This is a genomic window from Candidatus Brocadiaceae bacterium (assembly GCA_012728835.1).
In the GTDB taxonomy this organism is placed as follows: Bacteria; Planctomycetota; Brocadiia; order SM23-32; family SM23-32; genus JAAYEJ01.
Genome location: JAAYEJ010000019.1, coordinates 1 through 56350 on the forward strand (window position 1 = coordinate 1; position 56350 = coordinate 56350).

At 71.1% G+C, this 56350-nt stretch carries 55 protein-coding genes and 1 tRNA gene (1 of these 56 cut by a window edge); 21 read left to right on the top strand and 35 right to left on the bottom strand.

The features are described from left to right. The first annotated feature begins 351 nt into the window (after positions 1 to 351). From GXY85_02825 to GXY85_02845, 5 genes are all read left to right on the top strand, one after another. Positions 352 to 567 (top strand): cold shock domain-containing protein, encoded by a 216-nt coding sequence (locus GXY85_02825; protein NLW49763.1) that lies wholly within the window; start codon positions 352 to 354, stop codon positions 565 to 567. A gap of 241 nt (positions 568 to 808) precedes the next feature. Beyond that, positions 809 to 1678, top strand: a complete 870-nt coding sequence (locus GXY85_02830; GenBank protein NLW49764.1) for an electron transfer flavoprotein subunit beta/FixA family protein — start codon at positions 809 to 811, stop codon at positions 1676 to 1678. Between the two features lie 42 nt (positions 1679 to 1720). After that, the gene (locus GXY85_02835) at positions 1721 to 2743 is read left to right on the top strand and encodes an electron transfer flavoprotein subunit alpha/FixB family protein (GenBank protein ID NLW49765.1); all 1023 of its coding nucleotides are present in this window, start codon (positions 1721 to 1723) and stop codon (positions 2741 to 2743) included. 12 nt (positions 2744 to 2755) lie between these two features. Continuing rightward, the gene (locus GXY85_02840; GenBank protein ID NLW49766.1) at positions 2756 to 4489 is read left to right on the top strand and encodes an acyl-CoA dehydrogenase; all 1734 of its coding nucleotides are present in this window, start codon (positions 2756 to 2758) and stop codon (positions 4487 to 4489) included. A gap of 54 nt (positions 4490 to 4543) precedes the next feature. After that, entirely contained in the window at positions 4544 to 5404 is an 861-nt protein-coding gene (locus GXY85_02845; protein NLW49767.1) for a deoxyribonuclease IV, read from the top strand. On the opposite strand, the gene GXY85_02850 is transcribed toward GXY85_02845, so the two are convergent. Then, entirely contained in the window at positions 5401 to 5700 is a 300-nt protein-coding gene (locus tag GXY85_02850) for an FHA domain-containing protein (protein NLW49768.1), read from the bottom strand. The two genes, GXY85_02845 and GXY85_02850, sit on opposite strands and share 4 nt — an antisense overlap. A gap of 156 nt (positions 5701 to 5856) precedes the next feature. On the opposite strand from GXY85_02850, the gene hemW reads away from it, so the two are divergent. Together hemW and GXY85_02860 are read left to right on the top strand one after the other, a co-directional pair. After that, positions 5857 to 6963, top strand: a complete 1107-nt coding sequence (hemW, locus tag GXY85_02855; protein ID NLW49769.1) for a radical SAM family heme chaperone HemW — start codon at positions 5857 to 5859, stop codon at positions 6961 to 6963. A gap of 56 nt (positions 6964 to 7019) precedes the next feature. Next, the gene (locus tag GXY85_02860; protein ID NLW49770.1) at positions 7020 to 8210 is read left to right on the top strand and encodes a hypothetical protein; all 1191 of its coding nucleotides are present in this window, start codon (positions 7020 to 7022) and stop codon (positions 8208 to 8210) included. A gap of 24 nt (positions 8211 to 8234) precedes the next feature. Here GXY85_02860 and GXY85_02865 read toward each other — a convergent pair whose 3' ends face one another. Beyond that, positions 8235 to 9155, bottom strand: coding sequence for a DMT family transporter (locus GXY85_02865; GenBank protein ID NLW49771.1), 921 nt, complete (start codon positions 9153 to 9155; stop codon positions 8235 to 8237). 166 nt (positions 9156 to 9321) lie between these two features. Here GXY85_02865 and GXY85_02870 point away from each other — a divergent pair, with 166 nt between their 5' ends. Next, positions 9322 to 9738, top strand: a complete 417-nt coding sequence (locus GXY85_02870; GenBank protein ID NLW49772.1) for a bifunctional nuclease family protein — start codon at positions 9322 to 9324, stop codon at positions 9736 to 9738. Here GXY85_02870 and GXY85_02875 read toward each other — a convergent pair. After that, positions 9732 to 10769, bottom strand: a complete 1038-nt coding sequence (locus GXY85_02875; protein ID NLW49773.1) for an RluA family pseudouridine synthase — start codon at positions 10767 to 10769, stop codon at positions 9732 to 9734. The two genes, GXY85_02870 and GXY85_02875, sit on opposite strands and share 7 nt — an antisense overlap. Before the next feature lie 10 nt (positions 10770 to 10779). After that, positions 10780 to 11871 (bottom strand): glycosyltransferase family 4 protein, encoded by a 1092-nt coding sequence (locus GXY85_02880; protein NLW49774.1) that lies wholly within the window; start codon positions 11869 to 11871, stop codon positions 10780 to 10782. A 218-nt stretch (positions 11872 to 12089) separates the two neighbouring features. Between GXY85_02880 and GXY85_02885 the strand changes: the two genes are divergently transcribed. The 4 genes from GXY85_02885 to coaD are packed head-to-tail and all read left to right on the top strand — an operon-like array spanning position 12090 to position 14536. Further along, complete coding sequence (locus tag GXY85_02885) at positions 12090 to 12701, top strand: HAD family hydrolase (GenBank protein ID NLW49775.1); 612 nt, start codon at positions 12090 to 12092, stop codon at positions 12699 to 12701. Then, entirely contained in the window at positions 12698 to 13456 is a 759-nt protein-coding gene (locus tag GXY85_02890) for an outer membrane lipoprotein carrier protein LolA (GenBank protein ID NLW49776.1), read from the top strand. The genes GXY85_02885 and GXY85_02890 overlap by 4 nt, the downstream gene beginning before the upstream one ends. Positions 13457 to 13478: 22 nt before the next feature. Beyond that, the gene (locus tag GXY85_02895) at positions 13479 to 13994 is read left to right on the top strand and encodes a methylated-DNA--[protein]-cysteine S-methyltransferase (protein ID NLW49777.1); all 516 of its coding nucleotides are present in this window, start codon (positions 13479 to 13481) and stop codon (positions 13992 to 13994) included. Beyond that, positions 13922 to 14536 (top strand): pantetheine-phosphate adenylyltransferase, encoded by a 615-nt coding sequence (gene coaD / locus GXY85_02900; protein NLW49778.1) that lies wholly within the window; start codon positions 13922 to 13924, stop codon positions 14534 to 14536. Before GXY85_02895 ends, coaD begins: the two co-directional genes overlap by 73 nt. A 17-nt stretch (positions 14537 to 14553) precedes the next feature. On the opposite strand, the gene ptsP is transcribed toward coaD, so the two are convergent. From ptsP to GXY85_02955, 11 genes are all read right to left on the bottom strand, one after another. Continuing rightward, positions 14554 to 16296, bottom strand: a complete 1743-nt coding sequence (gene ptsP / locus GXY85_02905; protein ID NLW49779.1) for a phosphoenolpyruvate--protein phosphotransferase — start codon at positions 16294 to 16296, stop codon at positions 14554 to 14556. Positions 16297 to 16298: 2 nt separating this feature from the next. After that, complete coding sequence (locus tag GXY85_02910) at positions 16299 to 16859, bottom strand: HPr family phosphocarrier protein (GenBank protein ID NLW49780.1); 561 nt, start codon at positions 16857 to 16859, stop codon at positions 16299 to 16301. Between the two features lie 43 nt (positions 16860 to 16902). Next, positions 16903 to 17364, bottom strand: coding sequence for a PTS sugar transporter subunit IIA (locus tag GXY85_02915; protein ID NLW49781.1), 462 nt, complete (start codon positions 17362 to 17364; stop codon positions 16903 to 16905). 103 nt (positions 17365 to 17467) lie between these two features. Continuing rightward, positions 17468 to 17779, bottom strand: coding sequence for a ribosome-associated translation inhibitor RaiA (raiA, locus tag GXY85_02920; GenBank protein NLW49782.1), 312 nt, complete (start codon positions 17777 to 17779; stop codon positions 17468 to 17470). A gap of 329 nt (positions 17780 to 18108) precedes the next feature. Then, positions 18109 to 19077: an RNA-guided pseudouridylation complex pseudouridine synthase subunit Cbf5 gene (locus GXY85_02925; GenBank protein ID NLW49783.1), complete on the bottom strand. Its 969-nt coding sequence runs from the start codon at positions 19075 to 19077 to the stop codon at positions 18109 to 18111. A 55-nt stretch (positions 19078 to 19132) separates the two neighbouring features. Continuing rightward, positions 19133 to 20200 carry a DUF362 domain-containing protein gene (locus tag GXY85_02930; GenBank protein NLW49784.1) on the bottom strand — a complete coding sequence of 356 codons (1068 nt, stop codon included), beginning with the start codon at positions 20198 to 20200 and terminating at the stop codon, positions 19133 to 19135. A 70-nt stretch (positions 20201 to 20270) separates the two neighbouring features. After that, a tRNA-Leu gene (locus tag GXY85_02935) sits at positions 20271 to 20360 on the bottom strand. 103 nt (positions 20361 to 20463) lie between these two features. Beyond that, positions 20464 to 22776 carry a mechanosensitive ion channel gene (locus GXY85_02940; protein NLW49785.1) on the bottom strand — a complete coding sequence of 771 codons (2313 nt, stop codon included), beginning with the start codon at positions 22774 to 22776 and terminating at the stop codon, positions 20464 to 20466. A 218-nt stretch (positions 22777 to 22994) separates the two neighbouring features. Beyond that, complete coding sequence (locus tag GXY85_02945) at positions 22995 to 23900, bottom strand: Gfo/Idh/MocA family oxidoreductase (protein NLW49786.1); 906 nt, start codon at positions 23898 to 23900, stop codon at positions 22995 to 22997. 102 nt (positions 23901 to 24002) lie between these two features. Then, positions 24003 to 24890: an SMP-30/gluconolactonase/LRE family protein gene (locus GXY85_02950; protein ID NLW49787.1), complete on the bottom strand. Its 888-nt coding sequence runs from the start codon at positions 24888 to 24890 to the stop codon at positions 24003 to 24005. A gap of 103 nt (positions 24891 to 24993) precedes the next feature. Continuing rightward, complete coding sequence (locus GXY85_02955) at positions 24994 to 25755, bottom strand: SDR family oxidoreductase (protein NLW49788.1); 762 nt, start codon at positions 25753 to 25755, stop codon at positions 24994 to 24996. A gap of 446 nt (positions 25756 to 26201) precedes the next feature. Between GXY85_02955 and GXY85_02960 the strand changes: the two genes are divergently transcribed. The 3 genes from GXY85_02960 to GXY85_02970 all read left to right on the top strand — a co-directional run bounded on the left by GXY85_02960 (position 26202) and on the right by GXY85_02970 (position 28623). Next, the gene (locus GXY85_02960) at positions 26202 to 27050 is read left to right on the top strand and encodes a hypothetical protein (protein NLW49789.1); all 849 of its coding nucleotides are present in this window, start codon (positions 26202 to 26204) and stop codon (positions 27048 to 27050) included. Positions 27051 to 27091: 41 nt separating this feature from the next. Next, positions 27092 to 27304 (top strand): hypothetical protein, encoded by a 213-nt coding sequence (locus GXY85_02965; GenBank protein ID NLW49790.1) that lies wholly within the window; start codon positions 27092 to 27094, stop codon positions 27302 to 27304. A gap of 293 nt (positions 27305 to 27597) precedes the next feature. Further along, positions 27598 to 28623: a rod shape-determining protein gene (locus GXY85_02970; GenBank protein NLW49791.1), complete on the top strand. Its 1026-nt coding sequence runs from the start codon at positions 27598 to 27600 to the stop codon at positions 28621 to 28623. A gap of 3 nt (positions 28624 to 28626) precedes the next feature. Here the strand turns inward: GXY85_02970 and hisF are convergent, their stop codons facing one another. Then, positions 28627 to 29373 (bottom strand): imidazole glycerol phosphate synthase subunit HisF, encoded by a 747-nt coding sequence (gene hisF / locus GXY85_02975; protein ID NLW49792.1) that lies wholly within the window; start codon positions 29371 to 29373, stop codon positions 28627 to 28629. 163 nt (positions 29374 to 29536) lie between these two features. On the opposite strand from hisF, the gene GXY85_02980 reads away from it, so the two are divergent. Both GXY85_02980 and GXY85_02985 read left to right on the top strand, forming a co-directional pair. Beyond that, entirely contained in the window at positions 29537 to 30529 is a 993-nt protein-coding gene (locus tag GXY85_02980) for an aldo/keto reductase (GenBank protein NLW49793.1), read from the top strand. Between the two features lie 20 nt (positions 30530 to 30549). Continuing rightward, positions 30550 to 31566, top strand: a complete 1017-nt coding sequence (locus GXY85_02985; GenBank protein NLW49794.1) for an alcohol dehydrogenase catalytic domain-containing protein — start codon at positions 30550 to 30552, stop codon at positions 31564 to 31566. Between the two features lie 80 nt (positions 31567 to 31646). On the opposite strand, the gene GXY85_02990 is transcribed toward GXY85_02985, so the two are convergent. The 5 genes from GXY85_02990 to GXY85_03010 are packed head-to-tail and all read right to left on the bottom strand — an operon-like array spanning position 31647 to position 36130. Beyond that, positions 31647 to 32552 carry a hypothetical protein gene (locus GXY85_02990; protein NLW49795.1) on the bottom strand — a complete coding sequence of 302 codons (906 nt, stop codon included), beginning with the start codon at positions 32550 to 32552 and terminating at the stop codon, positions 31647 to 31649. Then, a complete protein-coding gene (locus GXY85_02995) occupies positions 32542 to 33564 on the bottom strand; it encodes a tRNA-guanine transglycosylase (protein ID NLW49796.1) in 1023 nt (340 codons plus the stop codon). Before GXY85_02995 ends, GXY85_02990 begins: the two co-directional genes overlap by 11 nt. A gap of 16 nt (positions 33565 to 33580) precedes the next feature. After that, on the bottom strand, positions 33581 to 34063 hold the full coding sequence (gene tsaE, locus GXY85_03000) for a tRNA (adenosine(37)-N6)-threonylcarbamoyltransferase complex ATPase subunit type 1 TsaE (GenBank protein ID NLW49797.1): 483 nt from the start codon (positions 34061 to 34063) through the stop codon (positions 33581 to 33583). After that, on the bottom strand, positions 34060 to 34986 hold the full coding sequence (locus GXY85_03005) for a thiamine-monophosphate kinase (protein NLW49798.1): 927 nt from the start codon (positions 34984 to 34986) through the stop codon (positions 34060 to 34062). The genes tsaE and GXY85_03005 overlap by 4 nt, the downstream gene beginning before the upstream one ends. Then, positions 34979 to 36130 carry a glycerate kinase gene (locus GXY85_03010; GenBank protein ID NLW49799.1) on the bottom strand — a complete coding sequence of 384 codons (1152 nt, stop codon included), beginning with the start codon at positions 36128 to 36130 and terminating at the stop codon, positions 34979 to 34981. The genes GXY85_03005 and GXY85_03010 overlap by 8 nt, the downstream gene beginning before the upstream one ends. A gap of 277 nt (positions 36131 to 36407) precedes the next feature. Here GXY85_03010 and GXY85_03015 point away from each other — a divergent pair, with 277 nt between their 5' ends. Both GXY85_03015 and GXY85_03020 read left to right on the top strand, forming a co-directional pair. Continuing rightward, entirely contained in the window at positions 36408 to 36584 is a 177-nt protein-coding gene (locus GXY85_03015) for a hypothetical protein (GenBank protein ID NLW49800.1), read from the top strand. A gap of 251 nt (positions 36585 to 36835) precedes the next feature. Continuing rightward, entirely contained in the window at positions 36836 to 37891 is a 1056-nt protein-coding gene (locus GXY85_03020) for a serine/threonine protein kinase (GenBank protein ID NLW49801.1), read from the top strand. 21 nt (positions 37892 to 37912) lie between these two features. Here the strand turns inward: GXY85_03020 and amrB are convergent, their stop codons facing one another. The 7 genes from amrB to GXY85_03055 all read right to left on the bottom strand — a co-directional run bounded on the left by amrB (position 37913) and on the right by GXY85_03055 (position 47249). Further along, positions 37913 to 38737: an AmmeMemoRadiSam system protein B gene (amrB, locus tag GXY85_03025; protein ID NLW49802.1), complete on the bottom strand. Its 825-nt coding sequence runs from the start codon at positions 38735 to 38737 to the stop codon at positions 37913 to 37915. Between the two features lie 41 nt (positions 38738 to 38778). Then, positions 38779 to 39333, bottom strand: a complete 555-nt coding sequence (locus tag GXY85_03030; GenBank protein ID NLW49803.1) for a hypothetical protein — start codon at positions 39331 to 39333, stop codon at positions 38779 to 38781. A 30-nt stretch (positions 39334 to 39363) separates the two neighbouring features. Beyond that, positions 39364 to 42366 carry a hypothetical protein gene (locus tag GXY85_03035; protein NLW49804.1) on the bottom strand — a complete coding sequence of 1001 codons (3003 nt, stop codon included), beginning with the start codon at positions 42364 to 42366 and terminating at the stop codon, positions 39364 to 39366. A 33-nt stretch (positions 42367 to 42399) separates the two neighbouring features. Further along, entirely contained in the window at positions 42400 to 43434 is a 1035-nt protein-coding gene (floA, locus tag GXY85_03040) for a flotillin-like protein FloA (GenBank protein NLW49805.1), read from the bottom strand. A 132-nt stretch (positions 43435 to 43566) separates the two neighbouring features. Beyond that, positions 43567 to 44025: a hypothetical protein gene (locus tag GXY85_03045; protein ID NLW49806.1), complete on the bottom strand. Its 459-nt coding sequence runs from the start codon at positions 44023 to 44025 to the stop codon at positions 43567 to 43569. Between the two features lie 36 nt (positions 44026 to 44061). Further along, entirely contained in the window at positions 44062 to 45567 is a 1506-nt protein-coding gene (locus tag GXY85_03050) for a hypothetical protein (GenBank protein NLW49807.1), read from the bottom strand. Positions 45568 to 45662: 95 nt separating this feature from the next. Beyond that, a complete protein-coding gene (locus GXY85_03055) occupies positions 45663 to 47249 on the bottom strand; it encodes a phosphoglycerate dehydrogenase (protein NLW49808.1) in 1587 nt (528 codons plus the stop codon). A gap of 160 nt (positions 47250 to 47409) precedes the next feature. Between GXY85_03055 and GXY85_03060 the strand changes: the two genes are divergently transcribed. Then, positions 47410 to 48393, top strand: a complete 984-nt coding sequence (locus GXY85_03060) for a thiamine pyrophosphate-dependent dehydrogenase E1 component subunit alpha (protein NLW49809.1) — start codon at positions 47410 to 47412, stop codon at positions 48391 to 48393. Next, positions 48291 to 49376, top strand: coding sequence for an alpha-ketoacid dehydrogenase subunit beta (locus GXY85_03065; protein ID NLW49810.1), 1086 nt, complete (start codon positions 48291 to 48293; stop codon positions 49374 to 49376). The genes GXY85_03060 and GXY85_03065 overlap by 103 nt, the downstream gene beginning before the upstream one ends. Position 49377: 1 nt before the next feature. Here the strand turns inward: GXY85_03065 and GXY85_03070 are convergent, their stop codons facing one another. The 7 genes from GXY85_03070 to GXY85_03100 all read right to left on the bottom strand — a co-directional run. Next, positions 49378 to 50376, bottom strand: a complete 999-nt coding sequence (locus GXY85_03070; GenBank protein NLW49811.1) for a cellulase family glycosylhydrolase — start codon at positions 50374 to 50376, stop codon at positions 49378 to 49380. Between the two features lie 35 nt (positions 50377 to 50411). Further along, a complete protein-coding gene (locus tag GXY85_03075) occupies positions 50412 to 51842 on the bottom strand; it encodes a hypothetical protein (protein ID NLW49812.1) in 1431 nt (476 codons plus the stop codon). An 81-nt stretch (positions 51843 to 51923) separates the two neighbouring features. After that, the gene (locus GXY85_03080; GenBank protein ID NLW49813.1) at positions 51924 to 52439 is read right to left on the bottom strand and encodes a hypothetical protein; all 516 of its coding nucleotides are present in this window, start codon (positions 52437 to 52439) and stop codon (positions 51924 to 51926) included. Between the two features lie 12 nt (positions 52440 to 52451). Continuing rightward, entirely contained in the window at positions 52452 to 53120 is a 669-nt protein-coding gene (locus GXY85_03085; protein NLW49814.1) for a cyclodeaminase/cyclohydrolase family protein, read from the bottom strand. Further along, the gene (locus GXY85_03090; protein ID NLW49815.1) at positions 53120 to 54151 is read right to left on the bottom strand and encodes a L,D-transpeptidase family protein; all 1032 of its coding nucleotides are present in this window, start codon (positions 54149 to 54151) and stop codon (positions 53120 to 53122) included. Before GXY85_03090 ends, GXY85_03085 begins: the two co-directional genes overlap by 1 nt. Positions 54152 to 54544: 393 nt before the next feature. Further along, a complete protein-coding gene (locus tag GXY85_03095) occupies positions 54545 to 55360 on the bottom strand; it encodes a GGDEF domain-containing protein (protein NLW49816.1) in 816 nt (271 codons plus the stop codon). Positions 55361 to 55442: 82 nt separating this feature from the next. Continuing rightward, a protein-coding gene (locus GXY85_03100) for a hypothetical protein (GenBank protein NLW49817.1) crosses the window boundary here: on the bottom strand, positions 55443 to 56350 show its 3' portion. Its footprint extends 628 nt past the window's final position; only the last 908 of its 1536 coding nucleotides appear in the window; the start codon falls outside the window, past its right edge — the gene reads right to left on this strand; the stop codon is at positions 55443 to 55445.

Consider the following 56350-nt stretch of genomic DNA (forward strand, 5'->3'; position numbering starts at 1 on the left):
ACCAATGGAGGGCCGCGCTCCGTCGCGGCCGGGGATGACAGGCGGCCGGTGATTGCAGGAGCGGGCACGACGGAGCGTGCCCCTCCAACGGCGTGGCCGCGTGCGTGCCAATGGAGGGCCGCGCTCCGTCGCGGCCGGGGATGACAGGCGGCCGGTGATTGCAGGAGCGGGCACGACGGAGCGTGCCCCTCCGTCGGCGGGGAAGCGCCCGCCGGGGGACGCCAAGATCGCCGAAATCAGGGCTTGACAAGGCGACCGCCTAACCCTATATTGTTGCGCGTCATTTGGCAGGGGCGGCGGTTGGAGGCCGCCATCGTCTGGCTGCGGGCCGGGACCTTTTGGCGAAGGAGCTTGCGGAACGTGTGTCCCGAAGGCACGGTGAAGTGGTTTGACAACAAGAAGGGCTATGGATTCATCGAGCAGGACGGCTCCGGCGAGGACGTCTTCGTTCACTACACGTCTGTGACGATGGAAGGCTTCAAGACGCTGCAGGAAGGCGATCGCGTCTCCTTTGAACTCACGCAGGGCGACAAGGGGCTGCGCGCGGCCGCCGTGCAGCGCATCTGACGCCCCGCACCCACCCATCGGCCCGTCGGGCGGGTATATCGCCGCCGGGGCCTTTTTCGGCCGAGGGCGCCCCCGCGCCCTCGCCGTGCGCGGGGGCTGCGGGGGCGGTGCTGTACTTGCGGCCGCGCGCGCCCTTTCGGTATAGTGGAGCCCTCGTGCGGCCGTGCCCTGCCCTCCTGCCGGACGGTTGAGGGCCGGCCTCCCCGCAATAAACCTTCACGCAACCGGAACAGGCACAAACGTGGGTTACAGAATCGTCGTCTGCGTCAAGCAGGTGCCCGACACCGAGAACCTGACGGGTCAGGCCATGCGGGAAGACGGCACGGTCAACCGCACCGCGCTGCCGGCCATCTTCAATCCCGAGGACCTCAACGCCCTGGAGCTGGCCCTCCGCATCAAGGACGAGCACGGCGGCCACGTCACCGCACTCACCATGGGTCTGCCGAAGGCGGCCGACGTGCTGCGCGAGTGCCTCTACCGGGGGGCCGACGCCGCCGTTCTGCTGACCGACCGCCGCCTGGCTGCCGCCGACACGCTGGCCACGTCCTACGCGCTCAGCCGCGCCGTGCGCCGCATCGGCCAGGTTGACCTGGTCCTGTGCGGGCGTCAGGCCATCGACGGCGACACGGCGCAGATCGGGCCGCAACTGGCCGAGAAACTGGGCCTCCCGCAACTGACCTACGTCGACGAGATCCACGCGATCGGCAACGGCTCGATCACGGTGCGGCGGGGGCTGGAGCACGGCTACGAGGTCGTGCGGGGCCCCGTGCCTGCGCTGCTGACGGTCACGTCGAACGCGCCCGAGGCGCGGCCGCCCGCCGCCCGCCGCCTGATGAGGTATAAGAAAGCGCGCGCTGCGGCCGAACTGGGGCGCCGGGACGGCGATCCGACCCCCGAGGAACTGCAGAGCCGCGGCCTGCTGATCGAGCAATGGAGCGTGGACGACATCGGCGCCGAGGAGGCCGCCTGCGGGGCGAAGGGATCCCCCACCCGGGTCAAGAACGTCGACTCGGTTCAGCTCGTCTCGGAAGACCGCCGACGGATCGAGCCGACCAGGGAGGCGCTGGGAGCCCTGGTCCGCGAACTGATCGAGGAACACATCGTGGACTGACCGGCCGGACGCCTCCCCCGCATGGCAGGAGCTTGACCCCTGATGGAAGAACCGAAGGACGTGTTCGTATTCGCAGAGGTCCAGGACGGCGCCGTCGCCGAGGTCAGCCTGGAACTCCTCGCCAAGGCGCGCGAACTGGCCGGCGCACTGGGCGGCGCCACCGGCGCCTTCCTGCTCGGATCGGGGCTCGACGCCCTGCCGCAGACGCTCTTCGAGCACGGCTGCGATGAGGTCCGGGTGGCCGACGACCCCGCACTCGCCCACTACACCACGCTGCCCTACGCCGACGTGCTGGTGAACATGATCCGCCGCACCGCGCCTGCCATCGTGCTGTTCGGCGCGACCACGACGGGCCGCGACCTGGCGCCCCGGGTCGCCTCGGCCCTCAGGGTGGGCCTGACGGCCGACTGCACGGACCTGAAGATCGGCGCCCACCGGGACGCCGTGGCGGGCGTCGACTACGACAAGCTGCTCTACCAGATCCGCCCGGCCTTCGGCGGCAACATCATCGCCACGATCGTCAACCCCGAAACCCGCCCCCAGATGGCCACCGTGCGCGAAGGCGTCATGAAGATGGGCAAGGCCGAGCCGGGCCGTTCGGGCAGGCTCGTCGCCTACGACGGCACCATCGATCCGGCCCTCCGGTGCGTCGAGATACTGGAGGAGCACCGCGCCGAGCGCCGGGTGAACCTGAAGAAGGCCAACGTCATCGTCGCCGGCGGCGCCGGCGTCGGCAGCAGGGAGAACTTCGAGCTGATCCGCCGCCTGGCCGATGCGCTCGGCGCCGAGGTGGGCGCGTCCCGTGCGGCCGTCGACGCCGGCTACATCGACAAGCCGCACCAGGTCGGCCAGACCGGCACGACGGTGCGCCCCAAGCTCTACGTGGCCTGCGGCATCAGCGGCGCCGTTCAGCACCGCGCCGGCATGCAGGAGGCCGGCAAGATCATCGCCATCAACATCGACCCGCACGCGCCCATCTTCCAGTTCGCGCACTACGGGATCGTCGGCGACCTCAACCAGGTCATCCCGGCCCTCATCGAGGCCTACAAAGAACACGCGAAGTGAGCGGAGCCTGACATGCCCAACTTCTTCACGGATAACGAGGACATCCTCGATTTCCTGGACAACGCGGACCTGCGCACCATGGTCATGCTCCAGGAGCGCGGCTACGCCGAGGCGAAGGAATACGACTACGCCCCCGCCGACTACGAGGACGCGATGGACAACTACCGCCGCGTGCTCGAGGTGATCGGCAAGGTCGCAGCCGAGTTCATCGCCCCACGGGCCGCCGAGGTGGACCGGGAAGGCGCGCACTTCGACGACGGCAAGGTCACCTATGCGCGCGGCACCCGGGAGGCGCTCGACCAGCTCCGCAAGGCCGAGCTGATGGGCTTCACGCTCCCCCGCCGCTTCGGCGGCCTCAACATGCCCGTCCTCATCTACACCATCGCCATCGAGCTGGTCAGCCAGGCCGACGCAAGCCTGATGAACCTGTTCGGCCTGCAGGACATCGCCGAGACGATCAACAGCTTCGCGGACGAGGAGATCCGGGCCCGCTACCTGCCGCGCTTCAGCAGCGGCGAGGTCACCGCCGCCATGGCCCTGACCGAGCCCGACGCCGGCAGCGACCTGCCGAACGTGCAGCTCCGCGCCGACTACGACGAGGCCACCGGCCAGTGGCGCCTCAACGGCGTCAAGCGGTTCATCACCAACGGCTGCGGCGACATCCTGCTGGTGCTCTCGCGCAGCGAGCCGGACTCCGAGGGCGCCCGGGGCCTGTCCGTCTACGTCTGCGAGGCCGGCCCGGCCGTGCGCGTGCGCCGCATCGAGGACAAGCTGGGCATCCACGGATCGCCCACCTGCGAGCTGCAGTTCAACAACGCGCCCGCCCTGCTCGTCGGCCAGCGCAAGCGCGGGCTGTCCACCTACGTAGGCGCTCTCATGAACGGCGCCCGCCTGGCCATCGCCGCCCAGGGCGTCGGCATCGCCCAGGCCGCCCTGAACGAGGCCCTCGACTACGCCGCCGAGCGCGAGCAGTTCGGGAAGGCCATCCGCGAGTTCCCCGCCGTGCGCCAGATGCTGGGCGACATGCACATGAAGGTCGAGACCGCCCGCCTGCTCACCTACGACACGGCCGTCGCCGTGGACATCGCCGACGGCATCGAACACATGAAGGCGTCCGGCGAACTCGACGCCCTGCCCAACGGCAGCCAACTGGCCGCCGAAGGCCGCTACTGGACGACCCTGGCCCGCGCGCTCACGCCCGTGGCCAAGTACTACGCCACCGAGACCTGCAACCAGGTCGCCTACGACGCCCTCCAGGTGCTCGCCGGCAGCGGCTACATGCGCGACTACGAGGTGGAACGCCACTACCGCGACGCCCGCATCACGACGATCTACGAGGGCACCACACAGATACAGTACAACGCCGCCGTCGGATACGTCCTCAAGGGCACGTTCGAGGAACGCTACGGCGTTCTGCACGAACAGATGACGGCCGCCGGCGCTCCCGAGGACCTGCTGCTCCCCCTCCAGGAGGCCCGCCGCGCCCTGCAGGAGGCCGTCGACTACGCCGCCGCCCAGGACGCCGACTACCGCGACCTGCACGCCGGCAAGCTCGTCGAGGCCGCCACGATCATCTACAACGGCTACCTGCTGCTCGGCCCCGCGCTGCGCTCGAAGCACAAGGAGGCGCTCGCCCGGCACTACGTCGCCGAGACGCTGCCCATCGTGCGCCTGCGCCGCGACCAGATGCTCAGCGGCAGCCGCGTCTACCTGGATCGCATGGCGGACCTGCTCCAATACGAGTAGCCGGGCCGGCAGCGACCTGCGGGGACACGGCCGCCGGGCGGCTCAGAGGACGACATGCAGGCGCGCGTCGGCTTCCACGTCTCGATCGCCGGGTCGCTGCCGCAGGTCGTGCAGCGCGCGCTCGACCGGGGCTGCACGACGTTCCAGAGCTTCGCCGGCAACCCCCGCGGCTGGGCGCTGCGGGCGCGCGCGCAACCCGAGATCGACGCCTTCCGCCGGGCGCGCGCCGCCGCCGACCTGACGCCCTTCTTCGTGCACGCCTGCTACCTGGTCAACGTCTGCGCGCACGACCGCACCGTGTTCGACCGCAGCCGGCGCCGCCTTGCGCAGGAGCTGTCGCTGGCCGCGGCCCTCGGGGCCGACGGATACGTGCTGCACCCCGGCAGCCACAAGGGACGCCCGGCCGACTGGGGCGTGCGACGGGCCGCCTCCGCAATCGTCCGCTGCCTGGAGCAGACCGGGAACGCGCCGCCGCTCCTCCTGGAGAACATGGCGGCCCCGCACGGACCCGGCGGCGACATGCACACGCTGGGCCGCCTGGTGCAGGCGCTGCGCGACGCGCTGCCCGACGCCGACGTCGGCATCGCGCTCGACTCCTGCCACGCGTTCGGCGCCGGCTATGACCTTCGGGACGCGGAGGAAGTCGACCGGCTCATGCACGACGTGCGGCGCGAGATCGGAGTGGGTGCCCCCCGCCTGCTGCACCTCAACGACGCGCTCGACGAGCCCGGCAGCCGCCGCGACCGCCATGCCCACGTCGGGCAGGGCGCCATCGGGCGCGCCGGCCTGCGCAACCTGCTGAGCCACCCGGCCGCGGCGGGCGTGCCCCTGATCCTGGAGACGCCGTGGGAGGGTGTGGAGGCAGACCAACGCAATCTGCGTGCCGTCCGGGCAATCCTCGACGAAACGGCTTAGCCCGGGATGGCGGCCCGGACCTCGATGCGGCAGTTGCCCAGCCGGATCTCATCGCCCGGTGAGACGAGTGCGGTGCTGACCCGTTCCCCATTCACGAACGTGCCGTTCGTGCTGTTCAGGTCCTCGACCCAGAGCTTGTCTCCGCTGACCGAGAACTTGCAGTGCTGCTGGGACACACGGCTGTCCAGAACGACGAACTGGCACCGATCCGAATCCCGCCCCAGGATGACGGTGTCGCCCGACGTCAGGTCCAACGACGATGTGATGTCCTCGGTCAACCGGATAAGCAGTTCCATCCGGACTGGCTCCCGTTGCATGCAGGGCTTGCTGGTCAGTGATCGGGCACTTGCCCTTCGGTCGACGACAATGCATATTGTAGCCACAAGCCGCCTCGCAGTCCATACCTTTTTCCCAACGCTCCGCCGTCGGGCAGGAAGCGACGGGGGCAGGGCATGCGCCCGTTCGAATCCCTCTACATCCACGTGCCGTTCTGCAACGCGAAGTGCGACTACTGCGCCTTCTACTCCCTTCCCGGCGCCGACGCCGCCCTTCGACGGGCCTACCTGGGACGTCTGGACGCCGAGCTGGCCGCCCGCGCCCCACTCTGTGCCCCCGTGGACAGCGTCTACGTCGGCGGGGGCACCCCCTCGGCCCTCAGCGCCGGGGAGCTGGCCGCCCTGCTGTCGAGCGTGCGCAGGCACCTGGCCCTCGCGTCCGACGCGGAGGTGTCCGTCGAGGCCAACCCCCACTCCCTGACGCCCGAGAAGATTGCCGCGCTGGCCGGCGGCGGGGTGAACCGCGTCAGCCTGGGCGTGCAGAGCTACGACCCCGCCCTCCGGCGCACACTGGGACGGCGCGGCTCGATCGATGGCCTGGACGCCGTCCTGGACGCCCTCCGCAAGACCGGCATCGACAACATCGGCATGGACCTGATCTACGCCATCCCCGGCCAGACGGCGCAGGGGTGGTGCGCCGACCTCCGTCGGGCGCTCGGATGCGGGATCGGGCACCTGTCGGCCTACGAACTGACCGTCGAGGAAGGCACCCGCCTGGCCGGGCGCGCGCAGCCCGAGACGGCTGAGGACCTGGCCGTCGACATGTGGCACGCCGCCGAGCGCGAGGCGCGCGCCCACGGCCTTCGCCGCTACGAGGTCTCCAACATGGCCCGCCCCGGCCGCGAGTGCCGGCACAACCGCCACGTCTGGCACGGCGGCACCTATCTGGGCTGCGGCCCCGCCGCGTGTTCCTTCAACGGAGAGGTCCGGTACGCGAACCCGGCCGACCTGGAGCGCTGGCTGGGGGGCGAGCCGCCCGCCGAGGACCGCCTCCCGCCCGCCCAACGCGCCGCCGAGATACTGGGCGTCGGCCTGCGCACGGCCGAGGGATGGACGGCCGACGAGTTCCGCCGGCGCACCGGCGCGGACTACCTCGCGCTTGCCGGCATGGAGCTGGAGGCACTGGCCGCCGAGGGCCTGTTGGCCCTGACCGACCGGGCCGTCCGCCCCACCACGCGCGGCCTGCTGTTCGCGGACATGATCGCGCGCCGTCTGCTATACTGAGGGACCGGATCCGGCGTCCCGAAGAGCCCTGAGGACCCCTTCGTGAGGCACACCCCATGTCCGTCGAAACGCTGCAGGCCGGCCCGGCCGCCGAGTCGGGCAACGGCGTCGTGCTGGATGTGTGCAGGCGGCGCGACACGTGCGTCGTCCGCTTCCTGTCGGAGGCGCGCACCAGCCCTCAGCCCCTGTGGTTCCACCTGGAGTGCACGGGCGCGGCGGAGGGCGCTCGCCTGGAGTTCCGCTGGGAGAACGCCGGCGCCTGCCTGGGCCTGCACAGCCCCGACCTGCTCGCCCACGTCCGCCCGGTCGTCCGGCGGGACGAGGGCCCCTGGCAGCGCGTCGGCCCGGTGCGTGTGCGCCGGCTGCCCCACGGCGAACACGGCGTAAGCTTCGAGACGCCCGCCGGGCGGCGCCGCACGTGCGCGGCCTTCTGCTACCCCTACGGACCGGCGGACCTGGCGGCCACCCTGCACGAGATCGGCCGCCCCTGGCGCCGCACCGTCCTGTGCCCCACCGCCGCCGGCAACCCCCTGCCCCGTCTGGCGGCCGCCCCGGACCGGCGCACCGGCCGGGCGCCGTCCGCCTACTTCCTGGCCCGCCAGCATGCCGGCGAGACCCCGGGCTCGTGGGTCCTGGACGGGCTTCTGCGGGCCGTCTCGGCCGAGCGCCGCGGCGGCCCCCTGCGGCGCGTCGCGTGGCACGTCGTTCCGTTCGCGGACCTGGACGGCGTGGTGCAGGGCAACTACGGCAAGGACTCGCAACCTGTTGACTTCAACCGGTCCTGGAACGCCGTGCCGATGCGGCACGAGGTGCTGGCGATCCAGCGAGACGCGGGGCGGGTCGTCGCGTCGGCCGGCCCCTGCCTTCTGGTGGACCTGCACGCACCGGCGGGCGGCGAGCGGCAATTCTACCAGTTCGTCGCCCATCCCGGCCGCCCGGCCGAGCAGCGCGAGGCCCAGCGCAGCGTTCTGAGGGCGCTGGCGCGGCAGTTCCCCGGCGTGGAGCCGGACGCCCTGCGCCGCGAGAACGGCTACCAGGCGCGCGCCGAGACGCGCTGGGACGGGAACCATACGGTGACCAACTGGGCGTGGGACCGCCTGGGCGGCACTCCGGCCGTCACGATCGAGACGACCTACCTGTGCCTGGCGGACGGACACTACCTGGAGCCGGCCGACTACCGGCAACTGGGCGGCAAGGTCGCCGTGGCCATCGCCGAATGGCTGCTCGCCGGCGGGCCGGCCGGGTAGCCGCCAGCGCCGCCGGGCGCGCGGTCAGCCGCTGCGGATCAGGTCGCCCATGGTCAGGCGGGCGCGCTTGCGGCGCCGCAGCACGGTGCGGAGCGCCAGGATGATCAGCACGGTGCCCGCCAGTGCCCAGCCCAGGTCCAGCCCCGGCCGATGGCGCCAGCCGGCGACAATGCCGAACAAAGGCGCCACGTACCAGAACACGCCCGCCTGCGCGACCGGCGTGCCGGCCAGGCACTTCAGCCAGGCGCCCGTCATGAGCCCCACCGTAAGCAGGCCCGCCACGGCGGCTGTGCGCAACTGGGCCGGGCGCAACTGGAAGGGATTCTCCCCGCGGCTCAGGCAGGTGACCCCGACGCAGAGGACGCCGATGCCCAGGACGAGCGAGACGATCGGCAGGACCCGCTCCTCGCGCACGACCGGGCGGGCCGTCACCGCGAAGACCGCCCAGCAGACAGCCGAGCCAAACGCCCACAGCTTGCCCTGCACGGGCCCGGCCCAGAGCGACTCTGTGCCGGCGGCGATCAGGGCCAGGCAGCCGGCAAACCCGAGCACCAGCCCGCGCAGCGCGCGCGCGTCCGCCTTCTCGTTGCCCAGCAGACTCATCAGGGCCATCATCAGCGGCACGCTGCAGAACAGGACGCGCACCGGCGACACCGCCCCGGCGTCCAGCGCCAGCATCCGCAGCGTCCAGAACCCGTATCCGCCCAGCGCGGCCAGGACCAGGAGCTGCGTCTCGCGCCGGTTGAAGACGGCCCGCACGGAGCCCCCGCCCCCCAGGAACACCAGCCCCGCACAGGCCGCCGCGGGCCACAGCAGCAGGTGGAAGGCGATGGCCAGGGCCGAGACGCCCCCGGCCCGCAGCGACTCGACCATGAAGAAATGCGGGCTCCACAGGGCGGCCGCCACAAGGCCGAAGGCCCAGGCCGTTCGCGGCGAGCTTCGCATGGCGGCACTCCCCCTGATGGTGCGTCCTGTTGTAATCCATGGCCGCGCCGCCGTCAACGGCACGGACGGCCCCACGGCGGCATCCGGTTTGACGAACCGACGGCGCCGGGATTAGAATGTCCACGGCAGCAGACCGTTGATCCCCAGCCGGAGACAGGCCGTGTCCGTGGTCGAATGCGAGTTGATCCGTGTGATCCTGAGCGAGACGCAGAGCCACCAGACCATCGTGCTCAAGGAGAAGGGGGGCGAGCGCACGATGCGTGTGGCCATCGGGCCGGCCGAGGCGGTGGCCATCCACCGCGCGATCACGGGCGAGCGCCTTCCCCGCCCGATGACGCACGAACTCCTCGGCCTGGTGCTGGAGGCGCTGAACACCCGGGTGGTGCGCGTGGTGATCAACGACCTGCGCAACGGGACGTTCTTCGGCCGGCTGATCCTCCAGCAGGATGGACGGACCCTCGACGTCGACAGCCGGCCGAGCGACGCCGTAGCCCTGGCCATGCAGAAGGGCGCGCCGATCTTCGTGGAGGACGCCGTGCTCGCGCAGGCGGCCGACGACTACCACGCGTCCGACGACTACTGAGCGCACGGGCGCGCGCGCAGCGCCTCAACCGTGCGCGCCATGTCGGCCGGCAGGGGCGCCTCCACCGTGATGCGTTCGCCGCCCTTCGGGTGCGTGAACGTGATGCGCCGCGCGTGCAGCGCCTGGCGGGCCAACAGGGGCTCCTCGTCCGGCACGTGCTCGCCGCCGGTCAGGTCGGACGGATACAGGCAGTCCCGCACACCGTAGAACGCGTCGGCCACGATCGGGTGCCCGACATACTGCATGTGCACGCGTATCTGGTGCGTGCGCCCCGTCTTCGGACGACACACGACGAGCGTGAACTCCCCCAGCCGTTCCAGCACCTCGTAGACCGTCTGGGCCGGGCGGCCAATCGACGGGCGCACGCGCATGCGCTCACGATGGCAGGGGTCGCGCCCGATCGGCGCGTCGACCAGGTCGCCGTCGAGTTCGAAGCGCCCCTCGCAGAGGGCCACGTATTCCTTCCGGATGCTGCGCTCCTCGAACTGCCGGGCGATGCCCTCGTGAACCGAATCGTCCTTGATGACCAGGATCACGCCGCTGGTGTCGCGGTCCAGCCGATGCACCACGCCCGGGCGCAGGGGCCCGTAGGTGCTGCTGAGCCGGTCGAAATGGTGCACCAGCGCGTTGACCATGGTCCCGGTCTGATGGCCCTTGGACGGGTGCACGACCAGGTCCGGCGGCTTGTTGACCGCCACGAGCCAGCGGTCCTCGTAGAGGATCTCCAGCGGGATGTCCTCGGCGGGCACCTCCTCATGGCGCTGCATGGGCACCAGGGCCACGACGTGGTCGCCGGGGGATGGATTGTAGGAAGGCTTGACCCTGGCGCCGTTTACGGTGATGCGCCCGTCCTGTATCAGCGCCTGGATGAAGGTGCGAGAGTACTCCGAGAAGCGCCCGGCCATGTAGGCGTCGAGCCGGCGGCCGCGGTGCCGTTCGGCGATGTCGAACTCGTGGCGCCTGATCTCCACGTCGTCGGCCCCGGCCTCGGACGGGCCGGGGGCGAGGCGGCGAGGGGGGAGGTCGGCCATGGGCGCTCCTTCACCGGCTCAGAAGCTGCGTGTAGTAGTCGAGCGTCTGGCGGGCGAGCGTGCGCACGTCGAACTTGTCGCGGACGGCCTGCCGGGCGTTCTGGCCCATCTGCCGGGCCATGCTGGGGTTGCCGATCAGCGACTCCATGGCGCCGGCCAGCGCCTCCACCTCCCCCTTGGGAACCAGCAGGCCGGTGCGGCGGTCCTCGATGATCTCGCAGGCCGTGCCCGTGTTGAAGGCGATCACGGGCCGGCCGTGGCCCATCGCCTCCAGGATGCTGTAGCCGGACACGTCGACCTGGCTGCTCTGCACGACGACGTCCAGTGCGTCCAGGACGTCCTCGTAGGCCGTCAGGTCGCGCGCCAGCGTCACGGCACGGTCCAGCCCCAGCGCCCCGACCAGCCTCGTCAGGCCGGGCAGCTCCCGCCCCTCGCCGGCGATGACGAACTGCACCGCCGGCCACCGGCGCATCACGATGGCGGCCGCGCGCACGAACAGCTCGTGCCCGCGCTCCTCCTCGATCGGCCCCAGGGACCCGACGGCCGGGACGGCGTTGCGGAAGATGGGCGGCACCTCGTGCTCCTCCAGCCGCGCCACGTCGATGCCGTTGGGAATGACGCGCACCCTGCCCCGCGCCACCCCGCAGTCGTTCACCAGTTCCTCGCGCACGTCCTGCGTGGTGGCGATGATCCCGTGGAAGCACCGGGTGAGACGGTGCAGGCGCCGGCAGCGGGCCGGCACCCAGTGCGCCGTCAGCACCAGGGCCGCGGAGCGGCCCCGCCGGAGAGGATGCAGCGCGCGCGCCACCGTGAACCCCTGCACGTGGATGATCTGCGGGTCGAAACCGGCGATCGCCGCCAGGAAGGAACGCCGTGCCCCGCAGCGCAAACCGAACCCCTCGATGTACGGGAACGTCCGGAACGGGATGCCCTCCCGCTCCAGCATCGTCAGCATGCGCCCCGGGCCGCAGAAGACCGCCACCTCCAGACCGGCGGCCTTCAGCTCGCGGGCCAGGTTCACCGTGTACTCGCTCGTGCCCCGCGCCTGCATGCGCGGAGCCACCAGCAGCACCTTCTTGACGCGTGCGTCCGTGTCGGCCATCGCCCATCGGAGTTCGAGGAACAGGTCCCGTCCAGAACCGGTATGTTACACGAAACGCCGCCGGCCTGCTACGCAGGCCGCCGACTGCCACGCAGGCCGCGGGCTGCCACGCAGGCCGCCGACTGCCACGCAGGCCGCGGGCTGCTCGATGGACGCTGCCGCGCGTTCGCGATATGATGGAGCCAGGACTGCCCATACGCAGCTTGCGGAGCATCCACTTGGAACACCCGGTGAAGTTCGCAACGGTACGCGGAGTCGTCTTCGACATGGACGGCACGCTGATCGACTCCGCCCTGGACTTCCGCCGCATTCGCGCGGAGGCCGGTGTGCCGGACGGACGGCCCATCCTGGAATACCTGGAGACCGCCCCCGGCGACGACCGCCGGCGCGTCACCGAGGTCCTGCTGCGGCACGAGCGCGAGGCCGCCGAGGGCTGCACGCTCCGGGACGGCGCGGCCGACCTGATCGAAGCGCTGGCCGCCCGGAGGCTCAAGACGGCCCTGCTGACGCGCAACTCCGCGGATTCGGTCGGGATCGTGCTCGAACGGTTCGGCCTCCGCTTCGACTGCTGGCTCAGCCGCGAGCATGCCGAACCCAAACCTTCGCCCCAGCCGGTGCTCAAGATCGCCCGCCTGCTGGGGCTGCCGCCGGCCGCCCTCCTGATGGTCGGCGACTACCTGTTCGACGTCCAGGCGGGGAAGGCCGCGGGCTCCCCGACCGCATTCGTGAAGAATCACGGCGGCATCGAGCCCCCGAAGGAGGCCGACGCCGTGATCGAGCACCTGATGGACCTGCTCGACATGCTGCCCGAACGAGGGGATGCCGCATGAGCGCGCGCCAACGTGTACGGATGCTGTTGGCCCTGGCCCTGCTCCTGGCCGCCGCCGGAACCACCACGCGGGCGGACGACGCCCCCGCACCCCCCGAGGCCCCGCCGCCCGCCGCCCGGCCCGAGATACCGCCGGAGCTGCGCGACGTCCTGAACCACCTGGACGAGGCGAGCGCCGGGGTGACCGACGTGCGCGCGGCCGTGACCTACACACGCCTGATCCCTCTGCTGGAGGACAAGCGCCGGTCCCGGGGCGACCTCGTCTTCAAGAAGCCCGACAAGCTCGTGCTGGACCTCAAACGGCCCCACAACGAGGAGGTCCGCACCGACGGCCACACCTGGTGGGTGGTCAGCCACAACGAGAGGCAGGTGCAGGTCTATGAGACGACCGAAGAGGGCCGGGACGGCCGCGAGGCCGCCTTCCTGGCCTTCGGGTACGGCCGCAGTTCCGAGCAGATACTGGAGGACTACGACATCGAACTCCTGGAGGTCCGGCGGCCCGCAGAGGGCAAGACCGGCGAGACGGTCTACCGGCTGCGGTTCACCCCCCTGGAACGGCCCGATCAGCCTGCCCGGTACGCCTCGATCGAGGCGGAGATCGCCGACGGCCTCTGGCTCCCGCGCCGGATCGTGCTCCACGAGCCGGGCGGGGAGATCGTGCACACCTACGACCTGAGCAAGATCCGCCTCAACACGGACGTGCCCGACCGCACGTTCGAATACCGGCCGCCGGCCAGCTACAATGTCGTGCACTGACGGCCCCGGCATGGTGACCGCGATGAGACCCCTGGACTGCCCGACGCCATGCGGGCTCATACGGCTGCACGTGTGGAACACCCGGCTGGTGCGTGCGGAACTGCTGGACGGCCCGGCGCCCCCCGGGGAGCAGGGCCCGCCGCCGCCGGCCGCCGGGCTTCGGGCCGCGCGGCGCTTCGCCGACGCCCTGGGCCGCGCCTTCGCCGGGGAACCCGCGGGGGTGGCCCTGGAGGACCTGGAGCACGGGGCCTGCGGCCCCTTTGCGTTGCGGGTCTATACGGAGCTGATGGCGGTCGGCTTCGGACAACTGGTGACCTACGGCGAGCTGGCCGCACGGGCCGGCCGCCCGCGCGCGGCGCGGGCCGTGGGGCAGGTCCTGAAGCGCAACCCGTGGCCGATCTTCGTGCCCTGCCACCGCGTGGTGGCCGCCGGCCGCCGCCTGGGCGGCTTCGGCGCAGGCCGCCAATGGAAGGCCCGTCTGCTGGCCCACGAGGGCTGGTCGGTCGCAGGCGGCCGAGTGAAGGAGACATACCAGTGAGCCCACGCGAGCCCAGGACCGGCGTCTACGCCGGCAGTTTCGATCCCCCGACCTGCGGCCACATGTTCATGATCGAGAAGGGCGCGGCCCTGTTCGATCGCCTGATCGTGGCCGTCGGCGTCAACCCGAACAAGAAGTGCACCTTCGCGCTGGCCGATCGGCTGGCCATGCTCCGCGAGTGCACGGCGGACTGCGCCAACGTGGAGATCGACAGTTTCGAGGGGCGGTTCCTCGTGCACTATGCGGCAGCCCGCCAGGCCAACTACATCCTGCGCGGCGTGCGCAGCGAGGAGGACTACCGGTTCGAGCACGCCATGCGCAACGTCAACGCGGACCTGGAACCGGGCCTGACCACCGTGCTGCTGATTCCGCCCCGGGAGATCTGCGAGATCAGCAGCAGCTTCCTGAAGGGGCTGGTCGGCTTCGAGGGCTGGGAGCGCATCGTTCGACCGTACGTGCCGGAGCCCGTGTACCGGCGGCTGCTGACCAGCGACATCCGCTGGGGCGCCCACCGGATGGGGCCGGAGGGCGGCGGCGACTGAGGGCGCCCCCCGCGGCCTCAGGGGAACAGGTCGGGCAGCAGGGCCCGGTTGTGCTCCATCAGGACGTCCATCGTCTCGTTGACGGCCGAGCGCGTCATGACGTCCTCGGCGATCCGGCGGGCCTGCTCGTAGCTGACGCTGCAGACGATCTTCTTCAGCTCCGGCACGATGATGGGCGGGGCTACGCTCAGGTGGTCCAGACCCAGGCCCAGCAGCAGCATGGTGTAGACGACCTCGCTGGCCATCTCGCCGCAGAGGCCGACCTCGATGCCCTTCCGGTGCGCCGCCTCGACCGTCATCCGGATCAGTTTCAGCACGGCGGGATGGTGCGGGCAGTACATGTCCGCCACGTGCTCGTTCGCGCGATCGATGGCGATGGTGTACTGGATCAGGTCGTTCGTGCCGATGCTGAAGAAGTCCACGTGCTCGGCCAGCATGGAGGCGCAGACGGCGGCGCTCGGCACCTCGACCATGATGCCCACCTTCATGGCCCGGTCGTAGTCGCGCCCGTCGCGGTCGAACTGCTCCTGGAGTTCGCCCAGCACCCGCTTGACCTTCAGGAGCTCCTCCAGGCCGGAGATGAGCGGGAACATGACCCGCACCTCACCATGGGCGCTGGCCCGCAGGACGGCGCTGAGCTGCTCGCGCAGAACCTCCGGGTGGTCCAGGCAGTAGCGCACGGACCGGCGGCCGAGCGAGGGATTCCGCTCCGGGGCGATGTCGTTGACGTCGGGGAACTTGTCGGCGCCCAGGTCGACCGTCCGGATCACGAGCGGCCGGCCGTCCAACTGGCGGATCGTCTCCATGTAGGCGGCGAAGTGCTCCTCCTCGGTCGGGCGCCGGTCGGTGCCGCTGTAGAGGAACTCGGTGCGGTAGAGGCCGATTCCCTCGGCCCCATGCTCGCAGGCCCGGGCGACCTCCCGGGGGAACTCGATGTTGGCCATCACGCTGAACTTGCGGCCGTCGGTGGTCACCGCGCGCCGGCCCCGAAGCTGCTCCAGCAGGGTCATGTCGGCCCGCACGGCCTCGGAGCGGCGTTCCCTGTAGAACTGCAGGGTCGCCTCGTCGGGGTCCACGATGACGGTGCCGAGCACGCCGTCGACGATGACCGTGTCGCCGCCGCCGACATCGCCCGTGAGCGACCCCAGGCCGACCACGGCCGGGATGCCCAGCGCCCGCGCGATGATGGCCGTGTGGCCGGTGGGCCCGCCGCCGTCGATGGCGATGCCCTTGACCATGTCCGGGTCGACCGAGGCGGTCTGGCTCGGGCTCAGGTCATGGGCCACCAGGATGATCTCGCTGCGCAGGGAGGCGAGTTCCTCGCGCTGGGCGCCCAGCAGGCTGTGCAGCAGACGGCGCTCGAGGTCGTCCAGATCGGCGACCTTCGCGAGCAGAAAGGAATCCTGCTGGAACACGCTCCGCCACTGGCGCATGGTGCGCGAGACGGCGAACTCGGCGGTGTACCTGTCCTTGCGGATGCGGTCGATGAACTCGTTCCGGAAGTAGTCGTCGCGCAGGGCGGCCGCATGGGCGCTGAAGATCTCGGCGATGGTGGCCCCCGCCTTGTCGGAGACCTGCCGGACCAGCCGGTCGAGTTCCTCCAGGGCACTGTCCATGGCCTTCTGGAGGCGGCGGACCTCCTCGTCCTGGCGGCCCTCGGCGATGAAGTGCTCCGGGATGCGCACGCCCTCCGCCTCGAGCAGGAAGACGGGACCGATGGCGATGCCCGGGCTGACAGGTATCCCCCTGTGGGTCTGCATGCTCAGGTCACCTTCCGGCCTCGCTCGGCCATCCGATCCTCGATGTAGAAACACGAGGCCACCAGGTCTTCCAGAACGGCCTGTGCCTGTTCGGAGTCCGGCCCACGGATCTCGAAGGTGGGGGTGGACACCGGGGTGAGCGGCAGAGAGGCCAGGCTCTCCGCCTGCTTGGCGTCGGCAGTCCGATCGTCCAGCCGCACACGGATCTCGCTGTCGAAGCACGAGGCGAGCCGATGGAGACGCTCCACGTGCCGGTCCGCAGCGAGACGCTCCTGCATGTAGTCCTCGACGAAGAACCCGTCCTGGGCCAGGTACTTCAACGCAGCCACACACTGGCGGGCGTCGGCGCCGCACGCCTTGATCGTCAGGGTATCGCCGCTGCGGCCGCCCAGGCTCACCAGGTTGATGACGCTGGTGCCGGGAACCGTCCGCCCGCGCACGCTGACGGTCACGTCGGCCCGGAACATGCGTGCAAGCTGCGCGAACCGCTGCACGGGCCGCACATGGAACCCCATCGGGTTCTCGATGCCGACCCTGGCACAATGCTCGTTATTCTCGCTCATCGTCGCTCGCTCGGGGCATGCCGGAAGTCGCAGGTGAGGTCGCTCAGGAGGCCATCTCGCGGATCAGGTCCAGGACCTCCTGGCCGCTCTTGGCCACACCGACGAACCGCCGGAAGTCGTCGTCCTGCACCAGCCGGGTAATCTGCTGCATCAGTGCCAGGTACTCGGCCGCAGCGCCCGACGGAGCCAGGACGAGGAAGACCTCATGCACCGGAGCGCCGTCCAGGGCCCGAAACTCGATGCCGTCTTCGCTGTGACCGAAGGCAACCACGATCCGGTCCAGATTGTCCACACGCGCGTGCGGTACGGCCACCCCCTTGCCGATGGCGGTGCTGCCGAGGCGTTCGCGGTCCAGAACGGCTTCCAGCGAGGAATCCACGATGTTGGGGCGCAGGGCATTCGACTGCACCAGCTCATCCAGCATCACACGCAACGCATCGTCCCGTTTGCGCGGTTCGAGCGCCATACACAACGCGCCCCGGGCCAGACATTCGGCCAAATCCATCGGCTGACTCCATACCAGGTAAAAACCGGTCCTGCTCGCCGGGGTGCCAGGCACGCCCGACCGGAGCGTCCTGCCCGCCGGGCAGGCCCGCCCGTGCGGCTCACTACTCCTTCTGGCCCTCCCTCGCACGGCCGCGCACCAGCTTGTCGTGCTGGCGCACGAGCTGCCGCTCCATCTTCGCAAATGCTTCGTCTATCGAATGATACATGTCGTGACTGCTGGCCTGCGCCACCAGGTCCGCCCGGCCGATTCGCGCCGCAATCTCGACCACCTGCGTGCCCGAGTCCGCCGTCAGCGTCACGTCGATGTGCTGGGTCTTCTCTGCGAACGGAGGAAGCTTGGCGATCTGCTCCCGGATGTGCCTGTCCATCTGTTCCGTTACCGTCAGATGCCTTCCGGAAATCTGGATCTGCACGTCTGGACCTCCCTTCCCGTAGAAGGCTCACCGGACGGACCGCATCGGCCCCTCCCGATGACGCACACACGAACCGGGGGACGGCGGCGGATGCCAACCCATACGCGACCAGACGCCCCATGTCCGGCACGCACCGGCGCGCACGCGGAACCCACCCTGCAGCGGCGCCTCCGGACGCACCCGGGCGCACTGCCGAAGCCCGACGCCGTGTTCTCTGTCATCCGGACCGCCTCCGGGGGCATCCGCACACTCCCACGGTACGCTCCCTATGCGCAGATTGTAGCCCGCCACCGCCTGACCGTCAAGAAACCGCGGCCCTTCCCCCCCGCTCAAGAAGCGCCCCCGGCCCCCCCATGCGATGGATAGGTGCCCCGCGCCAGAAAGACCCGCCGCGGCGTGGCCGCAACACCCCGTTGCGCCGCCGCCAGCGACTCCGAATCCGCCCGCGCCCGCCCCACGCCGACCAGTTCCCCCTTTAACGTCATCAACGCCACCGCCTCGCCCGCCAGGAAGTCGTCGAATCCGCACACCCCCGGGACGGCCAGCGGCACCCCGCAGCAGACGGCGTCGACGGCCCCGTCGTCCATGCTCAACCGCGGCAGGACGCGGCAGACGACCTCGTCGACCGGATGCACGAGCGACCGCAGCGGCGCCTCATCGCCGGCACGGGCCTGCGCGACCGCCCGCTCGACCTGCTCGTGCTTCACGGCCTCGTGCAGCCCGAACGGGCCGGCCTGCGTGCGCCGGAGCGCGGCCATGTGCGCGCCGGTGCCCAGGGCCTGTCCCAGATCGTGCACGAGCGTGCGCACGTAGGTGCCGCCCTGGCAGCGGACGGCGAACACGACGCGCCGGCCGGCACGCTCGGTGACGGTGAACGCGCGCACGGCCCGCTCGCGCGGCACCCGCCTGACCCGGCTTCGCCGGGGCGGCCTCTGCACGATCACCCCGCAGAGCCCGTCCATGGCGGCGGCCAGTTCACCGTCCGGCACGTCGCCGTGCAACTGCATGGCGCCCTCATATGCCTTGTCGCACCCCAGCAGCACCGCGGCGGCGGGCGTCGCCTCGTCCAGCAGGACGGGCAGAACGCCCGTGACGCCCGGGTCGAGCGTGCCGCCATGGCCCACCCGCGTGCCGCCCAGCGCCTGGCGCACGCGGTCGGCGGCGCGGCGGGAGGTGCAGCCGGGCGGCTTGTCCAGAACCACCACGCCGCGCCTCAGGTAGTCCGGCAGGGCCCGCTCCCGGGGCGCGCACCCATGGCGCGGGTCGCTCGTGCATTCGCACCGGACGTGGAACGCCATGGCCGATCGCCCCTCTTGTCGGAAAGGCAGACGCCCCGGCGAAGCACGGCGGCCGCTACACGCGCTCCAGCGCATAGCGGCGACTGCCCAGGCCGATCGCTTCGCCGTGCGCGAACTGCGCCGTGTACTGCGCGCCCGGCCAGACCTCTTCGAGCAGGTCCCTGCCCGCCGCCCCGTTGATCAGGTCGACGGCCGCCTGGTCGATCGCCACCGGATCGGTCGAGGCCAGCACGCCCAGGTCCGGGCAGACCTTCTCGCCCTTCGTGCCCATGCAGTTGCAGTGCCGGGTGACCCGGTGGAGGAAGGTGACGAAGCCGACGTGGTCCCGCTTGTCGCCCAGGATGCCGTAGGCATACTCCGCCATCTTCTCGTTGAACGTCGCGGCGGGCGCATTCCAGTCGAAGTCGATCGCGCCCACGGGGCAGACCGAGACGCACTCTCCGCAGCCGATGCAGCGGCCCTCGTCGATGTGGGCCGCCTGGCCGACCATGATGGCGTCCTCGGGGCACCACTGGGCGCACGTGCCGCAGGCGATGCAGTCAGCCGCCTGCACCTCCGGCCGCCCCTGGGAGTGCTGACGCAGCTTGCCCGCCCGGCTGGCCAGCCCCATCGCCACGTTCTTGATGGCGCCGCCGATGCCGCTGAGCACGTGACCGGTGAAGTGCGAGACGATGATGGCCGCCGGAATCAGCGTGAAGTCGCCCGCCACGGCCACCGTCTCGCAGTGCCGCAGGTTCACGGGCCGCTCCACGTGCAGGTTGCCGCGCAGGCCGTCCAGGAAGATCAACGGGCAGCCCATCGCCTCGGGGCCGAACCCGTGCTCCACGGCCAGGTTGAAGTGGTCGACGGCGTTGTGCCTCTGGCCGCGATACAGCGTGGACGTCTCGACCAGGCAGGGCCGCCCGCACGCACGCTTGACCTCCTCCACGACAACGCGCACGCAGGCCGGCGACACGAAGCTGTCGTTGCCCCGCTCGCCGAAGTGCGTCTTCACGGCCGTGATGGCGCCCTCCGGGACCACCGCGCCCAGCCCGGCCGCCGCAAAGACCTCCCGCGTGCGGCGGCAGACGGTGCCCTCATCGGCCCCGTCCTCGAACGGAGCGAACCACACCGTGCTCCCCATACGACATCCCCCTCGTTTGAACGCTCTGAGAACCCGACGCGGCGTCTCCGCCCGAAGCCGCGCACGAGCATGGTGCCAGGAGCGGGACTCGAACCCGCACGGGCTTGGAGTGCCCATCGGTTTTTGAAACCGACGCGTATGCCTATTCCGCCATCCTGGCACGGTCCGCTGACCGCGGCCCCCCGGGGAGAACCCGGCGGCACCGGGTACCCAACTTACCCCAGGCCGGCCCGGAAGGCAAGCTCCCGAACGCCGCCGGCGGATCAGCCGGGGGGTTCCGGCGTGCGGTCCATGGAAGCCGCCCCGGGCTCCTCGACGGCCGCCGAGGACAGCACCGGCCCGTGCAGCCAGCGGTGCGGCCCCCCGGCCGCCGGGGCCTCGTCGGTCTCGAAGACCAGCCCGATAGGACCGACCTCGACGACGTCGCCCGGGCTGAGCGGTGCGGACTGAACAGGCTCGCCGTTGACCTTCGTACCCCACCGGCTGTTCAGGTCGTGGATGACGAAGCCGTCCTCGGTCTGCTCGACGACCGCGTGCGAGGAGGAGACGTGCTGGTTGGTGATGCACAGGACGTTCTCCGGGCTGCGCCCGATCGTCGTGCGCCCATCCAGCAGTTCGAACACGAACCCGCGCGGCAGACCGACCGCGGCCACGAAGCGCCCGCGCCGCCGGCGGGGTGCCTCCGCGATCTGCCGCAGGTTGACGTCGCGCTGGGGGAAGGGAATGGTAATCGCGTGCCGCCTGAACGCGTACCATATCTCCTTGCGCAGCTCGCTATCGGTGGCCTCCGCAGCGGCGTAGTCGTCGATGTAGGCCCGCAGTTCGTAGATCAGCGCGGAATCCGCATAGTCCACGAAGTGCACGCCTGGGGCCGGGCTCTTCAGGACGCTGCCGACGCGTGCGGCCGCCTCCGTCAGCGCCCCGACGGCCAGCCCCGGCGGGACCTCATAGGCCACTCCCACCCGGACCTTGCGCAGATGCAGCGACGTGGGCCGCGTGTGGTTCAGAACGCGCTCCCGGATGATCACGCTGTTCGGGACCTCGACGTGATCGTTCTGGCGGGTCAGGATCTTCGTGACCCGCCAGCTCACCTCGGTCACCGCCCCCTCGACATCCTGAATCCGGATCCAGTCGCCGACCTGGAAGGGCCGCTCGGTGCTCAGAACGACGCCCGCCAGCACGTTGTGGAGCGAGTCCTGCACGGCCAGCCCGACGACGATCGACAGGGCGCCGGACGTGACGAAGACCGGCGTCAGGTCGAGGCCGGGAAACGCCCACTTGATCAGGAGGAAGAACCCCAGGAACGCGCAGACCAGCACGGCCAGCTTGCGTATCAGCGGCGGCACACCGCCGCGCGTCCGCTGCGCCCCGTCCGGCAACGCCGCACGCGCCACGGCCACCAGCACCGACACGAACGCCGAAAAGGACGCCATGAACTGGGTGAGCCCCAGCAGCAGCCCGCCGCCCCGCAACGGCGTGGAGTGAACCGCCACCCAGGCCCCCACGCTCAGAACCGTCAGCACGGGCAGCAGCCAGATGTACCCGCGGACCATCCGCGCCCGCAGCATCAGGCGGGTGACCAGCACGGCGCCCAGCGCGACCAGGACGAACGTCAGCGCCGCCATGAGCCCGTCGTGCGACACCGCAGCGCTCGACAGCCGGCCCCGGCCGACCAGCCGCAGCAGCAGGGCCGGCACCACGCTCAGGAGCACGATCAGCACCGCGGCCGCCGGAGGGTCCAGCCGCCGCACCACCGGTTCCGACCGACGCCGACGCCGCTGGGGCCGTCTCAGCCGTAACAGGGCCCGCTTCAGCTCGTCCACGCTGCGGTAACGGTCCCCCGCCGATTCGGCCAGGCACCGGCTGATGACGGCATCCATTGCGATGGGGACGTCATCCCGGACCATGCTCGGAGGCTTGAAGTGCCCGACCGGTGCCGTGGCGGTCAGCATCTCGTACAGGATGACGCCCAGGGAGTAGACCTCCGACTGCGCCGAGGCCCTGTGGGCATCCAGTTGGAGCTCGGGGGCCATGTAGTGGAAAGCCTCCGCCGAGCGCATGTCCCACATCATGGTGCCGGCGCCGACGCCCTCGGTCCGGAACGCGGCGATGGCGAAGTCGGAGATCCTGGCCCGGCCGGTCGCCGCATCCAGGAGGATGTTCGAGGGCTTCAGGTTGCCGTGCACCACGCCCTCGGCGTGGGCGCAGGCGAGGGCGTCGCAGACCTGGAGCGCGCAGTCCATCACGTCGGCGGGCGGCATCGGCCCCGCCCCCATGGCCGTCGCGAGGCTCTGACCGTCCACATGCTCCATGACGGCGTAGAACGCGTCGCCGTCCCGGCCGCAGTCGATCACGGGGACGATGCCGGGATGCTTCAGCCGCGCCGCCACACCGACCTCGCGTTCGAAGCGCGCGAACGCCTCCGGGCCGCCGGCGAAGCGCTCCGCGAAGACCTTGACGGCCACCACCCGGTCGCGCGGGGGCTGCACCGCACGGAACACCTCGCCCGTGCTCCCCTCGCCAATCCGCTCCACGATCCGATACGGCCCCACCATCCGCGCCCCATCGCTGGGCATATGCCGCCTCCGGCAGACTGGGAACGTACGCCGGGCGACGTCGTCCGGCCTGCAGCGCACCGGCCGAAAGTCTACTGCGCGCACCCCGTGCGGTCAATGCGGCAGAAGCCCCAAACGGAACCAGCCGGAACGGACCCGGTCCGTCCGGCTGGCTCGCTTCCCGGCCGCCCTCCGGCCTCCGACGGCGGGAGGGCGCTGAGTCGGGGTCGCCCGAAGCCTCAGGCATTCGGCAGTTCGACCGCGCGGCCGCCTTCGGCCATGCTGGTCTCGGCGGCCTCCAGGAAGGCCATCACCTCCACCGTCTCCTCGATGTCGATCGGCGCCCGGCCGGTCTGGAAGAACGGCATGACCTTCTCGATCAGGCCCGCGTAGGCCGGGGGCTCGGAGGCCTGGACACTGTGGACCGCGCCGTCCTTGGTGAACAACGTGCAGCCGAACTGCCACGCGCCGAGGCGCAGGCCGCGCACGGTCCCGATGCGACCGTCTTCCCAGAGCCCGACCATCAGGTCGGCGTCGTCGGTGTGGAAGGCCTGCACGCTCCGGCAGCCTGCACCCAGGTAGGCGTAGAGCACGTCGGCGCTGTGCACGCCGTACCAGTAGTAGGGGGGGTAATCGTCCAGGATGGCCATCGGGCCGAAGACCTCCGCCGAGCCGACCTTCTGATCCGCCCCGACCAGGCCGGCGACACCCTTCGCGTAGCGGATGGCCGAGCACGACATGACCGGCGCGCCGCGCTCGGCGGCCAGGCGGGCGATGGCGCGGGAGTCGGCCGTCGAGCAGGCCAGCGGCTTGTCGATGAACACCGGCTTGCCGGCCCGGGAGATCACGTCGAACTGCTCCAGGTGCTGGCGGCCGTCGACGCTGTGCAGGAGCACGGCATCGACGTCCTTGCAGAGCGCCTCGATCGAGTCGTAGATCCTGACCTTGTGCTCGTCGCGGTAGGCGTCCGTGTATTTGCCCACCCGGCTGCGGCTCAGTTCCACCTGCTGGCTGCCCCCCGGGAACGCACCGATGATGCGCCCGCCGGGCACGTGGTACTTCTGGTCATCGTAGTTGATGAGCTTGATGAACGCCTCGACGTGCGAGGTGTCCAGTCCGACCACACCGATCTTCAGGTCCGCCATTGTCCACTCCTTGGTCTGCCCACAGGCGCGAAACCACCCAGAACACGCACAACATACATACTCCGGCGCACAAGGGCAACGTCAGCCGCCGGATTGGCCGGCTCAGTCCGCCCGGCGTGCGGCCCCCAGGGCACCGGCAAACCGGACGATGACGCTGTACACCTCCGAGCGGGCGGTTATGTACAGCGTGCGGCCCTCCGGCCCGCCGAACACCAGGTTGGCGGGGCGCTCCGGCAGCGCGATCGTCTCGAGAGGCCGGCCCTCGGAGTCGAACACGACGATGCCGTCGGCCCCGGCCACGTAGACGTTGCCGCGCACGTCCACCTTGAGTCCGTCGGGCCGCAGCCCGCCCGAGGGCTCCGTGCGGGCGAACACGCGCCCGTCGGCCAGCGTGCCATCCGCGCGCACGTCAAACGCCCGAAGCCACCCCCTGTCCGTGTCGGCGACGTAGAGCACCGTCTCGTCGGGCGAGAACGCCAGGCCGTTCGGCTTGACGAAGTCGTCTGCCAGCAGCGTGATCGCGCCGTCCGTCCCGACGCGGTAGACGCCGGCGAACGGCAGTTCGCGGTCCTCGGGCCGCACGCCGTACGGCGGGTCGGTGAAGTAGACGGCGCCGTCGGAGCGGACCACCAGGTCGTTCGGGCTGTTGAGCCGCTTGCCCTGGTAGTGGGTGGCCAGCGGCGTCACCGTGCCGTCGGGCTCCGTGCGCGAGACGCGCCGGTTCGCGTGCTCGCAGGCGAGCAGCCGCCCGCCGCCGTCGAAGACCAGTCCGTTCGCCTGCCCGCTGGGACGCCGGAAGACCTCCGGCCCCGCGTCCCTGAGCGCGTAGATCGTGTCGGCCGGAATGTCGCTGAACACCAGGTAGCCGTCCGGGTGTACGGCCGGCCCCTCGGTGAACCGAAGGCCCGTCGCCGCCACGGCGACCTCGGAGGACTGAAGCCGCCCGGACCCGGCGCCCGCCACGCCCAGAAGCACCGCCAGAACCGCCATCGCCGCCACGTAGCCCATCCCCGTCCTCCTTCTGCAGCCGCCGGCCCAGGCTCTGTCTGGGAATCCCTCCGGCTCCGGCCGGCCACGAACCCTCAGACAGAGCCTAAAGCGAGGCCAGCCAGCCGCCGTCGACGTAAAGGACCTGTCCGTTCACGAACGACGAAGCGTCGGACGCCAGGAACACGGCCGCGCCGATCAACTCGGCCGGTTCCCCCCAGCGGCGCATGGGCGTGCGCCCGCGCACCCAGGAGTCGAACGACTCGTCCTCGCAGAGCGAACGCGTCATCTCGGTGCGGAAGTAGCCGGGCCCGATGGCATTGACCTGCACATTGTGCGGACCCCACTCGACGGCCAGCGCGCGCGTGAGCATCTTCACCGCCCCCTTGCTGGCGGCGTAGGGGACAACGCCCGGCCGACCGCCCTCGCTCATGAGGGACGCGATGTTGATGACCTTGCCGGCCCCGCGGGCGACCATGCGCCGGCCGGCCGCCCGGCAGACGTGGAAGACGCCGTGCAGGTTCACGGCCATCAGCTCGTGCCACCGGCCGGTGGCGAAGTCGGCGAGGAGCCCGCGCAGGTTGACGCCGGCGTTGTTGACCAGGACGTCGACCGGCCCCGCGTCCCGTTCGATGGCGGCGACGGCCTCCTCCACCTCCTCCTCGACCGTCACGTCGAACACGGCGGCGCGGGCGCGCAGCCCCTCGCGTTGGATCCCTTCGACCGCCTCGCGGACCGCGTCGGACCGGCGCCCGTTGACGACCACCTCCGCACCGGCCCGCGCCAGGCCGTCCGCCAGCACGCGCCCCAGCCCCCGCGAGGAACCCGTGATCAGCGCCCGCCTGCCCGTCAGGTCGAAGAGGTCCACGCGCGGCTCCCGTCCGGAGGGCTGTTCACCTCGCGGCCGCGCGCACCCGGCTGCGGCGGTCCGCCCGCCATTCTATGCCCGGGCCGCAGGGCGTTCAAGCCGGCACAGGGCGGTTCGGGAACGCCCCGGCCCCGGTCCGCGGGCACGGTGCGCACTTCCCAGGAAGAGGCCGATGGCGGCCGCTCACCCGGGGCCGGCCGGCCCGCCCGGCAGGATTTCCGCACAAACCTCGCCGGCCGCCCGGCGCCCGCCGCAGCCCGCGCAGGGCCTCTGGACGCCACACAGAGCGTCCACAGCCCCCGGACGGCAGCCCGGAGGACGTTCCCGGCGCATCGCACAAAGCGCACTGGAGAGACTTGACTTTGACCGCAGGAGGTCTATAATCTACGGCAACTGCGGATACTACTGTGCTCTCGGGCAGACAACAACTCGCCGAGGAGGGTCAGATGAGCGCCGTCACGAAGACGTTGGTCGTCCTGGTGTTCGTGTTCAGCCTTACGTTCGCCGTCACGCAGGTGATGCTCTACAACAAACGCACGAACTACAGCGAGGCCTACCGGAACGCGGACACGGCCCTCCGCACCGCCCAGGCGGGGCAGACCAAGGCCGAGGCCGAACTCAAGGAGACCCGTGAACTCCTTGAGACGTCCAAGGCCCGTCTCGAGTCCGAGAACGAACGGCTGCTGGGCGAGAAGCGCGACGCCGACGTTCAGGTCAAGGAGTTGCGGCAGCTCACCGGCGAGATGAACACAACGATCCAGACGCGCGACGGGCGCATCACGGCCCTCGAAGGCGACATCGCGACCCGCGACGCCAGCATCAAGCAGTTGCACGAGACCGTCGCGCAGCGCGATGCCGCCATCCAGGCCAACCTGGCGCGGATCGCCGAGCTGGACGCGACCGTGGCCGCACGCGACGCCACGATCGGGCAACTGGAGCATGACCTGACCCAGACCAAGATCACCCTGCAGGAGACGTCCGCCAGCGAGGAGCAGTTGCTGGCCATGATCCAGGAACTGAGACGTCGCAACGTGGCGATCCCGCCGATCTCACTGCCCATCGTCAACGGCCGCGTCGTCCGCGTCGATCCCGACTACATGATCGCCGTGGTGGACAAGGGGAAGGACGCCGGCGTGAAGCCGAACACGACGTTCACCCTGTACCGCGACGACCAGTACCTGGCACGCCTGATCATCCAGGAGGTGCAGAAGGACGCATCGGTCGGCCAGATCCAGTTGATCGCCGAGGGCATGACCATCCGGGAAGGCGATCGGGCCACCACGCAGATCCCGTGAACGGCCGCCTTTTCTTTGGCAACTGAAGGGCGCCTCCAACCATGGACAGCAAACTCATCCAGGGCCTCCTGCTCGCCGCCTGCCTGCTCCTCGTCTTCGCCTCCCTGGCGACCTGGTACGAAACGACCAAGTACACGGGTGAGCTCCGCCCCGTGACGGCCGCATCGAGCCGCCGAGCGCCCGAGGCGCCTGAGGCGCCCGAGGCGGAGGAGTCCGAGGGCGACGCGAGTTCGGAGGAAGCACCCGCCGCGTAGCCGGTCGAGTGAGGGCCCGCATCCGCCCCGTGCCCCCGCCCGACGGATGGGAGCCCGGTGGACGCGTGGCGCGCTCTGGACCGAGCGCGGGGACGAGCCGAACATCTGGGCCACGTAACCTGCGGCGACGCCGGGGGGAAGCGTGGCCCTTCTCTTTGTGCGCACGCACCGTTGGACTTGTGGTGGAACGGACGGCTATAATCCGGAAGACCTGACGGACGCTACAGGCGGAGGTGGCAGGGCAAATGGCGGCCAGACCCGGTGCGTCCTTCCGTCGTATCCTCAACACCGTGATGAGCTTCGGCGCCCTGGACCTGGGCATCGACCTGGGCACGGCCAACACGCTCGTCTGCGTCCCCGGCAAGGGGCTCGTCCTGATCGAGCCGTCCGTCGTCGCCATCAAAACCGGAACCAACCCGCCCTCCGTGCCGCTGGACGGCCGCGCCGTCGGCAACGAAGCCAAACGCATGATCGAGCGCACGCCGGAGAACATCCGCGCGATCCGCCCCCTCAAGGACGGCGTCATCGCCGACTTCGAGATCACCGAGATCATGCTGCGCTACTTCATCCAGAAGGTGCAGCGCCGTTCCTGGGGCATGCGCCCCCGGCTCCTCATCAGCGTCCCCAGCGGCGTGACGGCCGTCCAGAAGGAAGCCGTCAAGAACAGCGGCCTCAACGCCGGCGCACGCAAGGTCTACACCGTCGCCGAGCCCAAGGCCGGCGCCATCGGCGCCGGGCTCCAGATCAGCGAACCCGTCGGGTCCATGATCATCGACATCGGCGGCGGCACCTCGGAAGTCGCCGTGATGAGCCTGGGGGAGATCGTCACACTCGAGAGCCTCAACGTCGCCGGCGACGAGATGGACGACGCGATCATCAACTACGTGCGCGAAATGTACGGGCTCGAGATCGGCCACCGCACCGCCGAAGAGGTCAAGATCGCCATCGGGTCCGCCTACCCCCTCCAGGAAGAGGTCACCTACGAGATCCGCGGCAAAGACATCGCCGCCGGGCTGCCCCGCCGCCTCGAGATCAGCAGCGCCGAGATCCGCGAAGCGATCAGCCGGCCCGTCCTGCAGATCATCGACGCCGCCAAGTCCTGCCTGGACCGCACGCCCCCGGAACTGGCCAGCGACCTGCTCGACACCGGCATCACGGTCGTCGGCGGGGGCGCCCTCATCCCCGGCCTGAGCGAGCGCATGGCGGAGGAAAGCGGCCTGCCCGTGCGCGTCGCCGACGATCCCCTGACCGCCGTCGCGCGCGGCACCGCCCTGCTCCTCGAACGCATCGACGAGTATGAGAGCGTGCTCGCCGACTGACCCTCACACGCGCACCGCCACGCCGTGCTCCTTCAGGTAGGCCTTCAGTTCCGGCACGGCGATCTCGCCGAAGTGGAAGACGCTCGCCGCCAGCAGGATGTCCGCATGGCCATCCACCGCTCCCCGCAGGAAGTGCTCCAGCGTGCCCGCCCCCCCGCTGGCAATCACCGGCACGCCCACCCGGTCGGCAATGCCGCGCGTCAGCGGGATGTCGTAGCCCTCCCTGGTGCCGTCCGTGCGACGGCTGGTGGGCAGGATGGCCCCCGCCCCGCGCTCCTGGCCGGCCTGCGCAAACTCGAACGCATCGATCCCCGTCGGAGTGCGCCCGCCGTCGACGTACACCTCGTAGCCGCTCGGCAGCCGGGCGGACACGTCCACGTCCACGGCCAGCACGATGCGGTCGGAGCCGAACTCCCGGGCCGCCTCCTCGATCAGATGCGGCCGGCGCACCGCGGCGCTGCTCACGCTGATCCGGTCGGCCCCCGCGTCCAGCGCCGCCTCGACGTCGGCCAGCGACCGAATGCCCCCTCCGAGCGTCAGCGGAATGCCCACCGCCTCGGCCACCCGGCCGAAGACCTCCAGCATCGTGCCGCGCTTCTCCACCGTCGCCGTGATATCCAGGAAGGCCAGTTCATCGGCGCCATCCCTCTCGTAGGCCGCGCCGCACTCGACCGGGTCGCCGGCGTCGGCCAGGTCCACAAAGTGCACTCCCTTGACCACACGCCCGTCCTTCATGTCCAGGCACGGCATGATCTTCACAAGGTCGCCCACGGTGCGTTCTCCTGCGGATCAGAGGTGTTCCGGCACAGCTTACCACATGGGCGCCGGACCACAAGCGCTTGCACAAATGCCGCCATCGGTTATGCTGTGCCCCGCCGAGAGGACCGTCATGCTCATACGGGAGAGATGCCCGATGGAGTACGCCAGACTGGGAAGCAGCCGGGTGCGGGTCTCGCGCGTCGTCTTCGGCGCGTGGGCCATCGGAGGGTGGAGATGGGGCGGCGCCGACGACGCCGAGTCCGTCCGGGCCATCCGCAAGGCCATCGACCTGGGCATCGACACCATCGACACGGCGCCCATGTACGGCTTCGGCCGCAGCGAGCAGGTCGTCGGCCGAGCCATCAAGGGGTGCCGCGACCGCGTGGTCGTCGCCACCAAGTGCGGCCTACGCTGGGACTGCCGGGACGGCACGCCGTCGTTCGAGGCGAAGCTCGACGACGGCTCGCCCGTCACCGTCTTCCGCAACCTCCGGTGCGACGCCATCCTGGAAGAGATCGACCGCAGCCTCCAACGGCTCGGCGTCGACTACGTCGACCTGTACCAGTGCCACTGGCCCGACGCCTCCGTCCCGCTCGAGGAGACGGCCGAAGCGCTCAACCGGATCCTGGAACAGGGAAAGGCCCGCGCCGTCGGCGTCAGCAACTTCACCCGCCCCATGATCGAGGAACTGCGCACCTACGTCCCCATCGTCAGCGACCAGCCGCCGTACAGCATGCTGGACCGCGCCGCCGAGGCCGAACTCCTGCCGTACTGCCATGACGACAACCTGGCCGTGATCTGCTACAGCCCCCTGCACCAGGGCCTCCTGACGGGCAAGGTCACCATGGATCGGACGTTCCATCCGGACGACGTCCGCAACGACAAGCCGTGGTACCGCCCGCACAACCGCAGACGCGTGCTCGACTTCCTGGACAAGGTGCGCCCCATCGCCGCCGACCACGGCAAGACGCTCGCCCAACTGGCCATCAACTGGGCCCTCCGCCAGCCGGGCATGACCGCCGCCCTCGTCGGCGCCCGCCGACCCGACCAGGTGGAGGAGAACGCCGGGGGCGCCGACTGGCAGTTGACCGACGACGAGATAACGCAGATCCGCGGCTGGCTCGCGGATCTGGGCGAACCCGAATGACCGCTCGGCAGGGAACGACGATGAAGATCGCACTCGTGCCGGACAAGCAGGCCGTGCGCCTCATCGACGCCCCCGTGCCCCGGCCGCCCGCCGGCTGCGTGCGCGTCCGCGTACGGGCGTGCGGAATCTGCGGCAGCGACCTGCACATCTTCCGCGGGCACTGGCGCAACGGCAAGCTCGGACACGAGGTCTGCGGCGTCGTCGACCAGGTGGCCGACGACGTGACGGACCTCGCGCCCGGCACCCGCGTCTGCGCCGAATGCTTCGGGCACTGCGGGCAGTGCGTCTTCTGCCGCAGCGGCCGCTACAACCACTGCCCGTCGATCTCGTGGTACGGCTGGCAGGAGCACGGCGCGATGGCCGAATACACCTGCTTCCCGGCCCGTTCGGTCTTCGCCGTGCCCGACGCCCTGTCCGATGCCGAGGCCGTCATGGTCGAGCCGCTGGCCGTCGCGTTCCACGCCGTCCGCCGCGCGCACCTCGAGCCGGGCTCCGCCGTGGGCATCGTCGGCGCGGGCACCATCGGCCTGCTCTGTGCGGCAACCGCCCGGACGCAGGGCGCCGGCCGCGTCGTCGTCGTCGCCCGCCACGCGCACCAGGCGGAGGCCGCCCGACGCCTTGGCGCTGACGACGTGGCGCTGATCGGCCGCGACAACCCGGCCGAGGTGCTCGGACCCGACCGGATGGTGGACGCCGCCATCGACACCGTGGCGGCCGGCACCAGCTTCTCGACCGCGCTGGCCGCCGTGCGCTCGTGCGGACGGATGGTCCTGGTCGGCGGCGTCACGCGCCCGATCATGGCCGCCCTCGCGCCGCTGGTCGACAGGGAGATCGAGCTGACCGGATCGCAGTGCTACGCCGTCACCGACGGGAAGCCCGACTTCCAGTGGGCCATCGAGCTGATCGCCTCGGGCCGCGTCGACGCCGGCGGGCTGGTCACGCACACGTTTCCGCTTGCCGACGTCGAAGAGGCGTTCCACACCGCCGCCGACAAGACGACCGGCGCCACCAAGGTCGTCGTGCAGATGGCCGACTGAGCCCGGGATTGCCGGGGGCGGGCACGACGGAGCGTGCCCCTCCAGCGGCGCCGCCGACCGTGGACGTTCGTGCCCCCCGGTCACTCGCTCAGCAGGCCGAACTCCGTCCCCGCCCGGAACTCGCCGACGACGCGCCGGCCAGAGCCCTTCAGGAACCGCGCCAGGACGGCCCGTTCGCGCCGCTCGATCCGGCCGCCCCGCCGGGTCATGGACTCCGTGCAGCCCGTCACCAGCAGCCGCCGGGCGGGCACCCGCGCCAGCGACTCGCCCGCCGCCCGGTCCAGCCGGCGCAGCACGGGCACGACCTTCAGCATCAGGGCCAGGTCGAACGGTTCCTCGCGCGAGACCTCAGAGGCCCAGGAGGGATCGGCCACGTCCACCCAAGCCCCCGCAAGCCGCCCCGGCGCCGCCAGCCGGCCCCATGCACACGCCGCGCGCACGGCGCGTTCGTCGCGGTCCACCGCGACGTAGAGCGCCGTGGCCGCCCCGGCGTCCGCGAACGGGTAGGCCAGCGGCTGCATGCCGCAGCCGACGTCGAGCAGCATCGGAGGAACTCCGCAGAGGCCGAAGAGCCCGGCGTAGAAGTCCGCCAGGTACGGCCCCCGTTCGCGAGTCGACACATGCCCGTCCAACAGCCCCCGGCGCGCCCGCTCGACGGCGCGGCACGGCAGCCCGTCCGCCGCCGCCCGTTCCAGTTCCTCCACCAGGGCGTCGGCCCCGGCGGGGTCGGCGTAGTAGCGACGCAGCCCGTAGTAGAGCCCCTTGCGGCACGCCTTCAGGACCTCGCGGTAGTCGCGCCAACGCGTCACGTCTTCCCGCTCCCAGCGCTCGGCGATGCGCCGCAGGAGGCCCGGCCGCGCCGCAAAGGCCTCCGCAAGCGCGCTGCGGGCGGCCGCCGGGTCCACGCGATAGCGGCGGCTTACGCGGCGCGCCTCGCGCTCGAGCAGGTCCTCGGGAAGGGCGGGGGCGGGCGCCTCAGACGCCATCGTCGCCTCCTTCGCACAGAGAGCGCTGCAGCATGCTGTCGGGGAACCACTGCTGGTGCACGCGCGCCAGGTGGCCCAGGTGCTCGCCCAGCCGGTCGCCCTCGAGCGCCTGGCGGACCGTGCGCACGGCCTCCAGAATGGTCCACAGGTTGTGCCGGCACAGCAGCGACGTGTTCGCGCGCACGGCCGGCTCCCCGCGGGCCTCGCAGAGGGGACAGGGGCAGGCCCATCCGCGCTCGGCGGCCGTGGTGCCGGGCGGCAGCGCGCCGAACGGCGTCATGTAGGAGCCGTTCTCGGCGTAGTGGACGAAGGACGAGGAGTCGAAGACGCTGCAGCCCGCCCCGGCGTAGAAGGGGATCTCCAGCGGGTCGCCCGCGCCGTACAGGTGCATCGGCACGTCCTCGGGCAGGATCCGGCGGGCGTCCATGATCACGCGGCGAACGAACCGCAGGTCGTGATTGCGCGTGAAGAAGGGCACCAGGCTGCCCAGGGCGGCATAGGAGACGCCCGCGCCGGCCAGCCACTCGGCGGCCTGCCGGCGCACCTCCAGGAAGCGGCCGCCCTGCTGCACCCCCATCAGGATGGCCCGGTTGACCAGCGAGAGCCCCTCGCGAACCCGCTTCAGGGTCACCTGCGCCTTGCCCTCGGCCGTCGTCCGGTTGTCCGACGGCGGCGTCACCACATCCAGCGGCGAGATCACGTCGGCCCCGATGTCCTCCTGAAACCGGATGATGCTCCGGTTGGTCAGCAGCAGCCGGCCCCGGAACTCCTGGAACGCACCGCTGTCGGTCACCACCAGGCCCTCGAACCCGAGATGCTCCTTGATGCCGCACTCGGGCAGCCGCAGGCGCAGCGCCCTCTTCCGGTAGAGGAGGAAGGCGTTCGTCATGATCGCGTCGACGCCGAAGTCCGCCTGCAGCTCCGCCAGAGAGAAATACGGGTTGCCCGGCTGGAAGACGGGCAGGAACAGCGGCGTGGGCCGGCCGAGGCGTGCATTGGGGTTGCGTGGCATGTCTCTCGGTCCCGTTTCAGCGCGCCCAGGGCGCGAGGACTCCGCGCAGCTCGCCCAGCCGGGCGACGCACCGCCCGCCACATGCACGGAGGGCCAGCTCGCGGCGCCGCTCTCCCGCCGCCCGCAGCGTGAGCAGGAAGTGGTCCGGCGGCAGGCAGCCCGCCACGTGGTCCGCCCATTCGATGAGGCTGACGCCCCCCGAGCCGAACACCTCCGCACAGCCGATGGCCTCCATGTCGTCGGCGCCGCCCAGCCGGTAGGCATCGAAATGGTGCAGCGTCAGCCGACCCTCGTAGCTCCGCATCAAGACGAAGGTCGGGCTGATCACCGTCTCGGCCACGCCGAGGCCCCGAGCGAATCCCTGCGCGAAGCACGTCTTGCCGGCGCCCAGCGTGCCCTGGAGCCCGATCACGTCGTTCGGCCGGGCCGCCGCCGCCAGGGCCGCCGCCAGCCACCGGGTCTCCTCCGGAGCCTCCGTCACCATGTGGATGGCCGTCATGCGGTCAGGTGCTCCCAGCCGCCGGGGCGCAGGGGCACGGCGGATCCGTCCGCCATGATCAGAGAAGAATCGGCGCCCTCGATCACCTCGCCCACAACCGTGACCGGCAGCGACCCGAGGCCACCGTCCGCCGCCAGTCGCGCCGCCGACTCGCGCGAGGCACAGAACAGCAGCTCGTAGTCCTCGCCGTCGTTCAGGGCGTGCCAGAGCGGCGTCCGCCCCGTCCGCCCCGCCATCCGGCCGGCGTCCTCGGACACGGGCACGGCGTCGGCACGGATGCGGACGCCGACGCCGCCGGCCTCGGCCAGGTGCAGCGCGTCGGTGCTGAGGCCGTCGCTGACGTCGATCATCGCGTGCACGTCGCATCGTTCGACCAGCGCCAGCGCCTCCGGCACGCGCGGCCGGAACGTCAGGTGCCGCCCCAGCAGCGACCCGCCCAGCCGCCCCGTCACGCACAGGGCGTCGCCCGGCCGTGCGCCGGCCCGCGCAATCACGCCGGCCGGCCCGGGCGTGCCCAGGGCCGTCACCGTCACGCTCAGACGTTCGGCTCCGGAGGCCACGTCCCCGCCGATCAGGCGCACGGACAGGCCCTCCGCCGCCTCCCACAGGGCCGAGATCAGCGCCCGGCTCGCGCCTCCGTCGGCCCCCGACGGGAAGCCGACCGCCGCCAGCGCGCACAGCGGCCGCGCGGCCATGGCGGCGATGTCGCTCACGGCCCGCGCCACCGCCTTGTACCCCACCGCCGACATGGGCGTGCCGGGCTCGAAATGCACGCCCTCGAACACCGAGTCCATCGTCAGCGCCAGCCGGCAATCGCCCGGGACCCGGATCACCGCCGAATCGTCGCCCACGTCCAGGTTCAGCCAGTCCGGCCGCGGGCCGGCCAGCCCCAGGATGAGGCGAATCAGGTCCCGCTCAGACATGGCCCCCCCCTCCCGCCGCACTCCAGAGGCGCACGACGGACTCGGCGGCACGCTCCAGCAGACCCGGCGCGTCCGCCATGGCCGCCGCCAGGTCCATGGGCCGGTCGACGATCGACAGGGCGCAGACGACCCCCCGGCCGTAGAGGGCCTCGTACCCCGGCTGCAGCGAGCCGGCCAGCGCGACGACGGGGATGCCGTGCCGCGCGGCGGCGGCCGCCACGCCCGCGACGGTCTTCCCGTGCACCGTCTGGCCGTCCAGGCGACCTTCGCCCGTCAGGACCAGCGCGCTTCCCTGCATGCGTTCGTCCAGGCGTGCGACCTCGATGACGGTCTCGACGCCGCTCCGGATGCGGGCTCCGAGGAAGGCCACCAGCCCGGCCCCCAGCCCGCCGGCGGCTCCGGCGCCCGGCAGGGCGTCGACGGCCACACCGAGCTGCGTCTCGATCAGACGCGCCAGGGAGGCCAGCCCGCGGTCGAGCTGCCGCGCCTGCTCGGGCGTGGCCCCCTTCTGCGGGCCGAACACCAGTGCGGCGCCCAGGGGGCCGGTCAGCGGGTTCGTGACGTCCGAGGCGACCACGATCTCCGTGCGCGGGATGCGTTCGTCCAGCGAGGCCGGATCGATTGCGGCCACGTCGGCCAGCCGCCCCCCGCAGCAGTCGCCGATGGGCTGCCCCCGGACGTCCAGGAACCGCACGCCCAGCGCAGCGGCCATGCCCATGCCCCCGTCGACCGTGGCACTGCCGCCGATCCCGATCAGGATGCGCCGCGCGCCCGCGTCAAGCGCCTGCCGGATCAACTGGCCGGTGCCGCGGGTCGACGCGCGCATCGGGTCGCGTTCGGCAGGCGCCAGGCGCTCCAGGCCGCTGGCCTGGGCCATCTCGACAACCGCGGTGCATCCGTCGCCGCAGAACCCCCATTCGGCCGTGACCGGCCGTCCGAACGGGTCCGCCACCGTCGCCGACAGCATCCGGCCGCCCGTGGCCTCCACGATGGCCCGGGCGGTGCCTTCGCCGCCGTCGGCCATGGGCACAACGGCGAGTTCGGCCCCCGGCAGCGCCCGCCGGACGCCCGCGGCCATCGCGCGCGCGACTCCGGGGGATGGCAGGCACTCCTTGTATGAGTCCGGGGCGATCGTGATCTTCATGGGTGTGTCCGCACAATGGGAATGGCGCCATTCTACAGAGCTGGGAAGGATTTTGCACGACACGCCGCAGGCACGCCGCCGGCCGCCCGGACGCGGGCGAAAGGCTTAACCGGTGCTTTAGCCATCACTTACGTGGTCTTGCCGGGCAGGTGCCGGCATCCCTGTACAAGATCGGCTTGACTCCGGAGGCGGAGGACCGGTACAAAAGAAGGTAGAGAAGGCACGAGAGGGTACTTTCTGGGAGCCTGAGGAATACGGGGACCTCGGGGCGCCGGGTATGGGCGAATGGGGCACAGGACAGACCGTGCTGGTCGTTGTGGCGGTCATCATCCTAATCGTGCTGATCGTCCTGATGTCCACACGAAAGCCGGGCCCTCCCCTTCCGAAGAGCGAAGGGCCGGGACCGGAGGACGCTCAGACGCCCGAGGAATCCGAAGTGGAGGGCCCGGGATAGGGGCAGCACCGCTGTCGTCCCGGCCCGACCTCCCACACTGCTTCGGAGCGGCCGCGCCGTCGGGTCCTGCGCCCCGGCGACGCGGCCTGTTCTTCTCCCCGCAAACCCTTGAGGAACGCGCTCATAGACGCGGCGCGAGGCCGCGTCCGGAACGTTGACGCTCCTCGACCAGATGGACTATAATGCCCCCGGCCGCTCAGAGCCGTGCGGGATCGATCCGCCGACGGAAACCGAAGCGTCAAGAGGGACCGATGGAAGACTACCTGGCAGGCGATGTGCCAGAGAGCATAGGGCCTTGTCGCATCGTCAAGAAGATCGGTGAAGGCGGCATGGGGAGCGTCTACCTCGGCCACCACAAGACGCTTGACATCCCCATGGCCATCAAGATCCTGCCCAAGCACATCGACCTGAAGGACCCCGAGTACAGCCAGCGCTTCTCGCGCGAGGCCAAGATCGCCGCCCGACTGCGCCACCCCAACATGGTCCAGGTGCACGACTACGGCGCCGAAGGCGGCTTCTACTACATCATCATGGACTACGTCGAGGGGCCCACCTGCAGCGAGGAGGTCCAGCGGCTCGGCCGCATGGAGTGGCAGAAGGCCGTCGGCGTCGCCCGCCAGATCGCCCAGGGGCTCGAATACGCCGCATCCAAGGGCATCATCCACCGCGACGTCACCCCGGGGAACATCATCCTGGACTCCGACGGCACGGCACGCATCACCGACCTGGGGCTGGCCAAGGAATCCTCCGCCGGCACCACCGGCCTGACCCGCAGCGGCGCCAGCCTCGGCACGCCCTACTACATGAGCCCTGAGCAGATCAACAGCGCCCGCGACGTCGACTTCCGCACGGACATCTACTCGCTCGGCGCCACCCTCTACCACATGGTCTGCGGCAAGGTGCCCTACACGGGAACCACCTTCGAGGTAATGACCAAGCAGGTCCGTGAACCCCTGCCCTCGCCCAAGGACCACGTGCCCGACCTCCCCGACGACCTCTGCGACGTCATCCGCAAGATGATGGCCAAGGCCCCGGCCGATCGCTACTCCAGCTACGGGGAACTCATCGGGGAGTTCACCAACCTGCTGGAAGGCCGGCCGGTGACGGCCGCCGGCTTCCGCGATCAGAGCATGGTCAACGCCGATTCGCCCGTGTCCATCCCCGCCGACGCGCTGGGACTGGCCGCAGAGAAGACCCGCATCGCCAATCCGCCCCGACGCCGCAGCAACACCCCCTGGGTCATCGCCATCTTCGTCGTCGGCGTCGTCTTCGCGGTGGGCGTCCTGGTCTATGTGTTGACCCGATAACAGGCCGCCGCGCCTCGGGCCTCAGTCGAACCGCAGCCCCGCGTAGCCCACCACGTAGTCGCCGCCCCCGAGCGGAGAGTCCGCACTGGTGGCCCGCCCCAGCAACTCGCCCCGGGTGCCCCCCCGTGCGGCAACGCCGGACATCATCGCCGCCGCCGGCAGGACGCCGCACATCGTGATCCCCTCCAGCCGGCAGACGCTGTAGAGCCCGTCAGGGTCCAGCGCCACCATCCGCTCGATCGCCACCGCGTCGTTCCGGCGCACGACCTCGCGCGCGTGCCGCCCGTGCTCGTGAGACATGTCGCTGCTGGCAACGATAAGCGCGTCGTCCTCGCCCAGCTCCGCCAACACGCCCGCCGCGTACGCACCCACCTCCTTGAGCGCCGGAAGCCGCGCCGACACCGTCACGCAGACGACGGCGATCCGCACACCGGGGTTGTGATACTGGAGGAACGGCAGCACGACCTCCCCGGAATGCTCCGGGATGTGCGGCTCGTCGGCCGGGATGATCCCGGGATGCCGGGCCAGGGCCTCGGTGAGCGCCTCGTGGATCGCCACGCTGCCCAGCGGCGTCTCCCATCCGCCGCCCGTCCACAGGGCGAACGCAGGCTGCGAGAAGGCATGGCTCGGCGTCAGCAGCAGCACGGTGTCCGGCACCCGCACCTGCGCAAACAGCCTGCCCATCACCGCGCCGCTGAACGTGTAGCCGGCGTGCGGAGACAGCACGCCCAGCGCCGGGGAGGGCCGCGCGCCTTCCGGCGCGGCGCTCACCCCCTCGATCGCCGAGCGCAGTGCCTCGGGCCGGCCCGGGTAGAACTGACCTGCGACGGCCGGCTTCCTGGTCATCTCCCTGCCTCCTGCACGCGGACGATGCCGTCAGGCCCCGCTCACCGCCGCCGACCGCGCCGCAAGCTCACCGGCGGGCCCAGCACCTCGGACCAGACGATCGCCCGCTTCAGATCGCCCCCCTTCGCCGCAAGCAACGGAGCGAGACCCCCGCGGGCGGCCTTCTGCGGCACGGCGGCCGGGGCCGGCGCCGGCGCCGCCTGGGCCTCGCGCAAAGGCGCCTTGCGCCGGGCCGCCTTCCTCCTGCGCGCCGTCGGCGGTGTCGGCACCGGCGCAGCCACCCGCCCCGGAGGGGCGGCCCCCACCGGCGGGGCGGCAGGCACCGGGTCCCAGAAGGACGGCACGGCAGCCGGCGCACCGGGCGGTCGCGGCATCGGCCGCACGGCCGCTTCCCGCCCGCCGCCGGCCGCTGCCCGCCGGGTGGCGGCCTCCAGGGAGCGGACTAAGTCCCGGACCTGGACCGGCCGTGTCTCGTGTCCTTCCTCGTCTTCCCGGGCCGCTGCCCGCCGGCCCTCCGGGGCCTGCGACGCCCGGATCGCGCGCGTGACGACCACGACCACGACGATGATCAACCAGATGATCTCCTCTGCACCCACGCACCGCACCTCCTTCCGACACTCCGAGCGTCAGACGAACCGGCCCACATCGACGTCGGCGCAGTAGTTCATCAGCAGAATCGTGTCCTCCACCCCCCGACACAGATACGTCAGCATGTCCGCTTTGACGCGGCCGGTCACGCCTTTGAGCAGCTTGGCCCAGCCGGCCATCGCCGTCGGGAGGCCCTGCGGCAGCAACAGCGCGGCGCACAGCCCGCGCAGCAGGTACGGGGCGTCGGGCTGGTCGCGCGTGCCGGCCAACGGCATCGCCGCGCTCCGGACGCGGGCCAGCCCCAGGTAGCATCCGCTCAGGTAGCGCTCCTTCGGGCTTCCATGGCGCAGCAGGCGCGTCAGTTGCGCGGCAGCCTCTTCCTCGGCCTCCATCGCACGCAGCGCCAGGGAGGCACAGACCTGCTCCGGGTCGGCCCCTTCGGCAGGCTCCATGACGGTCATCCCCTCCAGCGCATGGCCGCCCCCTCGCAGCGCCAGCGCCAGGCAGACGGGCGCCACGCCTTCCAGCGGCCGGGCCCGGAGGTGCGCCAGGATCCCGTGGGCAACCTGCGGATGCCGGACGGCGGCCATGATCTGCTGCGTCAGTTCCACCCGGAAGTCGATGCGTGCGGCGGCGAGCGCCCCGGCCGCCAGCGGCACGGCGTCCGGCCCCTCCCACCGCATCAGGGGCAGCGACGCCAGCCCGACCGGCTCGCAGAACTCGCGGTCCGTCGCGTGCTTCCGCGCCATGGTCCTGAGCGCATCGGCCGGCGCGCGGTCGTCCGGGGCCAGGCTGGCCTTCACCGCAAGCGCCGTCAGCCGCACCCAGGCGTCGGCATCATCGGCTGCGGCGGCCAGTTCCTGTGCGCACGCGCCCGGTTCGGCGTCCTCACGCGCCCACAGAAGGTTGATCCACGCCCGCCTGCGCAGCCGGCCGATGCGCGTGGCATAGCGGGCGCCCCGTCCGCGCGGCCCCCACTGGAGCTTCGGGCCGGCGGCGAGGGCGGCCGTCCAGCGCTCGGCGTGCGTGAGCCAATCCTCCTGGCCGATCACGCGCAGGGCCACGGCCGCATAGGCCGCCGCGTTCAGGGCGGCCGTCAGATCGCGCGTGAGCCCCCGCAGGAGCGCGCGCGCGGTATCCCGGTCCAGCGGAGCGCCGGTGTCGGCGGCACGGGCCACGGCGGCCGCCTGCTCGGGCGAGAGCGCCTGGCCCTCGGCCCGGCGTTCGGCCAGACCGGCCCCGGCGCCGGGCCGGATCCGGAAGCACCCCGCCTCGTCGTCCCACAGGAGCGCGTGGGCGTCGCGCGCAACCTGACCTCGCCAGGCAAGCACCTCGTCGAGCTGCGAGACGATCAGCGGCGGCGCCGACGCGCGTCGGACCACCTCCTCGGCCGCTGTGGCTTCTTCCTGGACCAGCACGGACACGTCCTCGTCGTCCGCAAGCTCCGAGAGGGCCTCCAGCGCGGCCTTCACGGGCAGCACGCCCACCTCGGCCGCGTACTCGCGCACCGCTTCGCAGGCCACCTGGCGCACGCCTTCGTCGGGATCGTTCATGGCCGCCAGGAAGTGGCCGAACAGCTCCATGCCCAGCGTCCGTGCGGCCGCGAACGTAACCCGCGCATCCAACGACCCGCGCCGCTTCGGGCCGCCCGGGTTGGCGATCAGGGCATCGATCGCACCGCGCCGCACGGAGGGGTCGGGGTGTGTGCGCACGATCTCGACCAGCAGCTCCGCGTCGCGCGTGTACTGCAGCGTGTCCGCCGCGCGGCTGCGCACGGACGGGTCGTCGTCCCGCAGGGCCTCGCGCATGACCCGGGAGTCCGCAATGTCCACGAGGGCCGCCAGTTCGCTGATGGCGTGCATCCGGTCGGAGGGGGCCCCGTTGCGCACCGTCTCTTCCAGGATCGGCACGAGACGGTCCTGGGTGCCTCCCCGGTCGCGCGCAGCCCCCAGGCCAACGCGCAGGCCGGCCTCCGAGCCGATCGTGCCGGCCTCCCAGACGGCGAGCACGCGCTCCCCGGCCGCCTGCCGGTCCATCTCGTCGGCCAGCCAGTCCACGCCGGTGCTCCGCTGCCGCCGCCGGAGGATCTCCCCGGCTCGGCGGGCGACCTCGAAGTCGGCGTCCGAAGCCGCCGCCTGCAGCAGGGGTTCGGCCACAGCCGGCCCGTAGCGTTCCAGCATGAGCACGGCGTGGCGGCGCAGTTCGGCCGACGGATGGGCCAGCGCCTTCTTCAGGTGTTCGAGGAAGGCCCCCGAGACGGCTCCCAGACGCCCGGCCAGCATGTCCAGCGCCGAGGATGCCACCCGGTAGCTCGGGTCGTCGATCATCCGCCCGGTCAGTTCGATGGTCGGGCCGCTGCCGATGGCGGCCAGGCAGAGCACGACCTCCTGGCGGACCTCGTCGTCCTCGTCGCCGGCCATCTGCGCCAGCACCGGAACGACCGCGTCGGACTTGACGTAGGCCAGGCTCTGGGCGGCCTGCCGGCGCACCTGATTGTCGTCGTTGCCCACAACGGCCCGGTTCAGGGGGCTGTCCGGGCGGGTCAACCGCTCCAGAAGCGCCGCGCGCAGGGGGTGACGGCTCGTGCCGATGATCAGGCTCAGGGTGCTTGTGGCGGCCCGCCGCACCAGGTCCGACTCGTCGGTCAAGGCCGCGGGAAGGAAGCCCACGGCCTCCGGAGCGCTCAGCGCCTCGATGGCCTCGACGGCGCGGCCGCGCACGGCCGGGTCCGACGACCGGAAACAGTCCTCCAGGATCTTCAGGGCCATGGCAGGGTCGCCGATGCCCACCAGGAGTTCCGCCGCCGAACGCGAGAGTTCCGGATCGCTTCCGTGCAGGGCGGCAGACGCCACGGGGCCGAGCACCCTGTCGGCCGCCCCGCTGGCGAGTGCCAGGATGGCCGCACGCACGCGGGGCCCGGCGGCCTCGGCGAGCACACGCTCGGCCTCTGCCGCCGGATCGGCCGCCGCCCGGATGCGGTCGATCGCCTGCCGGGCGAGGCCGGCCAGGTCGCTCTGACTCAACGCACGCCGCCGTGCCATGACGGCCCCCTGCTGCGACCGCAGTTCAGGCGCTCAGCTTCGCGTCTCGCCCTCGTCGGACTGACCGCTGATGGACTTGCGCATGGAGGTGTCGGCCTGGATGTTCCGCAGGTTGTAGTAGTCCATGATGCCGAGGTTGCCTTCGCGGAAGGCCTGCGAGATGGCCTTGGGGACCTCGGACTCGGCCAGGACGACCTTGGCGCGGTTCTCGGCCACCAGGGCCTGCATCTCCTGCTCGCGGGCCACGGCCATGGCCCGGCGGCGTTCGGCCAGGGCCTGGGCGACGCGCTTGTCGGCCTCGGCCTGGTCGGCCTGCAGCTTGGCCCCGATGTTCTCGCCCACGTCGACGTCCGCGATGTCGATCGAGAGGATCTCAAAAGCCGTCCCGGCGTCCAACCCCTTGTCCAGCACGCGCTTGGAGATGGTGTCCGGGTTCTCCAGGACGGTCTTGTAGGTCTCTGAGGAACCGATCGTGGTCACGATGCCCTCGCCGACGCGGGCGATGATCGTCTCCTCCTTGGCGCCGCCGACCAGGCGCTCGAGGTTCGCGCGCACGGTCACACGCGCCTTCGCCTTGAGCTGGATGCCGTCCTTGGCCACGGCGGCAATGGTATCGCGCCCCTTGAGCGGGTCCGGGCAGTCGATCACCTTCGGGTTGACGCTCGTCTGCACGGCGTCCAGGACGTCGCGGCCCGCCAGGTCGATCGCGCAGGCCTGGTTGAACGTCAGCGGGATGTCGGCCTTGCTGGCCGCCACCAGGGCGCGCACGACGTTCGGCACGTTCCCGCGCGCCAGGTAGTGCGTCTCGAGTGCCACGGTCTGGACCGGCAGGCCGGCCTTGATGGACATGATGCGGCTGTCGACGATGACCGACGGCCGCACGCCGCGCAGCGTCATGCCCACGAGTTCGAAGATGCCCACGTGGGCGCCCGCCAGCAACGCCTTGATGTACAGGAACCCATAGTTGAAGAAGAAGACCAACAGGGCCAGAGCGACGACGGCCAGGGCCAGAAGGACGACGACCAGGACGACATTCGCGGGGCCCGCCGCAGCCAGAATCGCATCCATTGCGTGCCACTCCTTTTCCGTAGACGGCGCATGTCCCCCCGGCGCAGAGGAAAAGCCCCTGCCACACCGGGTGATGGCTCGTACGTCTCCTCAGTCTCAGCCGCGAGGATGGCGCCCGCCGAACGGTCTCGCTCACGCCTCCCTGACGACGACGCGGTTCCCCGAGACCTCGATGACCCTGACACGTGTGCCCTTCGCCAGCATCTCGCCGCGTGTCACCACATCATAGCGTTTATCGCCCAGCCGGACAATGCCGCTGGGACGCAGCGCGCTCATCGCCTCCCCTTCCAGGCCGACCAGGTCCTCGCCGATCGTCGTCGACGCGCGGAAGCCGCGCTGGTCGCCCTTCAGGGCCATGAACCGGCCCACGAAGCCCTTCCACAGCGCAAAGAACAGCGGCACCCAGAGCACGGCGACGGCAACCAGCACGGCGCCCGCCGTCGTATGGCCGCCGGCAAAGGCCAGCACCACGCTGCCCGTCACCGCCGCCAGCCCCAGCAGACCCAGCACCGCGCCGGGAATGAACAACTCGATGACCATCGCCACCAGTCCGGCCGCGAACACGAAGATGATGACGTCCAGTTCGACCATCGCCGCCTCCCAGGAGTGTGGCGCGATCCCGCGCGCTCAGGCGCCCTCGCACCGCTCCACAACGACCCTCGGCCCCTGCACGGCCAGGATGCGCACGCGCGCGCCTTTCGGCACGAACTCGCCCTCCGTGACGACGTCCAGCAGCCTCTCGCCGAATTCCGCCCGGCCCGCCGGATGGAGCGGCGTGAGCGCCACGCCCACCTCGCCCGTCATTCCGGCCAGGCCCGGCGTATGCACCTCGCCGATATCGCCCACGTGGGCGGCCGCCAGGGTGTCCACGTGCGTGATGCGCCGGAAGAGCGGCACCGACGGCAGGAACCGCGCCAGGACGGCCATCAGCAGGCCCGACAGGGCAAAGGCCCCCAGCACCGTCACGATGCTCACCTCGAGGGTCCGCACCTGCTCGGCGGTCGTCGGCACTGTGAAGCCCTGGAAGGCCAGCACAAGGCTGACGAAGACGCACGCGATGCCGGCGATGCCGGCCACGCCGAAGCCCGGGATGACGAAGACCTCCAGGAGCAGCAGCACCATCCCGATGCCGAACAGCACGATCTCCAGCATGTGCACGTATGCCTGCGTCCACTTCACGATGAAGAACACCCCGAAGCAGATGAGCGCCAGCAGCCCGGGCAGGCCCACACCCGGCTGGCTCAGCTCCATGTAGAGCAGGATCATCCCTGCAACGAGCAGGAGGGGGCTGAAGGTGTCCAGCAGGGCCAGGAGCCGCTCCGACGCCGTCAGGTGCAGTTCGATCACACGGGCGGGGTCCAGCTCCAGGAGCTCGTACAGCTCCTCGGCCCCCGAGACGGCGGCGCGGGCGAACCCGAACTCGATCGCCTGCTCGCTGCCCACTGTCAGGAGTTCCCCGGCGTTCACCACGATGCGCTGGTCGACGATCTTCGCCAGCCGTTCCTCGTCCCACAGATCCAGCTCGGTGCCCTCGACGTACCGGTAGGCCCCCTCGGGCTCGTCCTCCATCTGCAGGCGGAGGACCTCGATCTCCTTGGTCACCATAGACCGCACGAGGGCCAGGGGGTAGCCGCGCGCCCGCGCGTACTTGAGCATGCTGTCGCGCACGACGGTCTGCTGCTTCTCGCCCAGGATCTCGCCGGTCGGCCCGACCGGGGCCACGTCGCCGATGCTCCCCAGGCGGGCGTCCATGTAGATCGCCTGACACGCCAGGGCCACCATGGTGCCGCCGCTGAACGCGTCGTTGTTCACGTAGGCGACGATGCGCAGGTCGTCCCTGGTGAAGACGAAGTCGCCCAGGGCGCGGGAGGCGTCCAGTGTGCCGCCGGGGGTGTTCAGCTCCAGGATGACCGTCCCGGCGCCGAGCCGTCGGGCACGTTCGATCTGGCGCATCACCGCCTTGGCCCGGGCGGAGTTGATGACGCCCTCGATCTTGATGACACACGCCTCGACGGGCTCCTGCGCCTCCTGAGCCCGCGCAGGAACGCCCCCGGACGACAGGACGCAGACGGCGACCCCGGCCAGCAGGAGCATGGCCGTTTTGTGCCGACCGTCTCGCCTTCCTGGCCTCACCGAGCGCCCCCCTGCCAGACGGAATGCCTGCGCCGCCGCGTCCTGCGGGCGATTATACAGTGCGCCAGGCGCCCGTGCCAGGCCCGGGACGAGCCCTACAGATGGACGGACCGGGCGGCATCGACTTCGGGCAGGGCCACGAGCCGGTCGATGCACGCCGGCGTGCAGGGAGTGTCGACGTTCAGAGCCAGCAGGGTCTTGCCCCCGACGTCGTGCCGCCCGACGGTCATCCGGGCGATGTTGACGCCGCCGGCGCCCAGGATGGCGCCGACCTTGCCGATAACGCCCGGCACGTCGTTGCCGTGGAGGATGAGCACGTCGCCGACGGGCGCCAGCTCGACCATGAACCCGTCGATGCGCACGATGCGCGCCAGTTCGGGGGCGAAGACCGTGCCGGCCGCCTCGAACGTTCCCGCATCGGTGACCAGGGAGATCTCGACAAGGTTGGCGAACCCGGCCTCCAGCCCCACCGTCGCGCTGCCGGTGATCCGGACACGCCGCTCGGCCGCCAGATGCGGGGCGCTGACGATGTTGACGTCGTCGCCCAGACTGCCCTGCATGACGCCCATGGCGCCGTAGCTGACGATGGGATCGGTGCTGCCCTCGGCGATCTCGCCGCGGCAGGAGACCTCGAGGCGCTCCGGGCGGCCCGTGCTGATCTGGGCGACGAGCTTGCCGATCCGCACGGCCAGGTCGCAGTAGGGCCGCAGGACCTTCATCTCCTCCGGCGCAACCGTGCCGATGTTGACGGCGTTGCGGTAGTGGCGGCGCTGCAGGGCGTCGACCATCTGCTCGGCGGCCTGCACGGCCACGGCGAGCTGGGCCGCATGCGTGGAGGCGCCCAGATGCGGGGTCGCCAGGACCTTGTCGTTCTGCACGAACTCGAAGCTCTCGGGAGGCTCGGTCGGGTAGACGTCCACCGCCAGCCCGCCGAGGCGGCCGTCGTTCAGGGCCGCCAGAACCGTCGCCTGGTCCAGCACGGACCCGCGCGCGCAGTTGATGATGCAGGCGCCCGGCTTCATCATCGCGACCTGCTCGGCACCGATCATCCCGCGCGTCTTGTCGTTCTCCGGGACGTGCAGGGTCACGTAGTCGCTCTCCCGAAGCAGGTCGGGCAGCTCGTCGACGAGTTGCACGCCAAGCTTGGCGGCCGTATCGGGGCCCACGAAGGGGTCGTGGACGCACACCCTCATGCCGAAGGCGATGGCGCGCCGGCTGACCTCCTGCCCCACGCGGCCGAACCCGATGACGCCCAGCGTGCTGCCGGCAAGCTGGCTGCCGAGGAACTGCGACCGGTTCCAGGCCCCCGACCGCATGGAGATGTAGGCCGGACCGATCTTCCGCGCCAGCCCCAGCAGCAGGGCGAACGTGTGCTCGGCCGTGCTGACGGCGTTGCCGCCCGGGGTGTTCATCACGGCCACGCCGCGACGCGACGCGGCGGCCACGTCCACGTTGTCCACCCCGACACCCGCCCGGCAGATGGCCTCCAGAACGTCGGCCGCCTGGAGCACCTCGCAGGTGATGCGCACGCCGGAGCGGCAGACGATGCCGCTGACGCCCCGAACGGCCTGCTTCAACTCGTCTTCGGACAGGCCCGGGCGGTTCACAACCGTCAGCCCCCCGGCCTCCAGTATCCGGCGGCATTCCTCGGGGAGCTTGTCGGCCAGCAGTACGGTCTTCATGGGATGTGGTTCCTTGTTGGGGAGACGGCGGCAGGAGAGCGGATTATAGCGCCCCATCCCCAACCCTGTCAAACCTGCCGCTCCCTCATTGAGAACCGGCGGGCGAGATGCTAACGTAGCTCGAGAACGTGCGGCGGATCTCTGGAGTTGGGAGCGCGGCGTGACGACGGCACTGGACATCGACCTGCAGACGCCCTTGGGGCGCTACCGGGCGATGCTGCTGATCCGCCGGACGGAGGAGGCGATCGGCGAGTTGATCGCCGAGGGCGTCGTGCGCGGCACGGCCCATCTGTCGATCGGCCAGGAGGCCTGCGCCGTGGGGGCCCTGGCGGCCGCCCGGCCGGACGATCCGGTGGTGAGCAGCCACCGGGGACACGGCCACTTCCTGGCGCGCGTGCTGGACCCCGCCCCCCTGCTGGCCGAGCTGATGGGCAAGGCGGCCGGCCCCTGCGCGGGCCGCGGCGGAAGCCAGCACCTCTGCAGCGTGCGCCACGCCTTCTACGGCACGAACGGCATCACCGGCGGCGGCCTGCCCGTGGCCACCGGCCTGGCGCTGGCCGAGAAGCTGACCGGCGGCGCCCGCACCGTGCTCTGCTTCTTCGGTGACGGCGCCAGCAGCCAGGGCACCTTCCACGAGAGCCTCAACATGGCGGCCCTCTGGGACCTCCCCGTCCTGTACGTCTGCGAGAACAACGGCTACGCGATGAGCACCCGCTTCCGGGACACGACCAGGGTGCCCAGCGTCGCCGCGCGCGCGGCCGGCTGCGGGCTGGAGGCCCGGCCGGTGGACGGCATGGACGTGGAAGCCGTGCGCGAGACGACCGCCGCCGCCCTGGACGTCGTGCGCACGCAGCGCCGGCCCATGCTGATCGAAGCCGAATGCTACCGCTTCTGCGGGCACTCGAAGAGCGACCGGCTCCTCTACCGCACCCGCGACGAAGAGGCGGCCTGGCAGCGGCGCGACCCGCTGCGGACCGCCCGCGCGCGGCTGCTCGCCGACGGCCTGGCACCGGAGGCCCTGGACGCACTCGAACGCGGCGTATGCACGTGTGTCGCAGACGCCCGCCGCACCCTCGCCGAGGCGCCCGCGCCCACGCCCGAACAGGTGCTCACCTCCCCCTACGCCAGCGAGACCGCCCCGTGAACCAGCCGCGCACGCCCACCCTCTGCGACGAACTCCGCCGCGCGCTGCGCGAAGCCCTGGAGCACGACCCCCGGCTGATCCTCCTGGGCGAGGACCTGCGCGAATACGGCGGCGCCTTCGCGGTCACTCGCGGCCTGCACGAGGCCTTCCCGGACCGCGTCCTGAACACCCCGATCAGCGAGAACGGCTTCGTCGGCGTGGCCACCGGCGCGGCCATGGCCGGGATGCGCGTCGTCGTGGAGTTGATGTTCATGGACTTCGTGACGCTGGCCATGGACCAGATCGTCAACCACGCCGCGAAGATCCACTACATGTACGCCGGCCAGATCAACGTGCCCATCGTGCTGCGCATGCCGTTCGGCGGGCACCGCGGCTACGGCCCCAGCCACTCGCAGTCCCTGGCCGCCTGGTTCCTGAGCGTGCCGGGACTGAAGGTCGTCGCGCCGTCGTCGGCCGCGCATGCGGCCGCCCTGCTGACGGCGGCCATCCGCGACGACGATCCGGTGCTGTTCCTCGAACACAAGTTGCTCTACGGCCGCCGGCTGCAGGCGGAGCCGGAGGGGCTGGAGCAGGTCGCCATCGGCCGGGCGCGCGTGGTGCGCACGGGCACGGACGTGAGCATCGTGACATATGCCCACGGCGTGCTCCTGGCCCTTCAGGCGGCTCAGGACCTGGCGCGGGAGGGCATCGAGGCCGAGGTCGTGGACCTGATGACACTGAAGCCGTACGACGCCGAGGCCGTCTTCGCCTCCGTACGCCGGACGGGGAAGGCCGTCTTCCTGGAGGAGGGCGTCAAGACGGGCGGGGTCATGGCGGAGCTGTGTGCCGCCGTCGCCGAGCAATGCCTGTGGGACCTGGACGGCCGGCTCGTGCGCGTGGGCGCGCGCGACCTGCCCATTCCGGCCGCCGTGGACGCCGAGGCGATGGTCCTGCCCGGCGTGGCGGACGTGGTGCGCGCCGCCCGGGCCGCATGCGACGCGTAAGTCAGTGCCGAAGAAGCACTTCAAGCATCGCGCGGTCCAGGTTGTGGCCCTCGAGGTCCTCGTAGCGGACGTCCTGCCGCCCGCTGTCCAGCACGCCGAAGGCCCCGCGCAGGTTCCAGAGCGCCCAGCCGATGCCGTACTCGTCCAGCACCGTCAGGGCGTCCTCCAGCCAGGCCAGGACGACCGCGTGCGGCACGGGGCTGTAGGCGCCGCCCTCGCTGCAGTGCACGCCGACGCCGGAATCGGCCAGTTCCTTCCATGGGCGCCAGTACTCGCGCAGCCGGTCGATGTCCCACAGGTCCGAGCCGCGGGCGCCGGGCGGCCCCGGCCAGTGGGGCTCCGGATGCGCCTCGCCGCCGGCCCACGGGGCCTTGTAGTGCGTCAGCCAGTGCGGCTCGTAGGCGCGGGTCGCCTGGGCCACGCCCAGGTCGACCAGCTCCGGCACCGGACGCCGCCCCCAGAGGTAGCCGTCGCAGATGACCAGCCGCCCGGGGTCCTCGGACCAGATGGCGTCGGTCACCTGCCGCACGACCTGGCGGTAGCGGGCAGGCGTGAAGCCGTGATCGCCGATGCGGGCCGGCTCGTTGAAGAGGTTGAAGCTCAGATCCTCGGCGGGGACGCCCGCATAGCGGGCTGCGAACGTCCGCCAGTGGGCGGTGCAGGTCCGGCGCGCCTCCTCATCGGTCCAGACGCTCAGCGCCTCCTGCGGGCTCGCCACGGTGTAGCCGGGTGCGCGGTGGAAGTTCATGCAGACGTGGATGCCGTGCCGACGGCCGGACTCCAGGGCCTCGTCCAGGTCCTCCAGAACGCGCTCGTCGATGCGCGCGGGATCCCCGTCGACGATCCAGCAGCGGTAGTCGAGCGGCAGCCGGGCGAAGTCGAACCCCCAGTCCCGCATCCGCCGGAAGTCGGCCTCCGGGAACGCGGCCATCCGGTCAACGTTGAACATCGAGAGCAAATTGAACCCCCGCCACCGGGGCAGTTTCGCGGCCGAGACCATGATTCGGCTCCTTGCACGGAGAAGGCGACACGTAGCTACGCCAGTTCGCGGAACACGGCGCTGAGGGCCTCGGTGTGCTCCGCGACGTCCCGGAGAGTACGGGCTTCGACCGTCAGGCGCGCGATCGGCTCGGTGCCGGATGGGCGCACGCAGAACCACCAGTCCGGGTAATCGACGCGGACGCCTTCGCACCCTGCCACGGCCCCGGGGGCGCACCGGCGCTCGACGGCGCCGTCGGCCTCGCAGGTGATCTCGACCGGCGCCGGCCCCCGGTCCAGGGCATGGAGCGCCACCCGGCGGCACACCGCCAGCGCCCGGTCCTGGTGGTCGAACCGGAAGACCGGCTCGCTGAATGCGCGCACCCAGGGCCCGGGAAGCGACTGCACGAACCGCCCCAGCCGGTCATCGCGCACCATGTGCAGCAGGTGCAGTGCGGTGATCAGGGAGCTGTCGCAGCAGAAGAAGTCGCGGTAGTAGTAGTGGCCCGCGTCCTCGCCGGCGAAGGTCACCTCGGGCCGTGCGCGCATGGCCGCCTTGATCTTCGCGTGGCCCACGGGCACCAGGACGGGTTCGGCGTCGCGGAACAAATCCAGGCACTTGCGGCTGGTCGACTGGCCCACGGCGAACGGCAGTCCGGGCACCGTCTCGCGCAGGCGGGCGGCCAGGGTCGCGATCACCTCGCTGCCGTCGACCACGTGCCCGTCTTTCAGCACGGCTACGACGCGGTCGGCGTCGCCGTCGAAGGCCAGCCCGAGGGCGGCATCGCCCTCGGTCACCGCCCGGACGAGGTCCTTCAGGTTCTCGCGGCGGGAGGGATCGGGGTGGTGCGCGGGGAAAGCGCCGTTCGGCTCGAAGTTCAGCGGGACGGTCCGGCACCCCAGGCGGCGGGCCAGACGTTCCCACAGCAGGCCGCCGACACCGTTGCCGGGGTCGACGGCGATGGGCACGTCCAGCACGTCCGGCCGGCCGACCAGGTCCAGCACGAAGTCCAGGTACTCCTCCTCGGCCGCCAGGCGCTTCAGAACACGTTCCTCGCCCCCACCGGCCACGGCCGGCGCACGGCCCATCGCCTCGCGGATGTCGGCGAGTCCGTTCAGTGCCCAGACGGGCTCGCCGCCGCGGCGGACGATCTTGAAGCCGTTGTACTGGGGGGGGTTATGACTGGCGGTAATCATCACGCCCAGGTCGAAGCCCTCGCCGTGTCCGCTGGTGGCGTAGTAGACGAGTTCGGTCGGGCAGAGCCCCAGCGAGGTCACCTCGGCGCCGGCCTCCCGCAGGCCGGCCGCCAGGGCCGCGCAGAGCGCCGGAGAGCTGATCCGCACGTCATGGCCGATGGCGAAGCGACGGCCGCCCAGCGCCCGCGGGAGCACCCGCCCCAGCAGGCGCGCGAAGGACTCGTTCAACTGGTCCGGGTACGTGCCCCGGATGTCATAGGACTTGAAGACGACGGCAGGCAGTTCGGGCACGGTCCTCTCCTGAGCTGGCGATGCAGGCGTATGATAGACGAAGGCGGGGAAAGCCACAAGCGGCCGGGCCGGCGGCCCGGCTCACGCCGGGGCGGCGCCGGTGCCTTCGTCCAGGCACGCGTTGAGCAGTTGCGAGAGGCGCGAGGCGATCTCCTCGAGCCGCGCCTCGGTGATGCCCGGGTTGACGACCTCGATGCGGCCGCCGTCGGATCGGCGCTGGAGCACCAGCGCCTCGGAGTCGGCCCGGCGGCTCACCTCGATGAGCTTCAGCTCCTTGCGGCGCATCAGGTAGAGGGCCAGCACGAAACGGAACGCGCGCTTCTGCTCGTCCTGCGCCCCGCTCAGGCGTTCGAAGAACTCCAGCATCACCGCGGTGTCCAGAACGGGCTTGCGCGCGGGCGCCGCGCGCCGTGTGCGCCAGAAGCAGAAGACGTCGGCCGGCGGCCCGGCCTCCCAGCAGTCGGCGCACAGGTCGCGCCTCTGGAGGTCGTCGCCACACTCGATCAGACAGGAGAACAGCAGGCGGTTCAGGGGGAAGGGCTTCCCGCACCCGCAGCAGCAGTCCGCGCCCTTGGTGATGTGCCAGGTGTCCGCCACGTGTCCCGCCCCTTACCCCGCCAGGTGACGCGCAACCTTCTCGGCCACGCTCCGGCGAACGCCGGCCGTCCGGCGCGTCAGATCATCCATCTCGCGGCAGGCGACCTCCGTCGCACCGTCGTCCTTCAGGTACTTCAGGTTCACCTCGACGTTCAGGCGGGCCGCCGCACATGCCGCCTCGGCCAGCACGGCGCTGACGCCGACGTCCGTGATCAGGTTCGGGTTGCCCGCGTCGGCCAGGCGGTCCGCCGCTTCGGCCACCCGCGCGCACTGCCGCATCACGTCCAGGGGAGCCTCCATCGCCCCTCGGAGCGCAGTCCGGATCGCCTCGCGCCGCGCGCCGCGTTCGGCCTGCGTGCCCTTCGGCATCCCGTAGGCGGCGTGGACGCGGCCGTAGGCGACGACGTCGCCGTCGACAAGCTCCAGGAGACGGTCCCGACAGGATCCCAGAACCTCGCACAGCGCGCGGGCTTCGTCGGCCGACCGCGCGCAGTCCGCCGACTGCGCGCAGTCCGCCGACTGCGTGCAGTCGGCCGACTGCGTGTAGTTCGCGGACATCTCGCCCATCGCCGCCGCCAGCGCCCCGGCCAGCGCGCTGACGCTGCCGCCGCCGGGCGTGGGCTTGCGGGCGGCCGCCTCTTCGACGTAGGCGCTGAGGGACCCCTGGCGGTACATGGGCATCACTCGAGGATCTGCACGCGGCTGCCGACGGTCATAAAGTCATACAGCTCGCCGACATCCAGGTTCTTCATGCGCAGGCAGCCGTTCGAACACTTCGTGCCGATGGACGTCTCGTCGTGCGTGCCGTGGATGCCCAGGCCGGTGGCGCCGGGCTCGTCCCGGAACCCGATCCAGCGGTCGCCGAGCAGATGGCCCTCCTGGCCGTATTCGACGATGCCGCCCTCGGGCTTGTACCACGTCGGCTCCACCAGCATATTGGCCACCTCGAACTCCCCGCACGGCGTCAGGTCCTCCCGCCCGATGCCCATGGGATATTCCTTCACGTAGACCCCGTTCATGAACAGCGCCAGACGGAACTCGCCCTTCCAGGCCACGACGCTCGCCGGGCCGGCGATGATCTTCAGGCGCTGCCCGGGCTTCACCCGGTCCGTCCGCATCCCGTTCAGGCGCTGGATCATGCGCCAGTGGACGCCGTACTTGCGGCCGATCGTCGTGAGGACCTGGCCGGCCTGCACTTCATGCACGATGGCTCCCTCGACCGAGCGCGGGGAGAACACCAGGTCGGCATTGATGCCGTCCAGCAGGGCGCGCAACCGCGCGGCCGCCTCGCCCCGCGAGTGGACGTACAGCTCGCTCAGCAGCGCGCGCGCTTCCAGGCGCCGGCCCTCCTGGAGCAGTCGAGCCGCCTGGTCGACCTGCGCGGCGAACTCCGCTCCCGGCAACTGCGACGGCCCACGCGCCGCAACCGGGAGGGATGCACCCGGGGGCGGAGCAGCCGCCCCGACCGAAACGGCCGGCTCGGCCGGAGTCGGCGCGGCAAGCCGCGTGCCGGCCGCCGCCACGGGCGCGGCTGCGGCCACGGGCGCGGCCGCGGCCGCAGCGGCCGGCGAAGGGGAGCCACTGTCGATGACGACCACGTCGTCGTCCCCGGATCCGACGCCCTGCGGAGCGGGTGCGTCGCCGTCGCGTCTCTTCGACACGATGATCCCCAGAAGAGCCGCCGCAACGATCAGGGCCACCAGCTTCTTCATCCTTCTCCCGCCCTCGCTGTGCCGACGTGTGGATGCGCGCCCTTCAGGTTACAGAAGGCGGGAATCGCGATGCAAGGCGCCCGGGACGGACGCCCGGGGGAACCCGCGCGCCCGTGCAGCACAAGTGATGATCGGCGGATGCTTTACAGTGATCCGAGCGACGTGGCCCGCCGCCCCGACGGGACGGAACCGCGGGAGGATTTTCGGCACGGGCGCCGGGGCCGCCGGCCTATGCGGCCTCCCGGTCCGCCGCCCGGGTGCGAACGCGCCGGAGCAGCCGGGCGACCATCCCGGCAAGCCCCAGGGCCACGAAGGCCGCGCCGGCCCCGATCAACACCCTGCTGACCATCGGCCTGCTCCCGCCCGACGACGCCTCGAGCCCCGGCAACGCGCTCAGGCGTTCGGCTGGCTCCTCACCTTCCGGATGATGGCGTCGGCCCTCGAGTCGGAATGGATGAAGTCCTCGGCCGACACCACAGTGTTCCCGCCGGCATCCTTGGCCTGGCGGAGTGCCCGGCCGGCCGCCTGGACGACGTCGTGCATCGTCTCGCCGTTCACGGGGTAGGCGGCCACACCGATGCTGACGTGCAGGGAGTCCACGACCTTCCCCCCCTCGGCCTGGCAGACGCATTCCTCGACGCTCACCCGCAATCGCTCGGCCGGGATATGCGCCTGGCGTCGGTCGGTCTGGGGCAGGACGGCCAGGAAGTCATCGCCGCCGATGCGCCCGAACACGTCACAGGAACGCAGTTGCCGGGCCATCGTCCCCGCCAGCGTCCTGAGCACGACATCCCCGGCCTGGTAGCCGTGGCCGGCATTCACCTTCCCGAAGCCGTCCAGGTTCACCCAGAGCACCGAGACAAAGTCCCCGTGACGGCGGGCGAGGTCCTCATGCTCGGCAAGGCGCATGTCCAGATAGCGGGAATTGAAGACGCCGGTCCCTGCGTCCAGGAGCGTCCGCCGCTCCATGGCCTCATTGACCACCCGCGGGGTCCTGCACCGCACGCAGAGCCCGTAGCCGCTGACGAGCAGCGACCACGCCGTCCCGGCCGGGAGCACGACGCGCGCCACTGCCGGCAGCGAGGACCACTGGGGGACAAGGTAGCCGAGCGCAACCATCAAAAGGATCGTCAGGCAGATGGAGCCGACGAAGATGATGCGCAACGGCCACTCGATCTGCTCGAACTCACATTCCGGCGATGCACCCATCGGCGATCTCCTTCGTGACACAGTCGGAGCGACCGAGAGCGTACCGCATGCTGCGGACAGCATGCAAGTGCGCGGAAAGACCTCAGAGCCACTTCATCCCGTGGATCGGCCAGAAGACGAAGAACGCCCGTCCGATGATGTTCGCCGCCGGCACTCCGGGACGCGGCCACATGCGGCTGTCGCTGCTGGCGGGGCTGTTGTCGCCCAGCACGAAGTACTCCCCGTCGCCCACCTCGTAGCCGTCCCGGCCCTCGGCATCACCGCCCATATTGCAGTAGTACACGTCGCGCTCGATGATGACGCGCTCCCAGGCGACCTGCGCGCCGCGGGCTCCGAACCGGACGGCCCGGCGACCGCCGGGCTCCCCGCGGTAGTCGAGGCGGAAGACCTCCCGGCCGTCCACGCACGCCACCAGGCGGTCGTCGTAGTTCTCCAGAACCACCCAGGTCGACCGTCCCGCCGCCAGCGGCTGGTATTCGCGCGTCGAGAGCACCTCCTCGCCGTCGCGAAGCACCGCACCCGGCTGCGTGCCGGCCCCCAGCGACAGGAGGAAGGACCGGCCCGCATCCTCGATCGCCAGCAGGACGGCGGCGTCCGCATCGGCTTCGAGGACCCTTACGCGCGCCCGGATGCGCACGTCCCCCACCTCGTAGCGCCCCGCCGCCCCGAGGGCGGACGGCGCGGCGTCGTAGCTGACCCCGTCGTACGCATAGTGGTCCTTGACGCGCCGGGCATACGCGGCCAGGGCGTCCCCGTGCCCGCGGGCGTCGACCGTCAACCGGCCGCTCTCCTCGTCCAGGCGCCAGGCGTCCGCCGCCCCGCCGAGGTCCCAGACCGGCTGCCCGGCCTCGCGGGGCACGAAGCGGGAGTCGAACACGGGCATCCACAGCGACGCCTGCACCTGCGGCGGCTTGCGCACGATCCGGCCGTCGGCATGCACGTCGCCGTCCCGCAGCTCGATCCTCTCGCCCGGCAGGCCCACCACGCGTT

What these genes read in the sequence shown, in the direction of transcription:
- GXY85_02835 (NLW49765.1), top strand. Translation starts at nt 1,721, where the DNA reads ATGGAAGAACCGAAGGACGTGTTCGTATTCGCAGAGGTCCAGGACGGC.
- GXY85_02840 (NLW49766.1), top strand. Translation starts at nt 2,756, where the DNA reads ATGCCCAACTTCTTCACGGATAACGAGGACATCCTCGATTTCCTGGAC.
- GXY85_02845 (NLW49767.1), top strand. Translation starts at nt 4,544, where the DNA reads ATGCAGGCGCGCGTCGGCTTCCACGTCTCGATCGCCGGGTCGCTGCCG.
- GXY85_02850 (NLW49768.1), bottom strand. Translation starts at nt 5,700, where the DNA reads ATGGAACTGCTTATCCGGTTGACCGAGGACATCACATCGTCGTTGGAC.
- hemW (NLW49769.1), top strand. Translation starts at nt 5,857, where the DNA reads ATGCGCCCGTTCGAATCCCTCTACATCCACGTGCCGTTCTGCAACGCG.
- GXY85_02860 (NLW49770.1), top strand. Translation starts at nt 7,020, where the DNA reads ATGTCCGTCGAAACGCTGCAGGCCGGCCCGGCCGCCGAGTCGGGCAAC.
- GXY85_02865 (NLW49771.1), bottom strand. Translation starts at nt 9,155, where the DNA reads ATGCGAAGCTCGCCGCGAACGGCCTGGGCCTTCGGCCTTGTGGCGGCC.
- GXY85_02875 (NLW49773.1), bottom strand. Translation starts at nt 10,769, where the DNA reads ATGGCCGACCTCCCCCCTCGCCGCCTCGCCCCCGGCCCGTCCGAGGCC.
- GXY85_02880 (NLW49774.1), bottom strand. Translation starts at nt 11,871, where the DNA reads ATGGCCGACACGGACGCACGCGTCAAGAAGGTGCTGCTGGTGGCTCCG.
- GXY85_02890 (NLW49776.1), top strand. Translation starts at nt 12,698, where the DNA reads ATGAGCGCGCGCCAACGTGTACGGATGCTGTTGGCCCTGGCCCTGCTC.
- GXY85_02895 (NLW49777.1), top strand. Translation starts at nt 13,479, where the DNA reads ATGAGACCCCTGGACTGCCCGACGCCATGCGGGCTCATACGGCTGCAC.
- coaD (NLW49778.1), top strand. Translation starts at nt 13,922, where the DNA reads ATGGAAGGCCCGTCTGCTGGCCCACGAGGGCTGGTCGGTCGCAGGCGG.
- ptsP (NLW49779.1), bottom strand. Translation starts at nt 16,296, where the DNA reads ATGCAGACCCACAGGGGGATACCTGTCAGCCCGGGCATCGCCATCGGT.
- GXY85_02910 (NLW49780.1), bottom strand. Translation starts at nt 16,859, where the DNA reads ATGAGCGAGAATAACGAGCATTGTGCCAGGGTCGGCATCGAGAACCCG.
- GXY85_02915 (NLW49781.1), bottom strand. Translation starts at nt 17,364, where the DNA reads ATGGATTTGGCCGAATGTCTGGCCCGGGGCGCGTTGTGTATGGCGCTC.
- GXY85_02925 (NLW49783.1), bottom strand. Translation starts at nt 19,077, where the DNA reads ATGGCGTTCCACGTCCGGTGCGAATGCACGAGCGACCCGCGCCATGGG.
- GXY85_02930 (NLW49784.1), bottom strand. Translation starts at nt 20,200, where the DNA reads ATGGGGAGCACGGTGTGGTTCGCTCCGTTCGAGGACGGGGCCGATGAG.
- GXY85_02940 (NLW49785.1), bottom strand. Translation starts at nt 22,776, where the DNA reads ATGCCCAGCGATGGGGCGCGGATGGTGGGGCCGTATCGGATCGTGGAG.
- GXY85_02945 (NLW49786.1), bottom strand. Translation starts at nt 23,900, where the DNA reads ATGGCGGACCTGAAGATCGGTGTGGTCGGACTGGACACCTCGCACGTC.
- GXY85_02950 (NLW49787.1), bottom strand. Translation starts at nt 24,890, where the DNA reads ATGGCGGTTCTGGCGGTGCTTCTGGGCGTGGCGGGCGCCGGGTCCGGG.
- GXY85_02960 (NLW49789.1), top strand. Translation starts at nt 26,202, where the DNA reads ATGAGCGCCGTCACGAAGACGTTGGTCGTCCTGGTGTTCGTGTTCAGC.
- GXY85_02965 (NLW49790.1), top strand. Translation starts at nt 27,092, where the DNA reads ATGGACAGCAAACTCATCCAGGGCCTCCTGCTCGCCGCCTGCCTGCTC.
- GXY85_02970 (NLW49791.1), top strand. Translation starts at nt 27,598, where the DNA reads ATGAGCTTCGGCGCCCTGGACCTGGGCATCGACCTGGGCACGGCCAAC.
- hisF (NLW49792.1), bottom strand. Translation starts at nt 29,373, where the DNA reads ATGCCGTGCCTGGACATGAAGGACGGGCGTGTGGTCAAGGGAGTGCAC.
- GXY85_02980 (NLW49793.1), top strand. Translation starts at nt 29,537, where the DNA reads ATGGAGTACGCCAGACTGGGAAGCAGCCGGGTGCGGGTCTCGCGCGTC.
- GXY85_02985 (NLW49794.1), top strand. Translation starts at nt 30,550, where the DNA reads ATGAAGATCGCACTCGTGCCGGACAAGCAGGCCGTGCGCCTCATCGAC.
- GXY85_02990 (NLW49795.1), bottom strand. Translation starts at nt 32,552, where the DNA reads ATGGCGTCTGAGGCGCCCGCCCCCGCCCTTCCCGAGGACCTGCTCGAG.
- GXY85_02995 (NLW49796.1), bottom strand. Translation starts at nt 33,564, where the DNA reads ATGCCACGCAACCCCAATGCACGCCTCGGCCGGCCCACGCCGCTGTTC.
- tsaE (NLW49797.1), bottom strand. Translation starts at nt 34,063, where the DNA reads ATGACGGCCATCCACATGGTGACGGAGGCTCCGGAGGAGACCCGGTGG.
- GXY85_03005 (NLW49798.1), bottom strand. Translation starts at nt 34,986, where the DNA reads ATGTCTGAGCGGGACCTGATTCGCCTCATCCTGGGGCTGGCCGGCCCG.
- GXY85_03010 (NLW49799.1), bottom strand. Translation starts at nt 36,130, where the DNA reads ATGAAGATCACGATCGCCCCGGACTCATACAAGGAGTGCCTGCCATCC.
- GXY85_03015 (NLW49800.1), top strand. Translation starts at nt 36,408, where the DNA reads ATGGGCGAATGGGGCACAGGACAGACCGTGCTGGTCGTTGTGGCGGTC.
- GXY85_03020 (NLW49801.1), top strand. Translation starts at nt 36,836, where the DNA reads ATGGAAGACTACCTGGCAGGCGATGTGCCAGAGAGCATAGGGCCTTGT.
- amrB (NLW49802.1), bottom strand. Translation starts at nt 38,737, where the DNA reads ATGACCAGGAAGCCGGCCGTCGCAGGTCAGTTCTACCCGGGCCGGCCC.
- GXY85_03035 (NLW49804.1), bottom strand. Translation starts at nt 42,366, where the DNA reads ATGGCACGGCGGCGTGCGTTGAGTCAGAGCGACCTGGCCGGCCTCGCC.
- floA (NLW49805.1), bottom strand. Translation starts at nt 43,434, where the DNA reads ATGGATGCGATTCTGGCTGCGGCGGGCCCCGCGAATGTCGTCCTGGTC.
- GXY85_03045 (NLW49806.1), bottom strand. Translation starts at nt 44,025, where the DNA reads ATGGTCGAACTGGACGTCATCATCTTCGTGTTCGCGGCCGGACTGGTG.
- GXY85_03055 (NLW49808.1), bottom strand. Translation starts at nt 47,249, where the DNA reads ATGAAGACCGTACTGCTGGCCGACAAGCTCCCCGAGGAATGCCGCCGG.
- GXY85_03065 (NLW49810.1), top strand. Translation starts at nt 48,291, where the DNA reads ATGCACGTGTGTCGCAGACGCCCGCCGCACCCTCGCCGAGGCGCCCGC.
- GXY85_03070 (NLW49811.1), bottom strand. Translation starts at nt 50,376, where the DNA reads ATGGTCTCGGCCGCGAAACTGCCCCGGTGGCGGGGGTTCAATTTGCTC.
- GXY85_03085 (NLW49814.1), bottom strand. Translation starts at nt 53,120, where the DNA reads ATGCCCATGTACCGCCAGGGGTCCCTCAGCGCCTACGTCGAAGAGGCG.
- GXY85_03090 (NLW49815.1), bottom strand. Translation starts at nt 54,151, where the DNA reads ATGAAGAAGCTGGTGGCCCTGATCGTTGCGGCGGCTCTTCTGGGGATC.
- GXY85_03095 (NLW49816.1), bottom strand. Translation starts at nt 55,360, where the DNA reads ATGGGTGCATCGCCGGAATGTGAGTTCGAGCAGATCGAGTGGCCGTTG.